Annotated in this window: 46 protein-coding genes and 2 tRNA genes; 21 read left to right on the top strand and 27 right to left on the bottom strand. The window is 67.0% G+C overall.

Annotation, left to right across the window (positions count from 1 at the left end; all coding sequences use genetic code 11):
• Positions 1-108: 108 nt before the first annotated feature.
• The gene (locus AB7U46_RS10760; protein WP_428336969.1) at positions 109-1,482 is read right to left on the bottom strand and encodes a LysM peptidoglycan-binding domain-containing protein; all 1,374 of its coding nucleotides are present in this window, start codon (positions 1,480-1,482) and stop codon (positions 109-111) included.
• A 157-nt stretch (positions 1,483-1,639) separates the two neighbouring features.
• Here AB7U46_RS10760 and AB7U46_RS10755 point away from each other — a divergent pair, with 157 nt between their 5' ends.
• Complete coding sequence (locus tag AB7U46_RS10755) at positions 1,640-2,197, top strand: TIGR00730 family Rossman fold protein (protein ID WP_428336968.1); 558 nt, start codon at positions 1,640-1,642, stop codon at positions 2,195-2,197.
• Between the two features lie 8 nt (positions 2,198-2,205).
• Here AB7U46_RS10755 and AB7U46_RS10750 read toward each other — a convergent pair whose 3' ends face one another.
• From AB7U46_RS10750 to AB7U46_RS10705, 10 genes are all read right to left on the bottom strand, one after another.
• Positions 2,206-3,138 carry a hypothetical protein gene (locus AB7U46_RS10750; protein ID WP_428336967.1) on the bottom strand — a complete coding sequence of 311 codons (933 nt, stop codon included), beginning with the start codon at positions 3,136-3,138 and terminating at the stop codon, positions 2,206-2,208.
• 120 nt (positions 3,139-3,258) lie between these two features.
• Complete coding sequence (gene rarD / locus AB7U46_RS10745) at positions 3,259-4,152, bottom strand: EamA family transporter RarD (RefSeq protein WP_428336966.1); 894 nt, start codon at positions 4,150-4,152, stop codon at positions 3,259-3,261.
• A gap of 115 nt (positions 4,153-4,267) precedes the next feature.
• Positions 4,268-4,702 (bottom strand): host attachment protein, encoded by a 435-nt coding sequence (locus AB7U46_RS10740; protein WP_428336965.1) that lies wholly within the window; start codon positions 4,700-4,702, stop codon positions 4,268-4,270.
• 141 nt (positions 4,703-4,843) lie between these two features.
• Entirely contained in the window at positions 4,844-5,443 is a 600-nt protein-coding gene (locus AB7U46_RS10735; protein WP_428336964.1) for a superoxide dismutase, read from the bottom strand.
• Between the two features lie 240 nt (positions 5,444-5,683).
• Complete coding sequence (locus AB7U46_RS10730; protein ID WP_428336963.1) at positions 5,684-6,136, bottom strand: hypothetical protein; 453 nt, start codon at positions 6,134-6,136, stop codon at positions 5,684-5,686.
• 82 nt (positions 6,137-6,218) lie between these two features.
• The gene (locus AB7U46_RS10725) at positions 6,219-6,773 is read right to left on the bottom strand and encodes a sarcosine oxidase subunit gamma (RefSeq protein ID WP_428336962.1); all 555 of its coding nucleotides are present in this window, start codon (positions 6,771-6,773) and stop codon (positions 6,219-6,221) included.
• Positions 6,766-9,720, bottom strand: coding sequence for a sarcosine oxidase subunit alpha family protein (locus tag AB7U46_RS10720; protein WP_428336961.1), 2,955 nt, complete (start codon positions 9,718-9,720; stop codon positions 6,766-6,768). The genes AB7U46_RS10725 and AB7U46_RS10720 overlap by 8 nt, the downstream gene beginning before the upstream one ends.
• Positions 9,720-10,043 carry a sarcosine oxidase subunit delta gene (locus AB7U46_RS10715; RefSeq protein WP_428336960.1) on the bottom strand — a complete coding sequence of 108 codons (324 nt, stop codon included), beginning with the start codon at positions 10,041-10,043 and terminating at the stop codon, positions 9,720-9,722. Before AB7U46_RS10715 ends, AB7U46_RS10720 begins: the two co-directional genes overlap by 1 nt.
• A 51-nt stretch (positions 10,044-10,094) precedes the next feature.
• A complete protein-coding gene (locus tag AB7U46_RS10710; RefSeq protein ID WP_428336959.1) occupies positions 10,095-10,250 on the bottom strand; it encodes a hypothetical protein in 156 nt (51 codons plus the stop codon).
• 103 nt (positions 10,251-10,353) lie between these two features.
• Positions 10,354-11,598 carry a sarcosine oxidase subunit beta family protein gene (locus AB7U46_RS10705; protein WP_428336958.1) on the bottom strand — a complete coding sequence of 415 codons (1,245 nt, stop codon included), beginning with the start codon at positions 11,596-11,598 and terminating at the stop codon, positions 10,354-10,356.
• Between the two features lie 208 nt (positions 11,599-11,806).
• Here AB7U46_RS10705 and ccmI point away from each other — a divergent pair, with 208 nt between their 5' ends.
• Genes ccmI through AB7U46_RS10690 form a run of 3 tightly spaced genes read left to right on the top strand, consistent with a single transcriptional unit; the run spans position 11,807 to position 14,111 of the window.
• Entirely contained in the window at positions 11,807-13,402 is a 1,596-nt protein-coding gene (gene ccmI, locus AB7U46_RS10700; RefSeq protein WP_428336957.1) for a c-type cytochrome biogenesis protein CcmI, read from the top strand.
• The gene (gene ruvX, locus AB7U46_RS10695; RefSeq protein WP_428336956.1) at positions 13,399-13,872 is read left to right on the top strand and encodes a Holliday junction resolvase RuvX; all 474 of its coding nucleotides are present in this window, start codon (positions 13,399-13,401) and stop codon (positions 13,870-13,872) included. Before ccmI ends, ruvX begins: the two co-directional genes overlap by 4 nt.
• Positions 13,872-14,111: a DUF1289 domain-containing protein gene (locus AB7U46_RS10690; RefSeq protein ID WP_428336955.1), complete on the top strand. Its 240-nt coding sequence runs from the start codon at positions 13,872-13,874 to the stop codon at positions 14,109-14,111. The genes ruvX and AB7U46_RS10690 overlap by 1 nt, the downstream gene beginning before the upstream one ends.
• A gap of 148 nt (positions 14,112-14,259) precedes the next feature.
• Here the strand turns inward: AB7U46_RS10690 and AB7U46_RS10685 are convergent, their stop codons facing one another.
• The gene (locus tag AB7U46_RS10685; protein ID WP_428336954.1) at positions 14,260-15,039 is read right to left on the bottom strand and encodes an SDR family oxidoreductase; all 780 of its coding nucleotides are present in this window, start codon (positions 15,037-15,039) and stop codon (positions 14,260-14,262) included.
• A gap of 168 nt (positions 15,040-15,207) precedes the next feature.
• Between AB7U46_RS10685 and AB7U46_RS10680 the strand changes: the two genes are divergently transcribed.
• Entirely contained in the window at positions 15,208-16,203 is a 996-nt protein-coding gene (locus AB7U46_RS10680; RefSeq protein ID WP_428336953.1) for a Hint domain-containing protein, read from the top strand.
• Positions 16,204-16,305: 102 nt separating this feature from the next.
• Here AB7U46_RS10680 and AB7U46_RS10675 read toward each other — a convergent pair whose 3' ends face one another.
• Complete coding sequence (locus AB7U46_RS10675; RefSeq protein WP_428336952.1) at positions 16,306-17,016, bottom strand: hypothetical protein; 711 nt, start codon at positions 17,014-17,016, stop codon at positions 16,306-16,308.
• A gap of 3 nt (positions 17,017-17,019) precedes the next feature.
• Positions 17,020-20,217: a hypothetical protein gene (locus AB7U46_RS10670; RefSeq protein WP_428336951.1), complete on the bottom strand. Its 3,198-nt coding sequence runs from the start codon at positions 20,215-20,217 to the stop codon at positions 17,020-17,022.
• Positions 20,218-20,557: 340 nt separating this feature from the next.
• Here AB7U46_RS10670 and AB7U46_RS10665 point away from each other — a divergent pair, with 340 nt between their 5' ends.
• Together AB7U46_RS10665 and AB7U46_RS10660 are read left to right on the top strand one after the other, a co-directional pair.
• A complete protein-coding gene (locus AB7U46_RS10665) occupies positions 20,558-22,153 on the top strand; it encodes a peptide chain release factor 3 (protein WP_428336950.1) in 1,596 nt (531 codons plus the stop codon).
• Positions 22,150-22,614, top strand: coding sequence for a DUF6869 domain-containing protein (locus AB7U46_RS10660; protein WP_428336949.1), 465 nt, complete (start codon positions 22,150-22,152; stop codon positions 22,612-22,614). The genes AB7U46_RS10665 and AB7U46_RS10660 overlap by 4 nt, the downstream gene beginning before the upstream one ends.
• A 3-nt stretch (positions 22,615-22,617) precedes the next feature.
• On the opposite strand, the gene AB7U46_RS10655 is transcribed toward AB7U46_RS10660, so the two are convergent.
• Positions 22,618-23,043, bottom strand: coding sequence for an OsmC family peroxiredoxin (locus AB7U46_RS10655; RefSeq protein WP_428336948.1), 426 nt, complete (start codon positions 23,041-23,043; stop codon positions 22,618-22,620).
• A gap of 186 nt (positions 23,044-23,229) precedes the next feature.
• Positions 23,230-24,426 (bottom strand): deoxyguanosinetriphosphate triphosphohydrolase, encoded by a 1,197-nt coding sequence (locus AB7U46_RS10650; protein WP_428336947.1) that lies wholly within the window; start codon positions 24,424-24,426, stop codon positions 23,230-23,232.
• Between the two features lie 77 nt (positions 24,427-24,503).
• On the opposite strand from AB7U46_RS10650, the gene AB7U46_RS10645 reads away from it, so the two are divergent.
• The 3 genes from AB7U46_RS10645 (at position 24,504) to AB7U46_RS10635 (ending at position 26,409) form a co-directional block, all read left to right on the top strand.
• The gene (locus AB7U46_RS10645; RefSeq protein ID WP_428336946.1) at positions 24,504-24,833 is read left to right on the top strand and encodes a HesB/IscA family protein; all 330 of its coding nucleotides are present in this window, start codon (positions 24,504-24,506) and stop codon (positions 24,831-24,833) included.
• 160 nt (positions 24,834-24,993) lie between these two features.
• Positions 24,994-25,773, top strand: a complete 780-nt coding sequence (xth, locus tag AB7U46_RS10640) for an exodeoxyribonuclease III (RefSeq protein ID WP_428336945.1) — start codon at positions 24,994-24,996, stop codon at positions 25,771-25,773.
• A 66-nt stretch (positions 25,774-25,839) separates the two neighbouring features.
• Positions 25,840-26,409, top strand: coding sequence for a peroxidase-related enzyme (locus AB7U46_RS10635; protein WP_428336944.1), 570 nt, complete (start codon positions 25,840-25,842; stop codon positions 26,407-26,409).
• 137 nt (positions 26,410-26,546) lie between these two features.
• On the opposite strand, the gene AB7U46_RS10630 is transcribed toward AB7U46_RS10635, so the two are convergent.
• Positions 26,547-27,725, bottom strand: a complete 1,179-nt coding sequence (locus AB7U46_RS10630; RefSeq protein ID WP_428336943.1) for an FAD-dependent monooxygenase — start codon at positions 27,723-27,725, stop codon at positions 26,547-26,549.
• A gap of 84 nt (positions 27,726-27,809) precedes the next feature.
• A complete protein-coding gene (gene dksA / locus AB7U46_RS10625) occupies positions 27,810-28,232 on the bottom strand; it encodes an RNA polymerase-binding protein DksA (protein WP_428336942.1) in 423 nt (140 codons plus the stop codon).
• A 220-nt stretch (positions 28,233-28,452) separates the two neighbouring features.
• On the opposite strand from dksA, the gene AB7U46_RS10620 reads away from it, so the two are divergent.
• The 6 genes from AB7U46_RS10620 (at position 28,453) to AB7U46_RS10595 (ending at position 34,463) form a co-directional block, all read left to right on the top strand.
• Positions 28,453-29,298, top strand: coding sequence for an AAA family ATPase (locus tag AB7U46_RS10620; RefSeq protein WP_428336941.1), 846 nt, complete (start codon positions 28,453-28,455; stop codon positions 29,296-29,298).
• 47 nt (positions 29,299-29,345) lie between these two features.
• A complete protein-coding gene (locus tag AB7U46_RS10615; protein WP_428336940.1) occupies positions 29,346-30,389 on the top strand; it encodes a hypothetical protein in 1,044 nt (347 codons plus the stop codon).
• A gap of 134 nt (positions 30,390-30,523) precedes the next feature.
• Positions 30,524-31,825, top strand: coding sequence for a low temperature requirement protein A (locus tag AB7U46_RS10610; RefSeq protein WP_428336939.1), 1,302 nt, complete (start codon positions 30,524-30,526; stop codon positions 31,823-31,825).
• A 71-nt stretch (positions 31,826-31,896) separates the two neighbouring features.
• Positions 31,897-33,912 (top strand): ASKHA domain-containing protein, encoded by a 2,016-nt coding sequence (locus tag AB7U46_RS10605; RefSeq protein WP_428336938.1) that lies wholly within the window; start codon positions 31,897-31,899, stop codon positions 33,910-33,912.
• Between the two features lie 42 nt (positions 33,913-33,954).
• Positions 33,955-34,028 (top strand) — tRNA-Gly (locus AB7U46_RS10600).
• 84 nt (positions 34,029-34,112) lie between these two features.
• A complete protein-coding gene (locus AB7U46_RS10595) occupies positions 34,113-34,463 on the top strand; it encodes a RidA family protein (protein WP_428336937.1) in 351 nt (116 codons plus the stop codon).
• 123 nt (positions 34,464-34,586) lie between these two features.
• Here the strand turns inward: AB7U46_RS10595 and AB7U46_RS10590 are convergent, their stop codons facing one another.
• On the bottom strand, positions 34,587-35,015 hold the full coding sequence (locus tag AB7U46_RS10590; RefSeq protein ID WP_428336936.1) for a SufE family protein: 429 nt from the start codon (positions 35,013-35,015) through the stop codon (positions 34,587-34,589).
• A gap of 112 nt (positions 35,016-35,127) precedes the next feature.
• Between AB7U46_RS10590 and AB7U46_RS10585 the strand changes: the two genes are divergently transcribed.
• Positions 35,128-35,619 carry a hypothetical protein gene (locus AB7U46_RS10585; protein ID WP_428336935.1) on the top strand — a complete coding sequence of 164 codons (492 nt, stop codon included), beginning with the start codon at positions 35,128-35,130 and terminating at the stop codon, positions 35,617-35,619.
• Positions 35,616-36,092 carry a DUF6278 family protein gene (locus tag AB7U46_RS10580; RefSeq protein ID WP_428336934.1) on the top strand — a complete coding sequence of 159 codons (477 nt, stop codon included), beginning with the start codon at positions 35,616-35,618 and terminating at the stop codon, positions 36,090-36,092. Before AB7U46_RS10585 ends, AB7U46_RS10580 begins: the two co-directional genes overlap by 4 nt.
• A 4-nt stretch (positions 36,093-36,096) precedes the next feature.
• Here the strand turns inward: AB7U46_RS10580 and rnd are convergent, their stop codons facing one another.
• The 4 genes from rnd to purM form a co-directional block, all read right to left on the bottom strand.
• Complete coding sequence (gene rnd / locus AB7U46_RS10575; RefSeq protein ID WP_428336971.1) at positions 36,097-37,254, bottom strand: ribonuclease D; 1,158 nt, start codon at positions 37,252-37,254, stop codon at positions 36,097-36,099.
• A 134-nt stretch (positions 37,255-37,388) separates the two neighbouring features.
• Positions 37,389-39,968 (bottom strand): hypothetical protein, encoded by a 2,580-nt coding sequence (locus tag AB7U46_RS10570; protein ID WP_428336933.1) that lies wholly within the window; start codon positions 39,966-39,968, stop codon positions 37,389-37,391.
• 289 nt (positions 39,969-40,257) lie between these two features.
• Positions 40,258-40,845, bottom strand: coding sequence for a phosphoribosylglycinamide formyltransferase (gene purN / locus AB7U46_RS10565; protein ID WP_428336932.1), 588 nt, complete (start codon positions 40,843-40,845; stop codon positions 40,258-40,260).
• Positions 40,842-41,888, bottom strand: a complete 1,047-nt coding sequence (purM, locus tag AB7U46_RS10560; protein WP_428336931.1) for a phosphoribosylformylglycinamidine cyclo-ligase — start codon at positions 41,886-41,888, stop codon at positions 40,842-40,844. The genes purN and purM overlap by 4 nt, the downstream gene beginning before the upstream one ends.
• A 207-nt stretch (positions 41,889-42,095) precedes the next feature.
• On the opposite strand from purM, the gene AB7U46_RS10555 reads away from it, so the two are divergent.
• A complete protein-coding gene (locus AB7U46_RS10555; RefSeq protein WP_428336930.1) occupies positions 42,096-42,344 on the top strand; it encodes a hypothetical protein in 249 nt (82 codons plus the stop codon).
• Between the two features lie 78 nt (positions 42,345-42,422).
• A tRNA-Ile gene (locus AB7U46_RS10550) sits at positions 42,423-42,498 on the top strand.
• A 4-nt stretch (positions 42,499-42,502) separates the two neighbouring features.
• On the opposite strand, the gene AB7U46_RS10545 is transcribed toward AB7U46_RS10550, so the two are convergent.
• Genes AB7U46_RS10545 through AB7U46_RS10535 form a run of 3 tightly spaced genes read right to left on the bottom strand, consistent with a single transcriptional unit; the run spans position 42,503 to position 44,021 of the window.
• Positions 42,503-43,624: a tyrosine-type recombinase/integrase gene (locus tag AB7U46_RS10545; protein WP_428336929.1), complete on the bottom strand. Its 1,122-nt coding sequence runs from the start codon at positions 43,622-43,624 to the stop codon at positions 42,503-42,505.
• A 2-nt stretch (positions 43,625-43,626) separates the two neighbouring features.
• Positions 43,627-43,812, bottom strand: a complete 186-nt coding sequence (locus tag AB7U46_RS10540; RefSeq protein WP_036634161.1) for a hypothetical protein — start codon at positions 43,810-43,812, stop codon at positions 43,627-43,629.
• Positions 43,809-44,021 carry an excisionase family DNA-binding protein gene (locus tag AB7U46_RS10535; RefSeq protein ID WP_428336970.1) on the bottom strand — a complete coding sequence of 71 codons (213 nt, stop codon included), beginning with the start codon at positions 44,019-44,021 and terminating at the stop codon, positions 43,809-43,811. The genes AB7U46_RS10540 and AB7U46_RS10535 overlap by 4 nt, the downstream gene beginning before the upstream one ends.
• Before the next feature lie 63 nt (positions 44,022-44,084).
• On the opposite strand from AB7U46_RS10535, the gene AB7U46_RS10530 reads away from it, so the two are divergent.
• Entirely contained in the window at positions 44,085-44,573 is a 489-nt protein-coding gene (locus AB7U46_RS10530; protein WP_428336928.1) for a helix-turn-helix domain-containing protein, read from the top strand.
• 107 nt (positions 44,574-44,680) lie between these two features.
• Here the strand turns inward: AB7U46_RS10530 and AB7U46_RS10525 are convergent.
• Positions 44,681-45,007 (bottom strand): hypothetical protein (locus AB7U46_RS10525; RefSeq protein ID WP_428336927.1); only part of this gene is annotated, 327 nt, incomplete at its 5' end.

Genomic DNA, 45,007 nt, shown 5'->3' with positions numbered 1-45,007 from the left:
CGACCGGTCGCTCCGGCCTTCCAAAGTGTCGAAATATCCCGGGGTCCGGGGCGGCGCCCCGGCCTGCGCAACCTAGGCCGGATCGCGCCGGTGTCCAGCGCTTTCGCCCTATTCGGGCAGGGTGAAGACCTGGCCGGGATAGATCAGGTCCGGGTTGCGGATCTGGTCGCGATTCGCCTCGAAGAGCCGGACGTAGAGATAGGGATCGCCATAGGTGTCGCGCGCGATCGCCCAAAGCGTGTTGCCCGTCTCGATCGTCACCATCCGCGGCCGTCCCGCCGCGGGGCCAGGCGCCGCGACCGCAGGCGCCGCCGGCCCGGGGACGAGTTCCGCCTCGGGCGTCGCCGCGGCTGCCGGAGCCGCCTCGGGCATCCCGCCCTTCTGTCCCGCGCCCGAAACCCGCGCCCCGCCCGTCACCGCGCCCGTCACCGGCGCAGCCCCGGCCGCCGCGGCGAGATCCGCCGGCGCCACCGCCTCGAAGGGCGTCTCCGCCCGGGCGAGCACCTTGCCCGCCGCATCGAGCGCGTCGATGCGCAGCGTGTGGGCGCCGGGCTTCGCCGCCGGCAGCTCCATCTGCCAGGCGCCCGAGCCCCCCGCCTGCACGAGACCGGCCTCGTCATTGTCGACATAGGCGCGCAGGAGCGCCCCCTCCGGCGCGCCGCGCCCCGAAAGCGCGATCCGCCCCGTCGCGCCAAAGCTGAGCGTGTCGATCACCAGCGCATCCGAAGCCCCGGCAAGCAGCCGCGCATTGGCGCCGTCGCTCTCGATCGGGGTCTCGGCCAGCGCCTGCGCCGCGGCGACCTTTTGCGACACCGCCTCGGGCGCGTCGCCCTCCGCCGTCGCCGCCTGCGCCACGGCCTGCGGGCTCGGCGCGACGGTGAGGCTTTGCGCCGTGGTGCGCGCGACGCCATCCGCCCCGGTCACCCGCAGCGTGAGCGCGCGCGGGCTGGCCGAGGGCGCGCCGAGCACCACCGAGGCAAAGGCCCCCTGTGGCCCCGCCGTCACCGTGTCGATCACCGCGCCGTCGAGCAGCACCTCGACCTTCGCCCCCGGCGCCGCCTTGCCGGCAAGCGTCAGCGCCCCGTCGGGGGTGACGCGCAGCGCATCGAAACGCGCGACATCGGGCGCCTCGGCCGCGGGCGCCTCCGCCTGCGCGGGTTCGGGCGCCGGGGCAGGTTCGGGCGCCGCCGCCTGCGGGGCCTCTGCCTCGGCGGCCGGCTGTGGCGCCGTGGCGAGCGCCTGCGCCTCCTCCTGCGCCGCGCCGGTCTCGGCCGCGGGCTCGGGCGTCGGCACCGGCGTGCCGAGCACCCACCAGATCACCCCGACCGCGACCACCGCCGCCGCCGCAAGCCCGCCCGCCAGCGCGCCGCGCAGCTGACCGCCGCCCGCCGCCGCGCCTCCAGTCGCGCCCACAGTCGTGCGCGCCGCCGCATCCCCGGTCGCCGCCTGTTCCGCCGCGCCCGTCTCGTGCCCCGTGTCCATCGCCGCACCGTCCTTCCGGTCCCGTCCAACCCCCGCCCGGGCGGTTCTCGCGCCGCCCGCTTGAGCATCGCCATCTGACCCGGTATCACGGCGCAAAGCAACTCCCGCCGCAGCTCCGCCGCCGCCCGGAGTGCCCCCGTCCGCGAAAGGATCTCCCATGCGACCCGCTGCCCCCTCCGTCTGCGTCTATTGCGGCTCGCGCGCGGGCGCCCGCCCCGCCTATACCCAGGCCGCCCGCGCCACCGGCGCGCTGCTGGCCGCGCGCGGCTGGCGCCTCGTCTACGGCGCGGGCGACGTCGGGCTGATGGGCGAGGTCGCGCGCGCCGCGCAGGCCGCCGGCGGCGCCACCTTCGGGGTGATTCCCGAGCACCTCTTCCCGCAGGAAGTCGGCAAGCGCGACCTGACCACCTTCGTCGTCACCGAGACGATGCACGAGCGCAAGAAGGTGATGTTCATGAACTGCGACGCGATCGTGGTGCTGCCGGGCGGCGCCGGATCGCTCGACGAGCTGTTCGAGGTGCTGACCTGGCGCCAGATCGGGCTGCACGCGAAGCCGATCTTCCTGCTCGACACCGAGGGCTACTGGCAGCCGCTGCTGACCCTCGTCGATCACATCATCGCCGAGGGCTTCGCCGCGCCCAGCCTGCGCGAGATGCTGATCGCGGTCGCCGATGTCGCCGCGCTGGAGGAAGAGCTCGAGACCGCCTTCGCCTGAGCCGGCCTCTAGCGATCGCCGCGGGAGAGGATCGCTTCCTCGAGTTTTCCCTTGCCGTCGCTTTCCGTGCAGTTCTTAACCTCGAGGCCGCCCGCTTCGTCCGAGCGCAGCGTTCCTGCGGATGAGACCCGCTCGCAGCCCGCCACGACATTGGCGAGCACCGCCGCGCGCTGATCTTGCGACAGGTGCCAGGGCCGGGTCTGCAAGGCGCCGAGCGCCGCGCGCGCGGCTCGGCCCATCTCGATGATACGGCGCTCCTCGACGCCCTCGACCGGCGGTTTCCCCCCGCCGAAATAGGCGGTGAGCTTCTGATGCAGGGCCTTGCAGGCGGCATCGGTGCTCCCGGCGCAGGCCTCGTCCACGGCGATCGCATAGATCACATTGCCGTCGCGATAGCCGGCGGCCGCGCGGCGCAGATGCGGCACCAGCGTCTTTGCCCGGAACAGCAGCTTGCTCACCGCGGTGAAATCGAGCGCCATCAGATCCTCGGCCGCGCCGCCGAGATCGAGATTGATCGTCGCGGTCTTCGCCAGATAGTAAAGCGACTTCTGCACATCGTAGCCGAGCGTCTCGAACCGGTAGCTGCCGATCTCCCCGCGCGCCTCGCTGATGCAGCCCTCGCGCGTGGCGCCCGCGGTGCAGCCCGGCGCCGCCTCGTACAGCGCCGCAAGTGCGGTGAGCGCGGTGTTCACTGCCGCCACCGCGCCGATCTCGTCCTCGGTGTCGACCGATGTGTCGAGCGCGAGCGGCGCGAGGATGCCCAGGGCGAGCAGGTAGCGGTCGGCCCGCTGCGCCGGCGTCTCGGCGACCATCGCCTTCGTCATATAGACGCCCGCCGCCCCGTCGGGCGCGCCGAATTCGTCCTTGAGCGTCGCACAGCCCGTCAGCGCGAGCGTTGCACAGGCCGCAACGAGCGGCCCACGAAAATACCGTGACTTCATGCTGCAATCCCTTCCCGAAAACACCCCCAGTCTGAGGGCGCCGGGCAGGGTTTCAACCTGTGAGAAGTCACAGATTGCACAGCGACGGCTTGGGCAGGAGACTCCGCCGCCCCGCGCGACTCAGCCCGCCTTCGCCGCCCCGCGCAGGCTCACCACCGAATAGACCGCGAGCGCCGCCCAGATCAGCGGGAAGGCCAGCGCATGGGCATGGGTGAAGGGCTCGCCGAAGACGAAGACCGCGACGGCGAATTGCAGCGTCGGGTTGAGATACTGGATCAGCCCCACGGTGGCGAGGCGCACCCGCCGCGCGGCGTAGGAAAAGAGCATGAGCGGCCCGCCGGTGAGCACCCCCGAAAAGGCGAGCAGCGCCGAGGAACGCAGATCGGTGCCGAAGGCGTTCGAGCCGGGCGCCATGCCGAAAAGCCCGAAATGTTTCGCCGCGATCAGGCCCAGCGCGAAGGGCGCAAGCAGCGCCACCTCGGCGGTGACCGAGACGATCGGCCCCGCCGCGACGCGCTTCTTGAGCAGCCCGTAAAGCCCGAAGGTGCCCGCGAGCAGCAGCGCGATCCAGGGCGCGCGGCCCAGCTCGACGGTCAGAAGCGCCACCGCACAGGCCGCGAGACCGATCGCCAGCGCCTGCCCGCGGCTCATCCGCTCGCCGAAAGCCAAGACGCCAAGCGTCACCGCGACGAGCGGAAAGATGTAATAGCCGAGCGAGGCCTCGACCGCGTGGCCATGCTGCACCGACCAGATGAAGCCGAACCAGTTGATCGAGATCACCAGCGCGGAAAGCGCGAGCATCGCGGTCTCGCGGCCGAAAAGCGCCTCGGCCAGCGCCGCGAACCGCCCCTGCGCGGCGAGCACCGCGCCGAAGAAGACGAGCGACCAGAGCGTGCGATGGGCGAGCACCTCAAGCGGGGGCACCTCGGAGAGCGCCTTGTAATAGATCCCCGAGAGGCCCCAGATCACGCAGGCGGCGACCATCGCCCAGAACCCTTTCGTCGCCTCGCTCATCGCGCATCTCCCGGCCCGAATCCGGGAAAGCGGATCCGGTGGCACGCTGCCCGATCGGGCCGGGAAAGGGAAGACGGCGCGGACCGGCCGCGCCGCCCCTCTCGGACGGTTCCGCTCAGACCGGATCGAGCGCCATGGCCAGAACCTTCGCCACCTCGGGCAGCGGCAGGCCGGTCAGGGTCTTGTCGATTTCCGCCACGACGCGGGAGGCCAGCGGTTCGGGCATCGCCTCGCGCAGCGCGGCGAGCATGCGCGGCGGCGCGGCGACGACCAGCCGGGCATCGCCGGAATGGGCGCCGAACCAGCTCGCGATCTCGCGCGCGAAACGCTGCTGCGCCACGCGCTCGGGATCGCCCTGCTCGAAGGCGGTGCCGTGACCGCCGGCGCCGGCCTGCTCACGCCCCGGACGGTCGGAAAACTGTGCGCTCGGCGCGGCCTTGCGCTCACCCAAGACGCGCAGCTGGGGCGCCTCGACCGAGCCGGTATTCTCCAGCAGGAGCGCGCGGGCCTCATCGGCCACGAGAAGTCTCATTCCTTTCGAAAACAGCATGATCTCCTCCTTTCCATGCCCCCCAAAGATGGCCCCGCCCCGCCCGCCTTTCCAGACCTTGACGGGCCGAAGCGCGCGATTCGCATGAAAAAACCCGCCGGATCGCTCCGGCGGGTTTCGCGTTTCGGTTGTGGCCGCGGCTCAGAGGCGCGAGGCGACGTTTTCCCAGTTCACCAGCTTCTCGAGGAAGTTCGAGAGATAGGCCGGGCGCTTGTTGCGGAAGTCGATGTAATAGCTGTGCTCCCAGACGTCGCAGCCGAGCAGAGCGGTCTGGCCGAAGCAGAGCGGGTTCACGCCGTTCTCGGTCTTGGTGACCTTGAGCGACCCGTCGGCGTCCTTCACCAGCCAGGCCCAGCCCGAACCGAACTGCGCGGCACCGGCGGCGGCGAAATCTTCCTTGAACTTGGCGACCGAGCCGAAGGCCTCGGTGAGCGCCTTTTCGAGCGCGCCCGGCATGCCCTTGCCTTCCGGCCCCATCATTTCCCAGAACTGGGTGTGGTTCCAGTGCTGCGAGGCGTTGTTGAAGATGCCGTTCTGCGCCACGGCGCCGGCCTGATAGGTGCCCTTGACGATCTCTTCGACCGATTTCGATTCCCACTCGGTGCCGGCGATCAGCTTGTTGCCGTTGTCGACATAGGCCTTGTGGTGCATGTCATGGTGGAATTCGAGCGTCTCCATCGACATGCCCAGCGCTTCGAGGGCGTTGTATTTGTAGGGAAGGTCGGGAAGATGGAAAGCCATTGGATTGGTCCTTGGTTGGGTTCGCGTTGGCCCTAATTGAAGGGCGCGGGGGGCCGAGGTCAAGGGCGCATCCGCACAACCCGGGTGCGGCACGGGCGGGAACCGCAGAGGGGGCGCCGCCCCCCGTTCGCAAGTGAACGCCCCCCGAGGTTTTTTCGGCAAGATGAAGACACCGCCCCCGATCCTCTCCGGGTCGGGCGGAAACCGCGGCGCGCGAGCGCGCCCCGGTTCAGCGGTGGATCATTTGTTGACGACGCCGCGCTCGCAGTTGCCCCGCGCGCTCTCGGTCCTGTAGCCCACCGGGGTGACGACGAGCAGCGCCGAGAGATCCGCCTTCTGCACGGTCAGGCGCATCTTCGTCGCATTGGCATATTGATTGAGGTCGTCGTTGTGGCCCGGGATCGTCCAGCCATAGGTCGTGCGGCGATCGTTGTCGGTCATCACCGTGACCGGCAGCGGCGCCAGGTCATGCGCGGCGATCAGCCCGTCATAGGCGGTGATCTTGCCCGCCTTGTCGGTCATCACAAGAAGCTTCGGCGGCGTCGTGCCATTGGCCTCCGGCACAGCGAGATCGCACAGCAGCACGAGGGTGCCCTTGGGGATCGTGAACCCCTTCGCCTCCTTGGCGGCGAGCGGCGCGGCGATCAGCGAAAAGCCCATCGCGGCAAGCGCGAGGCTGTTGAAATAGTTCATCGAATCGAAACCTCCAAAGAGAATGGGGCGACCTTAGCCGCCCCATCCCGAATTGCAATCGTTCACGGCGCCGTGAACCGTGTCAGAAGATCTCGCCGCCCTTGCGCGCCGCGGTCTCGAGCAGGTTCATCAGGTAAAGCCCGACCGAGCGGAAACAGACGAGGGTGATCTCCTCCGGCCCCGAGCGCCAGAGCGCGGCGGCGATCTGGGCGGTGCGGGTGCGGCGGATCTCGCCCTGCGGCAGGGTCGCGAAATCGACCGGGGCGAGCTTCATCACCACCTCGTCGGCGCGCGGCCCGGAGACGGTGAAGCGCGCCCGCGCGTCGGAGACGTTGACGACCAGCGCATGTTCGCCCGCAAGCGCGTCACCCAGCGTGGTGGCAAGGCCCGGCGCCTCGTCATAGCCGCAGATCAGCAAGAGCTCGTCCGGGCTCATCCAGGCGAGCGTGCGCCCGCCCGAGGTGACGACCCCGCGCTGCCCCGGCACGGCGAGGCCAAGCCCGCCCAGCGCCGATTTCAACGCGCCCGAGCCGAACTCGGCCCGGATCGTGAGCATGCCGGTCAGCCCGGCCTCGGCGACGGTGGCAAAGCCGCCCGCCGCCACGCGCCCGTTCAGCGCGGAAACCGCATCAGACATCGGCCTTCTCCCCGTCCTTGTCGTAGAAGCACGGATCGACGATCCGCGCCTTGAACACCTTGCCCGCATCCGCCGGGAAGTCGAGCACCTCGCCCATCCGCTCCGGCCCATGCAGCACGAGGCCCATCGCGATGCCCTTCTTCAGCGTCGGCGAGTAATAGGTCGAGGTGACCCGGCCCTGGGTGTTGCGCTGGCCATTGGCGTTCGAGCCCTCGGCCGGGGCGATCACGCCATCGGGCATCACCGAACCGTCGAGCGTCTCGAGGCCGACGAGCTTCCAGCGATCGGGGCGCGCCATCTCGACCCGCGCCTGCGCGCGCTTGCCGAGGAAGTCGGCCTTTTTCTTCGAGATCGCCCAGTCGAGGCCCAGATCCTGCGGGATCACGGTGCCGTCGGTCTCGTCGCCGATCATGATGAAGCCCTTCTCGGCGCGCATCACATGCAGCGCCTCGGTGCCATAGGGCATCGCGCCGAACTCGGCCCCCGCCTTGTTCACCGCTTCCCAGAAGGCCGCGCCCATGTTCGCGGGAACCGCGATTTCATAGGAGAGCTCGCCCGAGAAGGAGATCCGGAACACCCGCACCGGGAAACCGCCGAGCGTGCCTTCGGCCCAGGTCATGAAGGGCAGCGCCGCTTTCGAGACATCCATGCCGCCGAGCTTTTCGAGCACCATCCGCGCCTTCGGGCCGACGACCGCGACCTGCGCGTATTGCTCGGTCAGGTTGGCGGTATAGACCTTCCAGTCCCACCACTCGCATTGCAGCCAGTCTTCCATATGGGCGTGGATCCGGTCCGCACCGCCCGAGGTGGTGTGACAGAGCCAGCTGTCCTCGCTCAGCCGCACGACGACGCCGTCATCCGAGAGGAAGCCGTTCTCGTTGCACATCAGCCCATAGCGGCATTTGCCCACCGCGAGGTTCGACATCATGTTGGTGTACATCATGTCGAGGAACTTGCCGGCGTCGGGCCCCTTCACCAGGATCTTGCCCAGCGTCGAGGCGTCGAGCAGCCCGACATTCGTGCGGGTGTTGACGATCTCGCGGTTGACCGCGTCGCGATGGCTCTCGCCCGTGCGCGGATAGCAATAGGGCCGCCGCCAGAGGCCGACCGGCTCCCAGAACACACCGTTCGCCTCGTGCCAGTCGTGCATCGGCGTCTTGCGCAGCGGCTGGAAGGTCTCGCCGCGCCCCTCGGCCGCGATCGCGCCGAAGCTGATCGGCGTGTAGGGCGGGCGGAAAGTGGTGGTGCCGGTCTGCGGGATCGCCTGGCCCAGCGCATCGGAGAGGATCGCGAGGCCGTTGATGTTCGAGAGTTTCCCCTGATCCGAGGCCATGCCGAGCGTGGTATAGCGCTTGGTATGCTCGACCGAGGTATAGCCCTCGCGCGCGGCAAGCTGCACGTCGGAAACCTTCACGTCGTTCTGGTAGTCGAGGAAGGCCTTGAACTTCAGCGCCTCCTTCGCCCCCGCAGGCATCACCCAGACCGGCGCGAGCGGCGCCTCCGCCTCGGCGCCACCGGCGAGACCCGCCTCGGCGCAAAGATCGGTGAGCGTCAGCATGCCGTTCGCGGCACCGACGGCCCGGGCGAGCGGCTCGCCATCGGCCTTGATCGGCGGGCGGGCGGCATCGGGGATGAACATCGCGCGCGGATCGTCCCAGGTCAGCTTGCCGCCGACATGCGACCACAGATGCACGACCGGCGACCAGCCGCCCGACATCGCGACGCAATCGCAGGGGATCGTCTCGATCACGCCGCCCTCGCCCGCCTGCGCGCAGATCTGCACGCCGGTCACCGCCTTGTGGCCGAGCACCTTGGCGACGCCGCGCCCCTCGAGGATGCGCAGACCGCGCGCCTTGAGTTCCATCGGCAGCGGCCCGGTGACGTTTTCGCGCGCGTCGATCACCGCCGAAACGGTGAGCCCCGCCGCGATCACCGCCTGCGCGGTGCGATAGGCGTCGTCGTTGTTGGTGACGATCACCACCCGGTCACCGACGCTCACGCCCCAGTTCACGAGGTAATCGCGCACCGCCGCGGCGAGCATCACGCCGGGCACGTCGTTGCCGGCGAAGGCCAGCGGCCGTTCGATCGCGCCGGTGGCAGTGATCGTCAGCCCGGCGCGGATGCGCCACAGACGGTGCCGCGGGCGGCCGTCGCCCGGGGTGTGATCGGCCACGCGCTGATAGCAGATCGCATAGCCGTGGTTATAGAGGCCCGACACCATCGTGCGGGTGAAGAGACGGACATTCTCCATCTTTTCAAGCGCGTCGACGGTGGCCTTGATCCAGTCCGCGGGGGCCATGCCCTCGATCGTGCCGCCGTCGACCGGCGCGCGGCCGCCCCAGAACGGCGTCTGCTCCATCACGAAGACGCGCTTGCCCGCCTTCGCCTCGGCGAGCGCCGCGGCCAGACCCGCGACACCGCCGCCCGCGACGAGCACGTCGCAGAAGGCATAGGCCTGCTCGTAACGGTCACTGTCGGCCTCCTTCGGCGCGGCGCCAAGCCCCGCGGCCTGCCGGATCACCGGCTCGAAGAGGTGCTTCCAGGCCCATTTCGGCGCCATGAAGGTCTTGTAGTAGAAGCCCGCCGGGAAGAACTTGTAGAGCTTGTCGTTCACCGCGCCGATGTCGAAATCGAGGCTCGGCCAGTGGTTCTGGCTCGAGGTCTCGGCGCCTTCGAAAAGCTCGGTCGTGGTGGTGCGCTGGTCAGGTTCGAGCCGCGCGTTGCGGCCGAGGTTGACGAGCGCGTTCGGCTCCTCGACGCCGCTCGCGACGAGGCCGCGGGGGCGGTGATACTTGAACGACCGGCCAAGCAGCATCTGCCCGCTGCCGAGCAGTGCCGAGGCGAGCGTGTCGCCCTGAAAGCCGCGCATCGGCTTGCCGTTGAAGGTGAAGCTGAGGGGTTTGGCGCGGTCGATCAGCCGACCGCCTTTCGCGAGACGCGTGCTCATTATTTCCAGCCCTCCCAGCCCGGGCGCTTTGCCTTGATGGTGGCGATCAGATCCGCCGGGGGTTCGGTCGTCTGCGCCGGATAGGTGCCGAAGACCTCGAGCGTGTTGGTGTCGCGCGCGGCGAGGAACCACTTGCCGCAGCCCTGCGCATGGCGCCAGCGCTCGAAATGCACGCCCTTCGGGTTCTTGCGGTTGAACATGTAATCCTCGAATTCTTCGTCCGAGGAACCGGGACCGAAGCGCTTGAGATGCGCCTCGCCGCCGGCGGCGAGTTCGCTCTCCTCGGCGCTTGCGCCGCAGTAGGGGCAGGTGAATGTCAGCATGACGCACGTTCCTTTTGCAGGAGGCGCGAGGCTTCGCTGACCCCCTCGTATTCAGTTCTTCTTGTCCGGAAGATTGATCGTGATTTCAGGCTTGTCCTTTTGCGGGACTTCGCCGCCCGAGTAGATGTACCAGCCGAGCCCCGCGACGAGGACGACGAGGACTCCGAGGAGGAAGCTCTTGAGGCCGTTGCCGTTCGGTTCTGCCATGTGTCCGTTCCCTTTCGATGTTGGATCGAGGGGGAAACGGACCGGTCGGGGCTCTGGTTCCCGATCACAGGCGCGGCCAGGGGCAGAGGGAGGCGGCAAGACATCAGTGCGCCACCCCGGCGGCGACGCTTTCGTCGATGAAGCGGCCTTCCTTGAAGCGGTTCAGGCCGAAGCCCTCGGCCAAGGGCGAGTAGCCCTTCGCCACCAGCTCGGCCATCGCCCAGCCGGAGCCCGGGATCGCCTTGAACCCGCCGGTGCCCCAGCCGCAGTCGATGAAGATATTCTCGACCGGGGTCTTCGAGATGATCGGCGAGTGGTCGCCGGTGATGTCGACGATGCCGCCCCATTGCCGCAGCATCTTGAGGCGCGAGACGACCGGGAAGGTCTCGATCAGCGCGCGCGAGGTTTCCTCGAGCGTGTACCACGAGCCGCGCTGCGTGTAGTTGTTGCAGTGGTCGATGCCGCCGCCAAGCACCAGCTCGCCCTTGTCCGACTGCGAGATATAGCCGTGGACGAGGTTCGCCATCACGACGACGTCGATCACCGGCTTGATCGGTTCGGAAACCCAGGCCTGCAGCGCCACGGATTCGAGCGGCAGCCGGAAGCCCGCCATTTCGGCCAGCACGCCGGAATGGCCGGCCACGACCATCGCGAGCTTGTCGCAGTCGATCGCTCCCTTCGTGGTGTCGATCCCCTGCACCTTGCCGTTCACCGTGCGGATGCCGGTGACCTCGCATTGCTGGATGATGTCGATCCCCATCGCGTCGCAGCCGCGGGCGTAGCCCCAGGCGACGGCGTCGTGCCGCGCGGTGCCGCCGCGCTCCTGGTAAAGCGCGCCGAGCACCGGGTAGCGCGGCCCGTCGAGGTTGATGATCGGCACCAGTTCCTTGACGCGATCGCGCTCGATCCATTCGGTCTGCACGCCCTGCAGCGCGTTGGCGTAGACGGTGCGCTTGTAGCCGCGGATCTCGTGCTCGGACTGGGCGAGCATCAGCAGGCCGCGGGGCGAGAACATCACGTTGTAGTTCAGATCCTGCGAGAGGCCCTCGTAAAGCTGCAGCGCCTTTTCGAAGATCGCGGCCGAGGCATCCTGCAGGTAGTTCGAGCGGATGATCGTGGTGTTGCGCCCGGTGTTGCCACCGCCCAGCCAGCCCTTCTCGATCACCGCGACATTTTTGATGCCATGCACCTTGCCGAGGTAATAGGCGGTGGCGAGCCCGTGGCCGCCCGCGCCGACGACGATCACGTCGTATTTCTTCTTCGGCTCAGGCGCGCGCCAGGCCCGCTCCCATCCGGCATGATAGCGCAGCGCCTCGCGCGCCACGGCGAACATCGAATAGCGTCTCATCGGCCCTCTCGTCTGGCTTGAGCGACGGGCGCGAGTCACGCGGCCCTTCCCTCTCTTGATGGACCTGCCGCAGATGCGAAAGCCCCCTCCAAGCGGCATGCGCGGGAAAAAAACGACATGTGCGATGCGACAATGCGCGCGCTCACGCGCTTGTCTCTTTCGGGAGGGCGCCAAAATCCCTAAACGGGGTCCGAGGATAGGAGACGCCATGCTGTTCTGGATACTTGCCGCCGCCCTCGTGGCCGTGATCGCGCTTTTGTTTGCGCTGGCGCTGATGCGCCGGCACCCCGAGGAGGACGCCTCGAGCGCGAGCTATGACGTGCAGGTCTATCGCGACCAGCTCGCCGAGATCGAAAAGGATGCCGCGCGCGGCGTGCTCTCGCCCGAGGAGGCGGAGCGCACCAAGGTCGAGATCGCGCGCCGCATGCTCGAGGCCGACCGCGCGAGCCGCTCGGGCCAGGGGCTTGGCGCGCGCGCGGGCGATGCGCCGAAGGGGGCGACCTGGGGCGCGGTGGCGGGGGTGACGCTGCTCCTCGTCGGCGCGCTTGTCGTCTATGACCGGATGGGCGCGAACGGCTACCCCGACATGCCGCTCGCCGCGCGCTTCGCCGAGGCCGACAAGCTTTACGACAGCCGGCCGAGCCAGGACGAGGCGGAGAAGATGACCCTCGCGAACCGCCCCGCGCAGCCCGCGCCCGACCCGCAGTTCACCGAGCTGATGGAGCGGCTGCGCAAGGCGGTGGCCGAACGCCCGAACGATCCGCGCGGCCTTGCGCTGCTGGCCTCGAACGAGATGGGCTTGGGCAATTACCACGCCGGCTGGCAGGCGCAGGAGCGCTACATCGGCGCGCTGGGCGACAAGGCAGGGGCGCAGGATTACGCGCAGCTTGGCGAATATCAGGTGGTCGCCGCCGGCGGGCTGGTGACGAAGACCGCCGAGGCGAGCTTTGCCAAGGCGCTGGAGATGGACAAGACGAACGGGCTCGCGCTTTATTATGTCGGGCTGATGATGGCGCAGAACGCGCGCGGCGACCGCGCCTTCCGGATCTGGGACAGCCTGCTGCGCCAGTCGCAGCCGGACGACCCCTGGGTCAAGCCGATCATGGACAATATCGCCGAACTGGCCTGGATCGCGGGCGAGCAGAATTACACGCCGCCGAGCATGGGCCGGGGACCGAGTGCGGCCGACATGGCCAATGCCGCGAGCATGACGCCAGCCGAGCGCGCCGAGATGATCCGCGGCATGGTCGAGCAGCTGAACGACCGGCTCGCGACCGAGGGCGGCCCGGTCGAGGACTGGGCGAAGCTCGTCTCCTCGCTGCGGATGCTGGGCGAGACCGAGCGCGCGGGCAAGATCCTGACCGAGGCGCGCTCGAAATTCGCCGCCGATCCCGCGGCGCTGGAGAAGCTCGACGCGGCGGGCCAGGCGCCCGAGGGCGCGGCGATGGGCGACATGGGCGGCGGCGCCCCGAGCGCGGGCCCGATGGGCGGCGCGCCGATGGCCGGACCGATGGCGGGCGGCATGCCGGGGCCGTCGGCCGAGCAGATGAAGGACGCGGCCAGCATGACGCCCGAGGAGCGCAGCCAGATGATCGAGGGCATGGTGAACGGCCTCGTCACCCGGCTCGAGAGCGAGGGCGGCTCGGGCGCGGAATGGGCGCGGGCGGTCTCCTCGCTCGCCACGCTCGGCAAGATCGACGCCGCGCGCGCGGTTCTGGCGAAGGCGCAGACTGCGCTCGCCGACAAGCCCGACGACCTCGCCGCGGTGATGGCCGCCGCGCAGGCCGCGAAGATCGCGCCATGATCTGCACCGCGATCGAGGAGCTTGCCGCGGTGCTGCCGCGTCACGGCGCGCTGGCAGGCCTTGACCTCGGCACAAAGACGATCGGGGTTTCGGTCTCGGACACGATGCGTGCGGTGGCGACACCGCTGCGCACGATCCGGCGCGAGAAATTCACCCTAGACGCGGCGCAACTCCTTGAAATCGTGGCGGAACGCGCGATCGTCGGCCTCGTGCTCGGCCTGCCGCTCAACATGGACGGCTCGGAAGGGCCGCGCGCGCAATCGACCCGCGCCTTCGCGCGCAACCTCGAGAAGCTGACGCCGCTGCCGATCGCTTTCTGGGATGAGCGGCTCTCGACCGTCGCCGCCGAACGCGCGATGCTCGAAGCGGATCTCTCGCGCAAGCGCCGCGCCGAGATCGTCGACCATGTCGCCGCGGGCTTCATCCTGCAGGGCGCGCTTGATCGCCTCGCGCATCTGGGGCGGGCGTGATGGCGCAGGGTGGCGACGAGCTCTGGAAGCGCGATGAGATCGCCAGCCCCTGCGTCAAGCTTTGCGCGATCCATCCGCTGGAAAAGATCTGCGTCGGCTGCCATCGCACGCTCGAGGAGATCGCGACCTGGTCGCGGATGACGCCCGAGGCGCGGGCTGCGGTGATGGCGGAGCTGCCCTCCCGCGCGCCGCGACTGGCGAAGCGCCGCGGCGGTCACGGCGGCCGGATCGAGGGCTGAGACCGCGCGGGGGCGCTGCCCCCGTCCTTCGGACTCCCCCGGGATATTTGAGCACTATAGAAGCAGCCTTTCTACAGAGCTGAAATATCCCGGGGGTGAATTCCCCGCAGGGGAAAGGGGGCGGCGCCCCCTGCCCCGCCCGTCTTTCTTACAGGGTCTGGTTTGCCGCACCACCATCGACGAGGATGTTCTGCCCGACGATGAACCCCGCATATTGCGAGCAGAGGAAGGCGCAGGTCGCGCCGAAATCCGCGGGTGCGCCGTAGCGCCGCGCCGGGATCGTCGCCATCCGCCGCTCGGCCGCCGCCGCGAGCGAGATCCCCTCGGCCGCCGCGACCGGACCGTCGAGCGCGGTCATCCGGTCGGTGGCGTGGATCCCGGGCAGCAGGTTGTTGATCACCACCCCCGAGGAGGCGACCTGCCGCGCGGTGCCGGCGACGAAGCCGGTCAGCCCCGCACGCGCCGCGTTCGACAGGCCAAGCTGAGGGATCGGCGCCTTAACCGCGGCGGAGGTGATATTGACCACCCGCCCCCAGCCCCGCGCCATCATCCCGGGCAGGAGCGCCTGCATCATCGCGATCGGCGCGAGCATATTGGCGTCGAGCGCGGCGATGAAATCCTCCCGCCCCCAGTCGCTCCAGAGCCCGGGGGGCGGGCCGCCGGCGTTGTTGACGAGGATATCGACCTCGCCCGCCGCCTCGAGCACCGCCGCGCGCCCCGCCGCGGTGGTGATGTCCGCCGCGACCGGGATCACGGTGACGCCGGTGCGCGCCTCGATCTCGTTGGCCGTCACGGTCAGCGCCTCGGCGCCGCGCGCGTTCAGCACGATCTCGACGCCCGCCTCCGCCAGCGCCTCGGCGCAGCCGCGGCCAAGCCCCTTCGACCCCGCGCAGACCACCGCGCGCTTGCCCCTGATCCCAAGATCCATCCGAACCTCCTGCCTGTTTCGGCCATTCATGGCCCGCATGCGACAGGACAAGTCCTTCGGATGCAAGCCCCCTTCGTCGGCTTGACGCGCCCGGCGCGACCGGATTAACCCTGCGGCAGTATATTCGTGTTAAGGGTGGTCAATCCGCCCGTTGTTTCGGGAAGTTCCATGTCCTCGCCCCGTGCCCTGCCGCCGCAAGCGGTGCATGTCTATGACGCCGACCTGATCTGGGTGACCTCCGGCGCCAATCAGGGCGACGGGCTCGACCTCGCGCCGCTGTGCGAGCCGGGCGATGTCTACCGTCTCGACCGGGAGGCGCAGCCGATGCGCATGCTGATCGAGGCGGAAACCGGCACCGGCCAGCATGTCGCCCCGGGCTCGGAGGTGGGCACGCCGGGCGATGCGCTCTCGCTCGTCGCGCGCCATGTGATGATGACGGCGGAGGGCGATTGCGTCGACATCCTGCTGATCCGGCACGAGGAGGACCAGCATCTCTACGCGCTGCCGCTCTCGCCGATCGTGCCGCGCACCGATTACACGCTGATCGAGGCGCATGAGGATCCGGGCACCGCGCAGCTTTCCGATCTCGTCTGCATCGCATTCACCACCGGCACGCTAATCACCATGGCGGGCGGCGCCCAGCGCCCGATCGAGACGCTCGTCCCCGGCGACCGGGTGCTGACCCGCGACAGCGGCCCGCAGCCGGTGCGCCTGGTGTCGAAGGCGACGCTGCCGGCGCTTGGCACCTTTGCCCCGGTGGTGATCGCGGCGGGCACATTGGGCAATGAAAGCGACCTCGTCGTCGCGCCGCATCACCGGGTGTTCCTCTATCGCCGCGGCGCGAAGCGGATCGGCGACACCTCGGAAATCCTCGTGCAGGCGAAGCATCTCGTCGATGGCGAGCATGTCTGGCGGCGCGAGGGCGGCTATGTCGACTATTACGCGCTGGTCTTCGACCGTCACGAGATCATCTATGCCGAGGGGATCCCGGTCGAGAGCCTGCAGGTGAGCGAGGCCACGCTCAACCTGATGCCCGAGGAGCTCACCGCCGAGATCCGCGCCCGCCTGCCCGACCTGCACCACAAGCCGCATTTCGGCACCGAGGCGGGGCGGGAATTGCTCGAAAAGATCGGACGCGAGGCGATCTTTCGCAAGAAGGAGTGAGGGGGGCTGTTGCGGTGGACGGCGGCGACGGGCGGGAAGCGGCCGTTTGCTGCACCGTGCCCAGAAGTCTGCTGCGCAGGCTTCCGGAACGGACGACTTCGGCTAAGGGCACATCTTTTCGTGTTCCAGGCCCAGATAGTCTCGTAACGCACAGATCAAACGTATGAGTTCGATCACGTCATCAACGAGTGCCTCCTTTGCGACATACCCCTGCAAGTGTTCCTTGCCAGCCTTTGAAAACTCGTAATGCACGCGGCCCGCCATCTCTTGTTTTCGGACGAGAGCCCTTGGATGGGCATTGCAGAACTCTCGAATCAAGTCTTCCGACAAGAAATCCTCGATCTCCCAATCTAATCCTACGCAACTGCGGTTCTGTGCCTCAGCCCGGCGCTGCAACTCAGGGCCCAAGACGCCGTTCGAAGTCGGCATGATCGGATGCAGTAAGAACACGTCCCGGTAGTGCTTCACCCTAAAATCCATCTCGCAAAGCATGCGGGCGTGCTTGCGGCCCGCGTCGTCGTTATCAAACAGACCCACGAAGTTTCGTTCGGTCATCAGGCTTGCTGCGTCTTGGGAAGCCATCTGCCGCAGCGTCTGCAACTCTCGCACTACCCCTTGAACGCCGCCGTCATCCTTCAGCCCCGCCTCGAATACGGCAAATCCAGAGTCGAAGAGGTCATGATTGCTCTCGCGTTGCCAAATGTCTCTGGCGAGGCGCAGGTAGCGGACATCGCTAGTGCCTTCGACAAGGACATTCGCCGTGCCGACGTTCCAGCCCTTTCCATTGGCGTATCTCTCGACAAGTCCGATCAAGGCTCAACCTGCCGTCAGCGGCCGCAGTAGCGGACCGTTATGGCCGAAGGAGATGAGGCCGCTGATATTCACACCAGGCCGCAGTTGGTTGCCATCGAATTCGGCCACACGAAACTTGACCTTTCCGTTCTGAAATTCTTGGACTCTAGCATCGCCTCGCGCTCCGTCTGCTCCCGAAGCGACGCGTGCGCGGACCTGTCGCCTATTCCCCGTGCTCTCTTCGAGCAACCAGCGGAGACGATCCGGAACTTCGACGTAGTGTTCCCCTCGCGCCCAGAGCTGACGCAGTTTCCCGAACCGCTGCGATGCCTCGTGATGGCGGTTTCTCTGATGCATGAGAATCGCCAATTCCAGCTCTAACTGTGGCGACAGAATTGCCCGGTTGCCGTCGAGGGTTTCGAGCAACTCCAGTTGCAGAGCGAAGTCCTTCGGGTGATCCATACAGGCCAAGATGTAGCGTAGTCGGACCGCCTGTGCGTTGGACCGCAACAGTGGATGCCCTAGCCGCGCGGCCGCGTCGATCCGGTTCGCTCGGGGAAAGTCATCTAGCGACATGCCCTCACGCCCGGTTATCCCTTCGCCCAAGGCAGACAGTGCTTGCTGGATTGCCTCGCCTTCAGATGAGGGCTCGGCGTCACGCACCGCCCCGGCTGAACGAAGCAGCAACTCGAACGCCTTGTCGGCGAGGCGCGACAGAGCGTTTCGCCGCAACTCTGCGGTCTCTCGCTGCATGGCCCCGTAGACGATACCCAGAACCTCTAGTGCGATACTTGCCGCGCCTTCTGGATCCTCATCAGCCCCTATGAGCCGGTCGCGCGCATAGACTTCCAGAACGTAGGAATTGTCAGGGTTCAGCCTGTAGGCACTATAGGTCGCCCTGTTTGCCTTGGCGCGCAGGGCCGCCACCTGTTCGGCCGACATTCCGCGACGTGTCTCCACCTCGGCGAGGTCGTGATATGCATGAGCGAGCGAATTGTAGAGGTTCAGGTCGGGCTCGCCGCCTGGGTCGTACTCAAGAACCAGCGCGGCTTCGATATCCCCAGTGGCGCGCCGTAACAAATCGGCGCGCTCATCATCGGTGATCGGAAACATGGCGTCGTCCTTCGCGATGCGCCGCCGCGATATCGAGACATGGTGAAGAAATGTCCGGCTGGTCGTGCGAAATTCTTTCGGCATCGCGTCCAGAACCTCCAGCACTTCGCGCCAATAGAGAGCGAACTCGCTGCGGCCTTGTCCGGGGTCGATCTTGAAGATGCTAGTGGCGAAGGTTTCGGCCAGTTCCACTAGGTCCGGGTGCGCAAGCATCGGGTTGGCGGCGATCTTAGCTAAAACCATCAGCCGCAGGTGATCGGGATTCTGCGCCTCAGTCAGCCCGGCCGAAGCGCGGGCGGGGGCATCGTAAAACAGCCCGGTTAAAAGGAACCGTCCCAGTTGATCGTGGATCATCGCCCAGAGGCTTACCGTGCCGAGGCGCTGGCGCACCACGCCCAAGGCTCCGACGGTCGATTGCAGATCAGAGAGTTTGTCACGGGTCGGAAAGTCTTCGGACCGCGGCAGCAGTATTTCAGGCAGAAGCTGGCGCACCGTGCTCATGGCGGCGATGTCGATTATCGCGCGCCGCACAACCGGATCAGCCACCTTCTGCCGAAACTGTTCGTAAAGCCAACTCTGTACTGTTTCCGTAAGGTCGATTTGCCGCTGCAGCCAAAATGCCAGCGCGATCCAGAATACGGAATGGCCCGCCGCGGGTCCGACGAGTGAGTGTTTGACGAACGCCTGCCATTCGTGAGCATCGCGCGCTGTGCCAAGTGGTTTAAGAAACCGGTTCAGGTGTCTGCCCAAGCCCATCGCCGCTTCCTGCGAGATCTCGTGGGACAGATCGCAAAGATGTTCCAGACGCTTCTCGGAATAGATGGCGACTGGTAGCTGTGCATCGGTGACGAAGACGATGCAGATCCGGCGCCCAGCCCCCGTGATCTGCCTGGCAAATGTCGCGATATCCCCTTCGCGTCCCTCCCACTGCGACCGATCGAACACTATCAGCCAAGGTGCCTCGTACTGGCGCAGGCCCTTTCCGATTTCAGCCGAAGCGATACCGTTCAAACAGGAGGTAATGAAATTCGCTACGGCGTGTCCGCTGGGCGCAAAGGGGGCTTGAGTAGCTATCAGCGTCGGATAACCGTCCATGGCCGCACCGAAGGCAAGATCACGGATGAACGTGGTCGCCCCTGCTCCGGATTCCGCCCGGATGTAGAACATCCGACTGGCCTCCGGTCCGTTACGGTCGAGTTGCCGCAGCGCCTTTGTTATGGTGTTCTTGGCGCCATCGTCCCGAGTCCACGGCATTTGCGCAGCGTAGGGTCGCCAAGAAGCCGACGGATCCTGGAAGAACCCGTTGATTTCCTCCGAGGTCAGTCCCTCTGGCGTCACGTATTCCAGATGAGCCTCGGAGAGCAGTTCGTAATTGCCCAGTAGCGGATGCTCGGGATCATCGCGTCCCGACAGGTCGACGCGGTGTCGGCCTCCTTGGGCATCCCGAATGCGGATGATGAGCCGGTCGTCAGCGCGCTCCGTATAGCGTCTATGCAGGGCTTCCGACAGCAACGCCGCTGGGGCTGGCAACAGCGTTACCCGCCGCGCCCCCGCGTCTGCCTGCCATTCAGCTATCTTCTGACGAGCTTTGGGATCATCGCTGACGATCGTCAAGCCGCACTGGAATCCGTCTTGCCAAAGTTGTCCCAATTCAACTGGCAGCGTCAGATCGGGTCCGCCGAGCACCACGAGGCTCCGGACACCGCGTTGCTGCAACTCCATGATCATTTCTATCCGGCGCGCCCGAGCGGCAAATCCTGTCTTCTCGGCTTCGGTGCGACCGTTGAGCAAGAAGATCGGAAGGCTCCGGGGCGGCAGCACGGTGTTTGAGGGAGAGACATCAATGACATGCATCAGCCCTCTCCGGCGAACGAGCGGAGTCTCGATCGCACTGTCCAAAGCATCAATAGCCTTGAGCAGGCCCTCCGATGCGGTCTCACTAAGGACGAATTCCCAGGGCAGGCTCAACACCCTAGCGGTCGCTTCTGGGCCTGCCGCTTCGGCAAAGGCGGGCAAAAGCCAGAGACTGGAATCGCGTGAATCAAGTTCCGCCAAGATCGGAAGGGCGTCGGGAGCAAGAACTTGCAGCCCTTCAGCGACACTGATCATATGTTCCATCTCCGGAAAAAATCATCGACTGCGGCATCAATATTCGAGAAGGAAAGCCGAGAATACTCAAAACACAACCCTAAAGATTGAGATTGGCCAAGCGCTTCTCGTCCTGAAACGAGCATTTTCTGAACAAGCAGCGCATTCGCCAAAAGTGCCCTCTGCAGCCATTAGTCGAAGAGCGCTGATACGATGGTTCGCCGCGACTAGCACGAATGTCGGCTCAGGGCTGGGCACCACGGTGCCCGGCGACACGCTCGACCGGCAGCTATGGGCCGCTCCCGTAGACCGCCCCCCTATCCCGCTTGCCCCATCGCCCCCCTTCGGCTAAAGCGCGGCCATGAGCAACGCACCCGTTCTTCCGCCCGAAATCGCCCGCCGCCGGACCTTCGCGATCATCGCGCACCCGGACGCCGGCAAGACCACGCTGACCGAAAAGTTCCTGCTCTTCGGCGGCGCCATCCAGATGGCCGGTCAGGTGCGCGCGAAGGGCGAGGCGCGGCGCACGCGCTCCGACTTCATGAAGCTCGAACAGGACCGCGGCATCTCGGTCTCCGCCTCGGCGATGAGCTTCGATTTCCGCCACTACCGCTTCAACCTCGTCGACACCCCCGGCCACTCGGATTTCTCCGAGGACACCTATCGCACGCTCACCGCCGTCGACACCGCGGTGATGGTGATCGACGGTGCGAAGGGCGTCGAAAGCCAGACCCGCAAGCTCTTCGAGGTCTGCCGTCTGCGCGATCTGCCGATCGTGACCTTCTGCAACAAGATGGACCGCGAGGCGCGCGACACGTTCGAGATCATCGACGAGATCCAGGAGAACCTGGCGATCGACGTCGCGCCGGCGAGCTGGCCGATCGGCTCGGGGCGCGAGTTTCTGGGCTGCTATGACCTGATCAACGACCGGCTGGAGCTGATGGACCGCGCCGACCGCAACCGGGTGGCGGAATCGATCGAGATCAAGGGGCTGGAGGATCCGCGTCTGGCCGATCACGTCCCCGCCGATCTGCTGGCGAAGTTGCGCGAAGAGATCGAGATGGCGCGCGAGCTTCTGCCGGCCTTCGACCGGGCGCGGTTCCTCGAGGGCTCGATGACGCCGATCTGGTTCGGCTCGGCGATCAATTCCTTCGGCGTCAAGGAGCTGATGGACGGCATCGCGAGTTTCGGCCCCGAGCCGCAGCCGCAGCCCGCGCTGGAGCGCCAGATCAGCGCCGACGAGAAGGCCGTCACCGGCTTCGTCTTCAAGGTGCAGGCGAACATGGATCCGAAGCACCGCGACCGCGTCGCCTTCGTCCGCCTCGCCTCGGGCCATTTCGAACGCGGCATGAAACTGCTCCACGTCCGCTCGAAAAAGCCGATGGCGGTGTCGAGCCCGGTGCTTTTCCTCGCCTCGGACCGCGAACTGGCGGAAGAGGCCTGGGCCGGCGACATCATCGGCATCCCGAACCACGGGCAATTGCGCATCGGCGACGCGCTGACCGAGGGCGAGACGCTGCATTTCACCGGCATCCCCTCCTTCGCGCCGGAACTGCTGCAATCGGTGCGCGCGACCGACCCGATGAAGGCCAAGCACCTCGAAAAGGCGCTGATGCAATTCGCCGAAGAGGGCGCGGCGAAAGTGTTCAAGCCCTCGATCGGCTCGGGCTTCATCGTCGGCGTCGTCGGCGCGCTGCAGTTCGACGTGCTGGCGAGCCGGATCGAGATCGAATACGGCATCCCCGTCCGCTTCGAGCCCAGCCAGTTTACCTCGGCGCGCTGGGTGCAGGGGCCGAAGGAGGTGGTGGAAAAGCTCGTGAACGCGAACAAGCAGCATATCGCGCTCGACCACGACGGCGACGTCGTCTTCCTCACCCGGCTGCAATGGGACATCGACCGCGTGCTGCGCGACTACGAGGGCGTGAAGCTGTCGGCGACCAAGGAAATGATGCAGTGACGCCGCTGCCGCCCGATCTGATCACCCGCCTCGCCACTGCCGCGCAGGCGCCCGAGGGGGTGCACAGCGTCGAGGCGCTGGCCGATCTCTGGCTCGCCGATCACCGCGAGGACGGCGGCGATCCCGATGCGATGACCTGGTCGGATCTCTGCGTTTTTGAGCTCGACGCCCACCCCGAGGAGCTTTTCGCCTTCTGCCTGCGCGCGATCCGCAAGGCGGAAAATCCCTGGCAGGTCGGGCTGGTCGCCGCCGGCCCGCTCGAGGAGCTGATCGCCGCCCGGGGCGCCGCGATCATCGACCGGCTCGAGGAGGCCGCGCGCCGCTCGGCCCGGGTCCGCTTCGCGCTCACCGGGATCTGGCAGGGCGAGACCGCGCCCGAGATCTGGGCGCGGATCGAGGCGGCGCGGATCGGCGCGATGGAAACCGGCTTCGACGCCGGCGGCCCGCTGCCGCCCGCCTGAACGTCAGTCGACGATCTCGAGCTCCATTCCCACCTCGCAGGACAGCACCTTCGAGACCGGGCAGCCCGCCTTCGCCGCCTCGGCGGCCGCACGGATCGCCTCGGGCGTGCCCCTGCCCGAAACCCGCACCTTGAGCATCGAGGCGGTGATCGCGAAGCCCGCCTCCTGCTTTTCCATCCGCACCGTGGCGACGGTGTCGATCACCACGTCGCTCACCCCGGCGGCGGCCAGCCCGCCCGAGAGCGCCATCGAGAAACAGGCGGCATGGGCCGCGGCGATCAGCTCCTCGGGGTTGGTGCCGGGGCGCCCCTCGAAGCGGGCGCCGAACCCGTAGGGCTGCGCCGCCAGCGCCCCCGACTGCGTCGAAATGCTGCCGCTGCCCTCGCGGATCGGGCCTTCCCAATGTGCGGAACCGGTTTTCTGGATCATCTGCGCTCTCCCATGATGCGCCGAAGCGGCGCCCAGAAGAGCAACATAACGCGCGCCGAAAGGTTCCGCGCGCCGGTTTTCGCCCCCTCGCGCCCTTTGCGCTTTCGCCTTGCCCAAAATACCTCGGGGGTGAATTCGGCGCAGCCGAAGAGGGGGCAGCGCCCCCTGCCCGCCCGCGATCTCCGCTCAGAAATCCGGGTCGATCAGCCGGTGATATTCCTGGATCGCGAAACGGTCGGTCATCCCCGCAACGTAATCCAGAACGACGCGCGCGAGTTCGGTGCGCCCGTCGTTGCCCTTCGCCTGCGCCGCGGCGACATCGCCCTGCCAGTCCTCGGGCAAAAGCTCGGGCCGGTCGAGGAAAAGCGGGAAGAGCTCGTTGATCATCCCCGTCACCCGCTTGCGTTCGACGACCACGCTCGGCGCGCGATACATGCGCTGGAACAGGAACATCTTCACGACCTTGAGGCTCTGGTAGAGCGGTTTTGAGAAGCGGATGATCGGCCCGTCCATGTGGCGGATGTCGTCGACGCTTTGCGGTTGCAGGCTCAGGAGCCGGTTCTGCGCCACCGCGATCACGTCCTCGACCATCACGCCGAAGACGCGGCGCAACGCCTCGTGCCGGCGCCGGGTGGCATCGAGCCCGGGATAGGCGCGGTCGACCGTGGCGAAACACTCGCCGATCATCGGGAGTTCGCAGAGGTCATCCTCGGTGAAAAGCCCGGCGCGCAGCCCGTCGTGCAGGTCGTGGTGGTTATAGGCGCAATCGTCGGCCACCGCCGCCACCTGCGCCTCGGCGCTCGCGTTGGTTTCCAGCTCGAGGTTCCATTGCGCGTCGAATTCGGCGAGCGCATAGGGCAGGCTCGCGCGGTCGGGCACCTGATGCGAGCCCCCCTTGTCCGAGATCACCGGCCCGTTGTGCTTGGCGATGCCCTCGAGCGTCTCCCAGGTCAGGTTCAGCCCGTCAAAGCCGGCGTAATGGCGTTCGAGCTTCGTCACGATCCGCAGCGCCTGCGCGTTGTGGTCGAACCCGCCGTAATCCTTCATCAGCACGGCGAGCGCATCCTCGCCGGTGTGGCCAAAGGGCGGATGGCCGAGGTCATGGGCCAGCGCCACCGCCTCGGCCAGATCGGTGTTGAGGCCGAGCGCCCCCGCGATCGTGCGCGCGACCTGCGCCACCTCGATCGTGTGGGTCATGCGGGTGCGGTAATAATCGCCCTCATGCTCGACGAAGACCTGGGTCTTGTGTTTCAGCCGGCGGAAGGCGGAGGAATGGATGATCCGGTCGCGGTCGCGCTGGAAGGGCGTGCGAAAGGTGGAATAGCTTTCGGGATAAAGCCGCCCGCGGCTCGCCTCGGGGTGGCAGGCATAGGGTTGCAACACGTCTGTCTCGATCCTCGCTTGTCGCGCCTTTGCCCCCACCCTATATCGGGAAAGTAACGGAAGGACAGGCCATTCCCATGCTTTTGCCGCCGAAAGTCACCGATCGCGCCTTTGCGCGCCTCGCCGAGATCAACGCCGCCGGCGCCGCCCCCCGCGCGCTGCGCATCGCGGTGGAGGGCGGCGGCTGCTCCGGGTTTCAATATGACATGAAACTCGAGGAGACGGCGGCCGCGGATGACCTGATCCTCGAGGGTGCGGGCCAGCGCGTGCTGATCGACCCGGTCTCACTGCCCTTCCTCGAGAACGCGGTGATCGACTTCACCGACGAGCTGATCGGCGCGCGCTTCGTGGTCAACAACCCGAACGCGACAAGCTCCTGCGGCTGCGGCATCTCCTTCTCGATGTGAGGGGCGCACCCGCTCCCCCTTCCCGTTTTCTCAGCCCCTAAGAGCGCGGCCCCGCCCCGCGACCGGCCGCCACGACCAGTGCCGGAGGCACGGCACCGAACAGAAGCGCCCTTCCCCTCGCCGCCCCCCTCTCCTACAACTCCCACAAAGGGAGGCGCGCATGAAAATCGCCACGTTCAACATCAACGGGATCAAGGCGCGGGCCGAGGCGCTGATCGACTGGCTGCGCGAGGCGGCGCCCGATGTCGTGCTCCTGCAGGAGATCAAGTCGACCGACGAGACCTTCCCGCACGAGATCTTCGAGGGGCTGGGCTATTTCATCGAGACCCACGGGCAGAAAAGCTTCAACGGCGTCGCGATCCTGTCGAAACTGCCGCTCGAGGATGTCGAGCGCGGCTTGCCCGGCGACGACAGCGACGAGCAGGCGCGCTGGATCGAGGCGACGGTGGTGGGCAAGCGTGCGCTCCGGATCTGCGGGCTTTACCTGCCGAACGGCAACCCGGCACCCGGGCCGAAATACGACTACAAGCTGGCCTGGATGGAGCGGATGCGGGCGCGCTGCCGCGAACTCCTCGCGACCGAGGAGCCGCTGATCTTCGGCGGCGATTACAACGTGATCCCGCAGGACGAGGATGCGGCAAAACCCGAAGCCTGGCGCGAGGACGCGCTTGCGCTCCCCGAAAGCCGCGCGGCCTTCCGCAGGCTTCTGAACCTCGGGCTTTACGATGCCTTCCGCGCGCGCGAGCCGGGGCCGGGACAATACACGTTCTGGGATTATCAGGCGGGCGCCTGGGCGCGCAACAACGGCATCCGCATCGACCACATGCTGCTCTCCCCCCAGGCGATGGACCTGCTCACCGGGGTCGGCATCGACAAGGAGATCCGCGGCCGCGACAAGCCCTCGGACCACGTGCCGCTCTGGGTCGAGATCGACGCCTGAAGCCTGACGCAACGTAACTTCCCGCAACGCCCTCCCGCGCGGCAGACTGGCCGCAGGGAGGACAACATGACCGAAAAACCGATCAGCCGGTTTGCGGTGCCGTCACTGGCATCGCTGCCGCAAGACATCCGCGCGCGGATCGAGGGGGTCGCCGAAAAGGCGGGCTTCGTGCCGAACATCTTTCTCGCGCTCGCCCACCGGCCCGACGAGTTCCGCGCCTTCTTCGCCTATCACGACGCGCTGATGGAACGCGAGAGCGGGCTGAGCCTCGGCGAGCGCGAGATGATCGTGGTGGCGACGAGCGCCGCGAACGAGTGCCAGTATTGCGTCGTCGCCCATGGCGCGATCGTGCGGATCCGGATGAAGAACCGCATCCTCGCCGATCAGCTTGTGAGCAATTACCGCAAGGCCGACATCACGCCACGCCAGCGCGCGATGCTCGACTTCGCGCTGAAGGTGAGCCTGCGCGCGCAGGAGGTGGAGGAGAGCGACTTCGACCGCCTCCACGCCCATGGGCTCAGCGACGACGACATCTGGGACATCGGCGCGATCACCGCTTTCTTCGGGATGTCGAACCGGCTGGTGAACATGGCCTCGATCCGCGCGAACGAGGAATTCTTCGCGCTGGGGCGGTAACGGCGGAGGGGGCGCTGCCCCCGTCTCCTGCGGAGACTCCCCCGGGATATTTTGGCTCTATAGAAGCCATTTCTACAGAGCGGAAATATCCCGGGGGTGAGCGGCGCAGCCGCGAGGGGGCGGCGCCCCCTGCCCGCTCAGGCCTGCGCGCCGCCGTGGGTCACGTCATAGCCATAGACCCAGTCGAACCGGCCCAGAAGCTGCGCCGGCGCGAGGCGCGAGATCGCGCGCAGGCCAAGATGCCCCACCGCGCGGGTCACGCCCGAGAGGTGATAGTTGCGCGCATTGCGATTCGCCGCTTCGACGATCGCGGCGCAGCGCGGCGCGCGGGCGGCCTGATAGGCGGCGAAGGCCTCGTCATCCGCGTCATGGGTGGCCAGCGCCTCGGCCAGCATCCAGGCGTCCTCCATCGCCATCACCGCCCCCTGCGCGAGGAAGGGCAGCGTCGGATGCGCGGCATCGCCGAGGATCGCGGCGCCCGGCCCGTGCCAGGCGGCGGCGACCGGGTGGCGGAAGAGCCCCCAGAGCGCGGGCTCCTCGACCTGCGCAAGCCAGCCCTGAACCGTGGGGCAGAACTCCTCGAAGGCCGCGCGCAGCGTCAGCGGATCGTCGCGCAGGGTCCAGCTTTCCTCGACCCAGCGGCGGCGCTCCTCGACGGCGACGATGTTGCGCAGGCCGCGGCCGAGCGGATAGCTCACGAGATGCCGCCCCGCCCCCATGAAGACCTGCGCCACCTTTGGCGCGGCGTCGTCGCAGGGGATCAGCGCGCGCCAGGCGACCTGATGGGTGAAGAAGGGCGCGACCGCGCCGTTGAGCGCCTGGCGCACTTTTGAGTGCAGCCCGTCGGCGCCGATGAGCAGGTCGGCCTCGATCTCGGCGCCCTGCGCGGTGGTCAGCCGCGGCTTGTGATCGCCGATCTCCACCGTCTCGATCTGTTGCAGCAGGCGGATCTGCACGCCAGCCTCGCGCGCGCCCTCGGCCAGAAGCTCGATCAGCCGTGCGCGATGCAGGAAGCGATATTCCGCATCGGGCCGCAGCCGCGCGAGATCGAGCCGCGCGACGCGCCCGCCGGTCTCGCCGTCGAGAAGCTCGACCGCCTCGGAGCGCGGCCCCGCCGCCTCGAAGGCCGCGCCAAGGCCCAGCGCGCGCAGCACCCGCGCCCCGTTGGGCGAGATCTGCAACCCCGCGCCGACCTCGCGGATCGCCTCCGCCTGTTCGAGCACGGTGACCTCGGCCCCGCGCAGCGCCAGTGCCCGGGCCACGGTCAGCCCGGCGACACCGGCGCCGAGCACGGTGACCTTTCGTCCGATCAACACGGTTCTTCCTCCCGAAACGAGAACGCCGGCACCTTGCGGGCGCCGGCGACAGATAACAAGCCCGCTCGCCCGAAGGCGATGCGATCAGTCGTCGCGATGCACCCGCTCGCGGCGCTCGTGGCGTTCCTGCGCCTCGAGCGTCATCGTCGCGATCGGCCGCGCGTCGAGGCGCTTGAGCGAGATCTGCTCGCCGGTCATCTCGCAATAGCCGTAGTCGCCGCTGTCGATGCGCCGCAGCGCCGCGTCGATCTTGGTGACCAGCTTGCGCTGGCGGTCGCGGGTGCGCAGTTCGAGCGCGCGGTCGGTTTCCTCGCTGGCGCGGTCGGCGATGTCGGGCACGTTGCGCGCCGACTCGGCGAGACCTTCGAGCGTTTCGGCCGATTGTTCGAGCAGTTCGGCCTTCCAGGCGAGAAGCTTGCGGCGGAAATACTCGAGCTGACGCTCGTTCATGAAGGGCTCGTCCTCGGCGGGGCGATAGTCCTCGGGAAGGAAAGTTTCAGCTTTCATCTCGTCACTCACTTTTCGCGCCTCCGATCGCATCAGGGCTGACGACCCTGTGGCGCCGCTTGCGCGCTCCAATAACGCAACCTTGAGGCCATGTCACGCCCCCCTTTTCACGCAGCGTCAGGGTTGTGCAAGTCTTGATACCCTCGGCTTGCGGCGATTTCGGGGCGCGTTTAGGCTCTGCCCGAAAAAACGTCATCCAAACCGCCTCCCGGAGTTTCCCTTGCGCTTTCAATCGACCGACAGCTACGTCGCCCCCGAAGACCTGATCGTCGCGGTGAATGCCGCCGTGGCGCTCGAACGCCCGCTGCTGGTGAAGGGGGAACCCGGCACCGGCAAGACGGAACTGGCGAAACAGGTGGCGCAAAGCCTCGGCCTGCCAATCTATGAGTGGAACATCAAGTCGACCACCAAGGCGCAGCAGGGGCTTTACGAATACGATGCGGTGAGCCGGCTGCGCGACAGCCAGCTCGGCGACGCGCGGGTGAACGACGTGAAGAACTACATCCGCAAGGGCAAGCTCTGGCAGGCCTTCGAGGCGGATCAGAAGGTCGTGCTGCTGATCGACGAGATCGACAAGGCCGACATCGAGTTCCCGAACGACCTTTTGCAGGAACTCGACAAGATGGAGTTCCACGTCTACGAGACCGGCGAGACGATCCGCGCCGCCCATCGCCCGATCGTCATCATCACCTCGAACAACGAGAAAGAACTGCCCGACGCCTTCCTGCGCCGCTGCTTCTTCCATTACATCAAATTCCCCGATGCCGAGACGCTCAAGCAGATCGTCGCGGTGCATTTCCCCGCCATCAGGGAGGCGCTGCTGACCACCGCGCTGACCCAGTTCTACGAGATCCGCGAGACCCCCGGCCTGAAGAAGAAACCCTCGACCTCGGAGGTGCTCGACTGGCTGAAGCTGCTTCTGGCCGAGGATCTCGGCCCCGAGGATCTGAAACGCGAGGGCGCGAGCCTGCTTCCCAAACTGCACGGGGCGCTTTTGAAGAACGAACAGGACGTGCATCTCTTCGAGCGCCTCGCCTTCATGGCGCGCCGGCAGCCGCAGCGATAAGCGCCGGGCGCGCGGCCCCTCGGGGGTCCGATCTGGAAAGGACGAAGATGAAACCGGTTGCGGATCGCATGATCGTGCATGTCGGCATGCACAAGACGGGAACCTCGACGTTGCAGGGCTCGCTTGCGGCGCATCTGGCCGACCCGGCCTTTCGCTACCTCGCCTTCGAGCAGGCGAACAATTCCACCACGATCCGCCACGTGTTCTGGAACGACGGGCTGCAGGACGCGGATGCGCAGCTGCGGATCAAGGCCGAACGCCAGCGCCGCCGCGGCTTCGTCGCGATGACCCGGGCGCTCAACGCGCTCGGCCCGGAGGTGCCGATCCTCTCGGCCGAGGTGATCTGGTCGCTGCCGCGCGCCTCCTCCGATCAATTCTTCGACCTGCTGCGGATCTACCGGCGCAACATCCAGATCGTCGCCTATCTGCGCAACCTGCCCGATTACGTCGACAGCGCCTTCCAGGAGCGGCTGAAGACGCGGCGCGTCGATCTCGGCACCCCGACCGTCGACGTGCCCTACAAACGCGCCTTCGCGCCGCTCGAACGCCGCTTCGGGCGGCGCAACCTGCTGCTGAAACTGTTCAGCCCGCCGGCGCTGCACAAGGGCTGCGTGGTGCAGGATTTCTGCAAGACGCTCGGCATCGCCTTCGATCCGGCCGGGGTGACGCGCAGCAACGAAAGGCTCAGCCTGCCGGCGGTGCGCCTGCTCTACACCTACCGGCGCGTTCACGGCACCCCGCGGCGCGGCGATCGCCAGCTCTGCACCCGGCTCGCGAGCCTGCCGGGCGCGAGGTTCCAGCTCAGCCCGCCGATCACCGCCGCGATGGCGATCTGCGACGACGACGATTTCGCCTTCGCGCAGGAGCGGCTCGGCGTCGATCTGCGCGCGCGCGAGTCGGCCCCGGTGGAGCGGCAGATCGCCTCGGAGGCCGACCTGCTTGCGCAGCCCGAGGAAATCGACTGGCTCGCCGCGGCGACCGGTTGCGCGCAGGCGACCCTGCACAGCGGACCCGAGGCGGTGGCCGCCGCGATGGATCTGCTGCGCCAGCGGGCGCTCGCGGAGGCCCCCGGCGCGCGCTCCGAAGACTGATCTCCTGCGCTTTCATCTTGCGCAAAATACCTCGGGGGGCTCCGCAGGAGCGGGGGCGGCGCCCCCTCCCCGGCTTGCCAAAGCCGCACCACCCGTCCAGACTTCCGGCTCCTGTCCGTAAGAGTGAGCCGACCGTGCCCCAGCCCTGCCTTCCCGCCCGCGATCCGAATGAGGCGCATCGCGCCTCCACCCCTTTCGAGCTGCTCTTCGATCTGATCTCGGTGATCGCGATCGCCGCGGTGACGCATGGGCTCGCCCATGCGATCGCGGCCGGCCACGGGCTCGCCGTGCTGCCGAATTTCCTCTTCCTCTTCGTCGCGGTCTGGTGGGCCTGGATGAATTTCACCTGGTTCGCCTCCGCCTTCGACAATGACGGCTTCGCCTATCGGCTGCTGGTGATGGTGGTGATGACGGGCGAGCTGATCTTTGCGGGCGGCGCGGGGTATATCTTCGAGACGCTCGATTTCAGCTATGGCGTCTGGGGCTGGGCGCTGATGCGGCTCGGCATGGCGGCGCTCTGGCTCAGCGCGGCGCAGAACCCCGACTATCGCACCACCTGCCTGCGCTACGCCGCGGGGATCGTGATCGCGCAGATCCTCTGGATCGCGCTGTGGTATTTCGTGGCGCCGGGGTCGGGCACCTTCCTCGCGCTCGGCTGCCTGATCTGGCTCGTCGAATTCGCGGTGCCGATGGTGGCCGAGGCAAAGCGCCCCACCCCCTTCCACCGCCACCACATCATCGAGCGCTACGGCCTGCTCACGATCATCGCGATGGGCGAGATCATGCTCGCGATCAGCCACGGCTTCGGCCGGATGTTCGAGGATCACGCCGCCCTCGCCCCGGCGCTCACCGCGCTGGCGGCGCTGGTGCTGACCTTCGCGGTGTTCTGGATCTATTTCTCCGCCGAGGAGCATCTGAAATCGCGCGATTTCCCCACCGTCTTTCTCTGGGGCTATGGCCATGTGGTGATCTTCGCCGCGATCGCCGCGCTCGGCGCCGGGATCACCGCCGAGATCGACCTCGCCGGGCGCGCGCATGCCCCCGCCGCGATCGAGGCCCCGGCCCACGGCGCCCCCGCGGCCGAAGGACACGCCGCCCCGGAGGGGCACGAAGCTCCCGCGCCTGAGGGGCACGCCGCACCCGCGCCCGAAACGCACGCCGCCCCGGTCGAAAGCCACGGCGCCGAGCACGCGCCCGCCTCGGCGGCCTGGTTCCTCGGCGGGCCGCTCGCGGTGCTTTTCCTCGGCCTCTGGGCGGTGCGCGACCGGCTCTATCCGCTGGGCCTGCGCGGCCCCGCGCTGCCGGTGATGGCGCTCGTGGCGCTTGCCGCCGCCGCGCTCGGCCTGCCCAGCTGGGCCTTTGCCGCGATCGCGGCGCTCGCGCTGATCTGGCGCGTGCCGCTGCCCGGCCGCGCGCCCGCGCCGATGTCGCACTAATACCCTGCGCAGTCGCGCCCGGGCTTTGCCGCCGCCCTGCCTTGCCCTAGAACGGAGGGGGAGGACGCGACATGACCGAAGACGCGCTGGTGATCTTTACCCCCTCGGGCAAACGCGGGCGGGTGGCCAAGGGCACGACCGTGCTCGCCGCCGCGCGCGCGCTTGGCGTCGATCTCGACTCGGTCTGCGGCGGGCGCGGGATCTGCTCGAAATGCCAGATCGCGCCGGGCTTCGGCGATTTTCCGAAACACGGCATCCATGTTTCCGAAGATGCGCTTTCGCCCGTGAACGCGGTCGAGGAGCGGTATGACCGCGTCCGCGGGCTGAAGCCCGGCCGCCGCCTCGGCTGTCAGGCCTGCATCCAGGGCGATGTCCTGCTCGACGTGCCGCCCGAAAGCCAGGTGCACCGGCAGGTGATCCGCAAGAGCGCCTCGGAGCGGGTGATGGAGATGGACCCGGCGACGCGCCCCTTCCTCATCACCGTGGCCGAGCCCGACATGCACGAGCCTTCGGGCGACTTTCAGCGCCTCGCCGAGGCGCTCGAAAAACAATGGAACGTCAGCGGCTTGCAGGCCGATCTTGAAGTTCTGCGTGAACTGCAACCTGCCTTGCGCAAGGGCGCCTGGCAGGTCACCGCGGCGGTCTGCGACGCGGGCGACGGCACCGCGCCGCGCCTTGTCGCGACCTTCCCGGGCTATCGCGAGGCACCGCTTTTCGGGCTTGCCATCGACCTCGGCTCGACCACGATCGCGGGGCATCTGGTGCGGCTCGACGACGGTTCGGTGCTGGCGTCATCGGGTCTGATGAACCCGCAGATCCGCTTTGGCGAAGACCTGATGAGCCGCGTCAGCTACGCGATGATGAACCCGGGCGGCGACCGCGAGATGACCACCGCGGTGCGCGCGGCGCTTGGCGATCTGGCGCAGGCGCTGGTGACCGAGGCCGGCGTCGAGGCCCAGGCGGTGGTCGAGGCGGTCATCGTCTGCAACCCGGTGATGCACCACCTGCTCCTCGGCATCGACCCGGTGGAACTCGGTCAGGCGCCCTTCGCGCTCGCCACCAGTGCCGCGCTGAACTTCCCCGCGCGCGAGATCGGTCTTGCCGCGATCGCGCCGGGTGCGCGCGCCTATACGCTCCCGCTGATCGCCGGTCACGTCGGTGCGGATTGCGCCGCCGTGGCCCTCGCCGAGGCGCCCGAGGCGCGCGCGGATCTTTCGCTCATCGTCGATGTCGGCACCAATGCCGAGATACTTCTCGGGAATAATCAACGGGTTCTGGCCTGTTCTTCACCTACCGGCCCGGCCTTCGAGGGGGCGCAGATCTCCTCGGGCCAGCGCGCCGCCCCCGGCGCGATCGAGCGCATCGAGATCGACCCGGTGACGAAAGAGCCGCGTTTCCGCATTATCGGCAATGAGCACTGGTCGGACGATCCGGCCTTCGGGACGCCCGAGATCACCGGCATCTGCGGCTCGGGCATCATCGAGGCGGTGGCGGAGATGCGGATGGCGGGGATCCTCGACGCCTCCGGGCTGATCGGATCGGCCGAACAGGTGGGCACCGAGCGCTGCGTCGCGACCGGCCGCACCCATGAATACCTGCTGCACGACGGCGCGCCGAATGGCCCGCGCATCACCGTGACGCAGGGCGACATCCGCGCGATCCAGCTGGCGAAATCGGCGCTTTACGCCGGGGCGCGGCTGCTCATGGACGAGATGGGCGTCGATCACGTCGACCGCGTCGTGCTGGCGGGCGCTTTCGGCGCGCATATCTCGCCGAAACACGCGATGGTGCTCGGCATGATCCCCGACGTGCCGCTTTCCGCCGTCACCTCGGCCGGCAATGCGGCGGGGACCGGGGCGCGGATGGCGCTTTGCTCGCGCGCGGCGCGGCGCCAGATCGAGGCGCAGGTGCATCGCATCACCAAGGTCGAGACCGCGATCGAGCCGCGCTTTCAGGAGCATTTCGTCGCCGCGAACGCGATCCCCCATGCGACCGACCCGTTTGCGCAGCTGCGCGCCATCGCGCCCCTGCCCGAGGTCAGCTTCAACCTGGGCGGCGAGGGCAGCGGGCGCCGGCGGCGACGTTGAGCGCTTGACGCGCCGCAGCGCTTCGCTTATCTGAGGCCTCACGCGGGTGTAGCTCAATGGTAGAGCCGCAGCTTCCCAAGCTGATGACGAGGGTTCGATTCCCTTCACCCGCTCCAATCCCCTCCCCGGCACCGCTTCCGATCCGCCCTTTCGCTTGACCGCTTCGCAGGCTATCGAACGGCGTCTCACAGGAGGGAAAGATGAGCGACATCACCAGAATCGAATGCGGCGCGCGGATGAGCCAGGCGGTGAGCTATGGCGATCTGATCTGGCTCGCCGGTCAGGTCGGCACCGCGGGCGCAAGCGTGACCGAGCAGACCCGCGCCGCACTCGCCGAGGTCGACCGACTGCTCGCCGCCGCCGGCTCGGACAAGACCCGCATCCTCAACGCGCAGATCTGGCTTGCCGACATGGCCGATTTCGCCGAGATGAACGCGGTCTGGGATGCCTGGGTGCCGGCCGGCCATACCCCGGCGCGCGCCACCGGCGAGGCGAAGCTCGCCACCCCCGACTATCTCGTCGAAGTGATCGTCATCGCCGCGAAGGCGTAAGCCGCGCGAGGGGGCGCTGCCCCCTCACCCCCGGAGTATTTTCGCCAAGAAGAAGGCTGCATTTCTTCTTGGGCAAAATACTCCGGGGGAGTCCGCAGGACGGGGGCAGCGCCCCCTCCGCACTCAGCCTGCCGCGGCTTCGGCGGCGAGCTTGCGGATCCGTTCCACCATCGCGGCGAGCCCGTTCGAGCGCTGCTGGCTCAGGTGTTCGTTCAGACCGAGCCGGCCGAGTTCGGCCTTGGCGTCGACCGCCAGCACCTCGGTGACGCTCAGCCCGGAATAAAGCGCATGCAGGATCGCGATCAGCCCGCGCACGATCATCGCATCCGATTCCCCGTCGAAGGAAAACCGCGCCTGCGGCCCCGTGCCCTCGATCCGCGGCAGGAGCCAGACCTGGCTCGCGCAGCCCTCGACCTTGGTCGCGGGCACTTTCACCGCTTCGGGCAGCGCCGGCATTTCCTTGCCCAGTTCGATCACATGGCGGTAGCGATCCTCCCAGTCGTCGAGAAAATCGAAAGTTTCGGCGATCTCTTCGAATGCGGCGCTGGCCATCCTGTGCCTCCTGTTTTGCCCTGCCTAGCCCCGGGGGGCCCGAAGGTCCAGTGGCGGCTTTTCAAAAGCGCCGCGATCGGCTACCCAAGGGCAAATGGCCCGAGGATCTCCCATGCGCATCGCCCCTTCCGCCCGTATCGCCCTGTCGCTCGCGCTGGCGCTTTCGCTTGCCGGCTGCGGGAAGGAAAGCCGGGTCTATCCCTGGAACTGGTTCAAGGGCTCGCAGGAGGCCCAGACCCTCGACCCGAAGGGCGGCTATCCGAAGATCGCCGACGATCCGCGCGCCGCGATCGCCCAGGTGACGAAGCTCGAGGTGAAACCGACGCTGGGCGGGGCGATCGTCTCCGTCGCCGGCCTGCCGCCGACGCAGGGCTGGTGGAGCGCCGAGCTCGTGGCGGAGAACGACGGCAAGCCGGTCGAGGGCGTGATCACCTATCACTTCCTCGTCGCCCGCCCGACGCCGGGCAGCGCCGATGCCGCCCGCGTGTCCACGACCGACTCGCGCGAGGTCACCGTCGCCGCCTTCATCCCGAATCCGCGGCTGGCCGAGACGCACAAGATCGTGGTGATCGGCGAGACGAACACCCGTTCCGTCAGCCGGTGAGCCTTTCGCCCGAGACCGCCGCCGAGGCGGCCGCGAGCTTTGTCGCGACGGTGGCGCGCACGCAGGGCGTGACGCTCGATTATTCCGTGGAAAGCCTCGCCTTCGTCGACAGGCTGCTCGGCCAGTTCCACGACGGGGGCGACCGCGCGCAGGCGATGCCGAAGACCGTCGCCAGCGCCTCGTGCTATCTGGGCGAGGTGATCCGCCGCCATGCCGGCGGGGTCTGGATCCGCCCCGAGGAGTCGGATGCGCCGGAGGTGATGCGCTTTCCGCTGATGATGCGGATCGGCTCCGCCTCGATCGTGCCCTTCTTCAAGGTCGCGAAGCGGATCGACAACGGGCCGGAGGACGACCTCGTCTTCTATTACGCGGTGGTGACGAAAACCGCATCGCCTGCGGCGCAGCCCCCCGCCCCGGAGCCAGCGCAACGGCGCCCGGGGCTTTTCGCACGGCTCTTCGGGCGCCGGGGCTGACGGTTCAGACCACGACCACCCGCACCGAGCCGCCCGCGGCGGTCAGCCCGATCTCGCCCTTCGCGAGCCGCAGCGCATCCTTGCCGAAGACCTCGTTGCGCCAGCCGGTCAGCGCGGCGACGTCGCGCTTGCCCGCGGCGATCCGGTCGAGGTCGGAAGAGGTCGCGATCAGCTTCGAGGCGACGCCGGTCTCCTCCGATTTCGCCTTGAGCAGCACGCGCAGCAGATCGGCGAGCGCGGTGTTCACCTGCAGCTGCGCATCCTCGTCGGGGACATGCGGGAACTCCTCGGGCGGCAGCGCCATGCCGGCGGCGACCGCGGCGATGATCCCCTCGGCGATGTCGCCGCGCCGCGCCTCGCGCAAAAGCAGCCGCGACTTGCCCAGCTCGTCGAAATTCGTGGGCTTGGTCGAGGCAAGCTCGAGCAGCGCGTCATCCTTGAAGATGCGGCTCCGCGGGATGTTCTTGTTCTGGGCATAGCCCTCGCGGAAGCGCGCCAGTTCGCGCACCACGGCGAGGAAGCGGCCCGAGGTGGTGCGGGTCTTCACCCGCTGCCAGGCGTCCTCCGGGCGGGTGACATAGGTCTCGGGGTTCAGAAGCACGGCTTCCTCCTCCTCGACCCAGGTCTCGCGGCCCGATTTGCGCAGCTCCTTCGAGAGGAATTCGTAGATCACCCGCAGGTGGGTGACGTCGGCGACGGCGTAGGTCTTCTGCGCATCGGTGAGCGGGCGGCGCGACCAGTCGGTGAAGCGCGAGGTCTTGTCGAGCCCCTGCCGCGCGATCTTGCGCACCAGCGTCTCATAGCCGACCTGCTCGCCGAAGCCGCAGACCATCGCCGCGATCTGGGTGTCGAAGAGCGGCGTCGGGATCAGCCCGGCATCGGTGAAGAAGATCTCGAGATCCTGCCGCGCGGCGTGGAACACCTTGACCACCGCAGTGTCGCGGAAGAGATCGTAAAGCGGTTCGAGCGAGAGCCCCTCGGCCAGCGGATCGACGAGCACGGCATCGCCATCCTTCGCCGGCGGGATCGCGAGCTGCACGAGGCAGAGCTTCGACCAATAGGTCCGTTCGCGGAGGAATTCGGTGTCGACCGTGACATAGGGCCCGGTCTTGGCCCGGGCGCAGAATTCGGCCAGGGCTTCGGTGGTGGTGATCGTCTGCATCGCGCGTTCCCGTCGCGGGGTCATCCCGCCAATCCTTCCCCTTTAGGCGCTCGGCCCCGTGAAGGAAAGGCGAAAGGCCGCCCGCAGGCCACGCTCCGGGCCGGAGCGTGGCGCTTGGGTGACGCAAAGGCGGCTCAGGCGTCCTCCAACTCCTCCTCCTCGGGCTCGGCCTTGGCGGCCTCCTCCTCGGGGACGGCGACGGTCGGGATCTCGGTGCCGTCGTCGAGCGCGAGCATGCCGTAAAGCGGCTGGGCGCCGAGCAGATCGTCGGAACTCACCCCGGTGAAGGTGACGCTGTCCGTCTCGCCCAGGCGCAGCACCGCATCGCCCGCCTCGGTCTCGTCCAGCTCCCAGCCCTGATCCTGATACTCCGAAAGGTCATGGCCGTTGATCGAGAGGCTGTCCTCGCCGACGCTGAAATCGGAGATCACCACCGAGGTCGTGCCCGCATCGGCATCGCCGTGAAGATCGTAGCTGTCGGCGCCATCGCCGCCGGTGACCGCGTAATCGGCGTTGCGGCCCAGATCGAGATGCATCGTGTCGTCGCCCTCGCCGCCGTCGATCACCGCGTCGTGGCGCGCGAAGATCTCGTCGTCGCCCTGCCCGAGGCGGATCTCGTGGGTGCCCTTGAAGGCGTGGATCGTGTCGTCGCCCGCCAAGGCGTCGATCACCTCGCTGCCGGTGGGGGTGCTGTAGACGTCGTCGCCCGGGGTGAGCCGGATCGTCGGCATCGCGCCCATCCCCGCGAAGGTGACGTGATCGGTGCCGTCGTCCCCCTCCCAGCTGAGCACCTGATCCTCGCCCTGCGCGGTGAGGGAGAAGCCCTCGGGCAGGTCGTTGAGGTCGATCACCACCGTCTCCCCGCCGATCACCAGCTCGAGCCGGTCCTCGGCAGTGTCGAAATCGCTGATCCGCAGGTCGGAGGCCTTGCCGTTCGAGCCGAAACCATAGGCGGTGAAAGTATCCGCGCCGTCGCCGCCGCTCAGATCGAAGACCCCGGTCTTCGTCATCGCGACTTGCAGGCTGTCGTCGCCCGCACCGCCCTCGGCCACGCCGCCCCAGCGCCCGAGATGCAGCTCGTCATCGCCCGTGCCGCCGATGACCGTGTCGTCGGCCCCCAGGCCGATCACCGTGTCGTTGCCGCCAAGCCCGTCGAGCAGAACGCCGTCCTCCTCGCTGCGCAGCAGGTCGTCGCCCTCGGTGCCGAGAAGCGCATCGTCCCCGCCCGGCAGCGTGTCCTCGGGGTCTTCCGGGTCCACGGGGTCTTCGGGATCGACCGGATCCTCGGGGTCGACCGGATCCTCGGGGTCGACCGGGTCTTCCGGGTCAACCGGGTCTTCGGGATCGACCGGGTCTTCGGGATCGACCGGGTCTTCAGGGTCGACCGGGTCTTCAGGGTCGACCGTCTCGCCGCTCAGCGCCGCATAGACGTCGTCGCGGGACAGCCCGTCGAACTGCAGCACGACCTCGTAGTTCATCTCAGACGCGTCATAGGTGAGGATCGCCCCGCCCTCGGCATCGACCAGCGCATCGGGATTGTCGAGGATCCAGGCCTGCATCTCGGCCTGGGCCTGGGCGATCGCCTCCGCCTGCCCCTCGGGGTTGCCCTGATAGGCAAGCAGATTGCCGTCGCCGATCAGATGATCCTCGGCAAGGTCGAAATCGGTGACATGCATCATCCCGGGGCCAGCGGTGCCATAGGTGAGCGAGAGCGTGTCCGAGCCCGCCCCCAGCGTGATCGCGAAATCGCTGTCCGCATCGCCAAGCATCGCGCCCGTGCTCAGCAGCAGATCGTCGCCATCCCCCATGTCGACCGAGGCCACGATGCGCGAGTTGCCCCCGTCATTGTTGAAGGAAAGCGAATCCGCCCCCGCCCCCATGTCGAGATCGAAGTCATTGCTGTCGTCGAGCTCGTCGTTCCCAAAGTAGCTGAAACGAACAGCGGCGGAATCGTCGCCATCGCCGGCGCTCAGCGTCAGATCCGCGCCGTCGGTCAAGATCGAGTCATTGCCCGCGCCGCCGTCGACCTGATTTCCAAAGCCAGAGGCGTCGAGCGTGTCATTGCCGTCGCCGCCCGCGACCGTGTTCGTATCGCCCTGAACCCCGACATAGTCATCGTCCGCGCCGCCATCGACCTGGTGGTCGTTGCCATAGATAGTGAAGGTGTCATTGCCGTCGCCGCCCATGACCGTGTCCGCATCGCCGTTGACGAAGACATTGTCATCACCCGCACCGCCGTCGATCAGATTGCCATCGTGATAGACTTGAAATTCGTCATTGCCCGCTCCGCCCAGAAGCGTCGCCGCGCCCTCCGTGCCGTAGAGCCAGTCGTCCCCCTCGCCCCCGTCGGCCGAGATGTCCTGTTCATAAACCCAGAGGGTATCGTTGCCCGCACCGCCGGTGATCGTGGAACCCGCGGCTGAGTCGTAGAAGGTGTCGTCCCCATCGCCACCATCGGCACCGCCGCCGGCACTCCAATAATCAAGCCACAGCGCATCGTTGCCGAGGCCGCCCAGAAGCTCCACCTCCACGCCATAGGCGCTCAGCGAGTCATCCCCTGCCCCGCCATCGACGGTATTGCCGTCAAGCCCGTCGATCGTGTCATTGCCGTCGAGACCAAGCAGCAGGACTGCCCCCGTGGTGTCGCTGCCGAAAGCGTCATCCCCATCGGTGCCGTAGATCACGACCGGGTCGGTTTCGCTTGAAACTGCCATCAAAGTCTCCGGTGCAAATGCGCGGCGTAATCGTCGCGGCGCCTTGGTGTTGAAAGCCCCTCGTCCCGGAGAAAGAACGGGGATCGCCTGCGGGATCGTGCCCCGAACCAATTGGGGCCACGGCACATGCTGCGCCGCCGACACTGCAAACCACCCGCCACTCCCACAGTGACAAGAAATAACTGTTAACCAATCTGCGGGGCCTGGGCCCCGGCTGTAAAGATGGCAAGATTATGGCGAAGCTGCAGATGCAGCGTGACCTAACGTCAAGGCCGCCCTGTCGTTTCCGTCACAGAAACAGCGTCTCGCGATTGTCGGCGACGAAGCGGCGAAGCACCGCCGGATAGAGCCGATGTTCGAAAGTGAGCACCCGCGCGGCGAGCGTATCGGCCGAATCGCCGGCTTCGACGGGCACCCGCGCCTGACCGAGAATCGGGCCGGCGTCGAGCTCGGGCGTGACCTCATGCACGGTGCAGCCGGCCTCGGCATCGCCCGCGTCGAGCGCACGCTGATGGGTGTGGAGCCCGGGGTATTTCGGCAAAAGCGAGGGATGGATGTTCAGCATCCGCCCCGCGAAAGGACGCACGAACGCGGGCGTCAGCACCCGCATGAAACCGGCAAGGCAGATGACGTCGGGCGCCGCCGCGGCAAGCGGTTTCAGCAGCTCCGCCTCGAAAGCGGCGCGATCCTTGCCGAAGGGACGATGGTCGACCACCGCGGTCGGCACGCCCAGCCGCTCGGCCTTCGCGATCCCGCCCGCACTCGGGTCGTTCGAGAGCACGAGGACCGGGGCCGCATAGCCCCCGGCCTGCATGTCCTCGACGAGGCGGACCATGTTCGACCCGCCGCCCGAGATCAGGATCGCGACACGTTTCACAGCAGCGCGCCGGTGTAGCTCACGCCCTGGCCCGGGGTGACCGCGCCGATCACGGTGACCGTCTCGCCCTCGGCCTCGAGCAGCGCTTTCAGCGCCTCGGCCCGGTCGGCGGCGACGACGGCGATCATGCCGATGCCGCAGTTGAAGGTCTTGAGCAGTTCCGGCTCGGCCATGCCAGCCGTCTCGGCGAGCCAGCGGAACACGCCGGGCAGCGGCCAGGAGGCCAGGTCGATCGTCGCGCCGAGCCCCTCGGGCAGCACGCGCGGCAGGTTCTCGGTCAGGCCGCCGCCGGTGATATGGGCGAGCGCATGCACGCCGCCCGCACGCACCGCGGCGAGCGCCTGCTTGACGTAAAGCCGGGTCGGCGCGAGCAGCGCGGCGCCAAGCGTGCCCTCGGCGAAGGGGCAGTCCGCCTCCCAGCCGAGGCCCGACAGCTCGACCACCTTGCGCACGAAGCTGTAGCCGTTCGAATGCACCCCGTTCGAGCCGAGGCCGAGCAGCACGTCGCCCGCGACCACGCCCGCCGGCAGATCCGCACCACGCTCCATCGCGCCGACGGCAAAACCGGCGAGGTCGAAATCGCCCTTGTGATACATGCCGGGCATCTCGGCGGTCTCGCCGCCGATCAGCGCGCAACCCGACTGCGCGCAGCCCTCGGCGATGCCCTCGATGATCCGCGTCGCCGGGTCGAGCTCGAGCTTGCCGGTGGCGAAATAGTCGAGGAAGAACAGCGGCTCGGCGCCCTGGCAGACGAGATCGTTCACGCACATCGCAACGAGGTCGATGCCGATCGTGTCGACATTGCCGGTGTCGATCGCGATGCGCAGCTTCGTGCCGACGCCATCGGTCGCAGCGACGAGGATCGGGTCAGTGTAGCCCGCGGCCTTCAGGTCGAAAAGCGCGCCGAAGCCGCCGAGGCCGGAAACGGTGCCCGAGCGGCCGGTGCGCTTCGCCGCCGGCTTGATCCGCTCGACGAGCGCATTGCCCGCGTCGATATCGACGCCGGCATCGGCATAGGTCAGGCCGGGTTTCGTGTCGGTCATGGCGGGCTCCGGGTTCGCGACTGGGTTCGCCCCTGCCTTTATCGCGTTCGCGGCGCAGGGGCAATCGTCCCGCCCGGCCCTGCGGCACAATCTCCGCCCGCGCGCCGCCTTGCCTGGCAAGGCCCTTCCGACTAGGCTCGAGGGGATTTCAAGAGCGCGCAAGGGCGGCAAGCCCCCTCGCCGCGCGGGCCGCATTTCGAGGATGGAATGAAACAGATTGCCCTTGCGACCGCGCTCATGATGGCCTGCACCGGCTCCATGGCCCTTGCCGGCGGCTACGGCGCGCCGGATGGCGAGCCCTCCCCGGTGACGGGGGTGGAGACGACGACGCCCGACAGCCCCGCCGACACGCAAGACGACCTCACCGGACCAGCCGCGAACCGGCCGGCGCGAGGCTCTGCCGCCACGCCCTGCGGCTCGGTCTTCGACCGCGGCACCCCGGCGTGCCGGAGCTGATCCCGGCCCAAATCCGCAGATCGCGGCGCAGGCATTCCTTGACCCCCGCAGGCGCCGTGATAGACGGGAAACCACGGTGGGCCTGTAGCTCAATGGTTAGAGCAGGGCGCTCATAACGCCTTGGTTGGGGGTTCAAGTCCCTCCGGGCCTACCAAATATCATTTTTTATCTCCTATATTCATACTGTTACCAGACTTCTTGGCGAACCTTTCGGGTTGGTTCGCCAGGCCTTCTTCCCGCTTCCCCCCGCTGGGAAGGCTTTCAATCGCAGAGTCGGCTTTGGCCTTACGATTGTATTTCTCGATGTATTTCTGCGCTTCTTTCAGGTCGTGGTGTCCGCTGACCGCCATCACCTTGAACACGTCGCCCTCAATCTCGGCGATGCGGCGACAGATCGCCTTGCGCAACCCATGCGACGAACAATTCGGCAACCCGGCTTTGTTGCACCAATTCCGCATGGACGACCCCAAACCAGCGGCGGTTCGCGCGCTGCCGGTTGCGGTCTCAAGGAAGGTGAAAGCGCCAGGCCGCACATGGGAAAGTGTCGCGGCCAGATAGGAATGGATCGGTATATTGACCTCGAAGCCATCCGGGTTCTTCTTCGTCTTGCGGCGGCGGTAGACGATCCTGCCATCGCGGACATGCCCCTTGCCCATTCTGACGGCATCACACTTCGCTGCGCCGGTATACAGCATCAGCGTCATGCAGAGATGTGCCGGCGTGCCGATTTCATGGACCTCGTAGAAACGGGTGATCTCACCCTCGTCCCATGAATGGAGGCCGTCCGGGTTCGTCGGATACCGCTTCACGCCTTTAACCGGGTTATCCGTGCGCCATTCGAGTTCGATAGCCAGATCCATCATCTGCGAAAGACGCTTCAAGGTCTTGTTTGCCTGTTGCGGCGTCTCGGCCATTTCCGCCTTTATTTCCATCACGTGGCGGCGGCGCAGGTGCGACACACGCTTTTTCCCGTGTCTCATACGCAGCGGTTCGATTACCGATCGGTAGTCTGCAGCTGTGCTATCCCCGACCGTCGGAAGATGCAGTTTGTAAAATTTTACGGCCAAGTCATTGAAGGTACCGGGCATGGTTCTAGAAGCGCCCGCGCCCTCGGATTTTTTCCCGTTTTCAGCCTCGGCGTAACGTCGTTGAAACTCTTCACTACCCCATTCCGAGCCAAGTTCGACAGTCAACCCTTTCCGACGGAATCGCCACCGGCGCTTTCCGTGGCGGTCAAGGTAAGATTTGGCATAAGGAAAGCGATCGACCTTTTTCGTCATATTTAGTCCCAGTCGTTATCGTTATCATCAGCTTCAGCTGTACCGATCTGGACTACGATCTTGCCGTCTCGGTCAACTTCAACTCGCCCGACGACCAGACCAGCTTTCGTGACGCCTTTGGTGGCCCTTGTTATATCAACCTGCTTGAACGCGGCAGAACGCGGACCGGACATGCGGGCGGGCTTCATTTTGCTTCTCCTCGTTGCGCACGATCCGGCTCGACCGTTCTTGTTGATATATACTCCTCGACCGCACCTGCCGGGATGAGATAGAGCCCGCCGACCTTCACATGCCGCAGCTCTCTCCCACGGATCAGCTTTCGGACCCGGGCCAGCGGCCAGCCGAGACGAGCAGCAACCTCCCGCGGGCTTTCGAGTGCGTGCGTAGGTTTTGTCATCGCGTGGTGACTCCAGTTCCAATTGTGGTACAATTCAGGATAGAAGCATCGAATCATGGAGGAGTGTTCACAAATGATGACAATCTTTCTCAAAACTTGTCAACCCAAGGATTCTTTGCTTTGCCCCTAGCTTCTTCGATCGGAGAGCGTCTTGACCAAGTCCGACGAACGGCGAACGCCTCACAAGCGGATTTTGCTGCCAAGCTAGGCATAAGCAGGACGACGCTTCACAACTATACCAAGGGAGAACGGGACATCCCTGTTCCGGTTCTGGCCAAGCTCTTGGAGGTCTATCGAGCCGATCCTCTCTGGATTCTGGACGGCGAAACAGGCATCCAAAGCAGAGAGTCCGACATCTTGCGCGAGCTTGGCGACATCCTGGAGCAAGTTGAGGAACGCCTTGAGAAGCGCAGAATGCGGCTCGGCACGAAGAAGCGGTGGATGATAGTTTGCCGCTTATATACCGAACGGCTCACCACTCTGCGGCAGACCGGAGAAAAGCCCTCGCTGGAAGCCCTTGGCCTGGATGACTTGCTGGATGTAGCCGCATGACCGTTGAAAATTTCACGCCCCCCGGACGGATTTCGGCTGATCAGATAGAAGCCCTTCTTGATGAATACACGCCTGACGAGTGGTTACCTACTGCGCTCCGGGTGCCGTTACAGGTAGGTATACTGGCATGCGCAATTGCTCTGGTTGCTCTGGTAATTCAGGCCTTTTTTCCGGCACACCGCTTGGTCGCCCCGCCGCTTTGGTTGATCTTTTATGTCCTCGTGCCATTCTCTGCTTGGCATATGCGCAGGCTGTCGAAGGCCCGGCAGCGCGAACACCAACGATGGAAAGAGGAATCCGATCGAAGAAATACATTTACCTTGCTGCGAGCCCAGACCTGCCACTGAACTTTCATCCAGCTGCGACTTGAGCCCGGTTGGTGTTTGCGCCGATCGGCGCAGGTTGAGCAATCGCCCGACGCGCAGAGCTATCAT

This window comes from Paenirhodobacter sp. (assembly GCF_050177655.1).
GTDB lineage: Bacteria > Pseudomonadota > Alphaproteobacteria > Rhodobacterales > Rhodobacteraceae > Rhodobacter.
The sequence above is the reverse complement of the archived record's forward strand: the minus strand, read 5'-3'. Positions and strand labels throughout refer to the sequence as shown.

Excerpts from the sequence above, each read along its gene's own strand:
- AB7U46_RS10760 (WP_428336969.1), bottom strand. The coding sequence starts at position 1,482 with ATGGACACGGGGCACGAGACGGGCGCGGCGGAACAGGCGGCGACCGGG.
- AB7U46_RS10755 (WP_428336968.1), top strand. The coding sequence starts at position 1,640 with ATGCGACCCGCTGCCCCCTCCGTCTGCGTCTATTGCGGCTCGCGCGCG.
- AB7U46_RS10750 (WP_428336967.1), bottom strand. The coding sequence starts at position 3,138 with ATGAAGTCACGGTATTTTCGTGGGCCGCTCGTTGCGGCCTGTGCAACG.
- rarD (WP_428336966.1), bottom strand. The coding sequence starts at position 4,152 with ATGAGCGAGGCGACGAAAGGGTTCTGGGCGATGGTCGCCGCCTGCGTG.
- AB7U46_RS10740 (WP_428336965.1), bottom strand. The coding sequence starts at position 4,702 with ATGCTGTTTTCGAAAGGAATGAGACTTCTCGTGGCCGATGAGGCCCGC.
- AB7U46_RS10735 (WP_428336964.1), bottom strand. The coding sequence starts at position 5,443 with ATGGCTTTCCATCTTCCCGACCTTCCCTACAAATACAACGCCCTCGAA.
- AB7U46_RS10730 (WP_428336963.1), bottom strand. The coding sequence starts at position 6,136 with ATGAACTATTTCAACAGCCTCGCGCTTGCCGCGATGGGCTTTTCGCTG.
- AB7U46_RS10725 (WP_428336962.1), bottom strand. The coding sequence starts at position 6,773 with ATGTCTGATGCGGTTTCCGCGCTGAACGGGCGCGTGGCGGCGGGCGGC.
- AB7U46_RS10720 (WP_428336961.1), bottom strand. The coding sequence starts at position 9,720 with ATGAGCACGCGTCTCGCGAAAGGCGGTCGGCTGATCGACCGCGCCAAA.
- AB7U46_RS10715 (WP_428336960.1), bottom strand. The coding sequence starts at position 10,043 with ATGCTGACATTCACCTGCCCCTACTGCGGCGCAAGCGCCGAGGAGAGC.
- AB7U46_RS10710 (WP_428336959.1), bottom strand. The coding sequence starts at position 10,250 with ATGGCAGAACCGAACGGCAACGGCCTCAAGAGCTTCCTCCTCGGAGTC.
- AB7U46_RS10705 (WP_428336958.1), bottom strand. The coding sequence starts at position 11,598 with ATGAGACGCTATTCGATGTTCGCCGTGGCGCGCGAGGCGCTGCGCTAT.
- ccmI (WP_428336957.1), top strand. The coding sequence starts at position 11,807 with ATGCTGTTCTGGATACTTGCCGCCGCCCTCGTGGCCGTGATCGCGCTT.
- ruvX (WP_428336956.1), top strand. The coding sequence starts at position 13,399 with ATGATCTGCACCGCGATCGAGGAGCTTGCCGCGGTGCTGCCGCGTCAC.
- AB7U46_RS10690 (WP_428336955.1), top strand. The coding sequence starts at position 13,872 with ATGGCGCAGGGTGGCGACGAGCTCTGGAAGCGCGATGAGATCGCCAGC.
- AB7U46_RS10685 (WP_428336954.1), bottom strand. The coding sequence starts at position 15,039 with ATGGATCTTGGGATCAGGGGCAAGCGCGCGGTGGTCTGCGCGGGGTCG.
- AB7U46_RS10680 (WP_428336953.1), top strand. The coding sequence starts at position 15,208 with ATGTCCTCGCCCCGTGCCCTGCCGCCGCAAGCGGTGCATGTCTATGAC.
- AB7U46_RS10670 (WP_428336951.1), bottom strand. The coding sequence starts at position 20,217 with ATGATCAGTGTCGCTGAAGGGCTGCAAGTTCTTGCTCCCGACGCCCTT.
- AB7U46_RS10665 (WP_428336950.1), top strand. The coding sequence starts at position 20,558 with ATGAGCAACGCACCCGTTCTTCCGCCCGAAATCGCCCGCCGCCGGACC.
- AB7U46_RS10655 (WP_428336948.1), bottom strand. The coding sequence starts at position 23,043 with ATGATCCAGAAAACCGGTTCCGCACATTGGGAAGGCCCGATCCGCGAG.
- AB7U46_RS10645 (WP_428336946.1), top strand. The coding sequence starts at position 24,504 with ATGCTTTTGCCGCCGAAAGTCACCGATCGCGCCTTTGCGCGCCTCGCC.
- xth (WP_428336945.1), top strand. The coding sequence starts at position 24,994 with ATGAAAATCGCCACGTTCAACATCAACGGGATCAAGGCGCGGGCCGAG.
- AB7U46_RS10635 (WP_428336944.1), top strand. The coding sequence starts at position 25,840 with ATGACCGAAAAACCGATCAGCCGGTTTGCGGTGCCGTCACTGGCATCG.
- dksA (WP_428336942.1), bottom strand. The coding sequence starts at position 28,232 with ATGAAAGCTGAAACTTTCCTTCCCGAGGACTATCGCCCCGCCGAGGAC.
- AB7U46_RS10615 (WP_428336940.1), top strand. The coding sequence starts at position 29,346 with ATGAAACCGGTTGCGGATCGCATGATCGTGCATGTCGGCATGCACAAG.
- AB7U46_RS10605 (WP_428336938.1), top strand. The coding sequence starts at position 31,897 with ATGACCGAAGACGCGCTGGTGATCTTTACCCCCTCGGGCAAACGCGGG.
- AB7U46_RS10595 (WP_428336937.1), top strand. The coding sequence starts at position 34,113 with ATGAGCGACATCACCAGAATCGAATGCGGCGCGCGGATGAGCCAGGCG.
- AB7U46_RS10590 (WP_428336936.1), bottom strand. The coding sequence starts at position 35,015 with ATGGCCAGCGCCGCATTCGAAGAGATCGCCGAAACTTTCGATTTTCTC.
- AB7U46_RS10585 (WP_428336935.1), top strand. The coding sequence starts at position 35,128 with ATGCGCATCGCCCCTTCCGCCCGTATCGCCCTGTCGCTCGCGCTGGCG.
- rnd (WP_428336971.1), bottom strand. The coding sequence starts at position 37,254 with ATGCAGACGATCACCACCACCGAAGCCCTGGCCGAATTCTGCGCCCGG.
- AB7U46_RS10570 (WP_428336933.1), bottom strand. The coding sequence starts at position 39,968 with ATGGCAGTTTCAAGCGAAACCGACCCGGTCGTGATCTACGGCACCGAT.
- purM (WP_428336931.1), bottom strand. The coding sequence starts at position 41,888 with ATGACCGACACGAAACCCGGCCTGACCTATGCCGATGCCGGCGTCGAT.
- AB7U46_RS10555 (WP_428336930.1), top strand. The coding sequence starts at position 42,096 with ATGAAACAGATTGCCCTTGCGACCGCGCTCATGATGGCCTGCACCGGC.
- AB7U46_RS10545 (WP_428336929.1), bottom strand. The coding sequence starts at position 43,624 with ATGACGAAAAAGGTCGATCGCTTTCCTTATGCCAAATCTTACCTTGAC.
- AB7U46_RS10540 (WP_036634161.1), bottom strand. The coding sequence starts at position 43,812 with ATGAAGCCCGCCCGCATGTCCGGTCCGCGTTCTGCCGCGTTCAAGCAG.
- AB7U46_RS10535 (WP_428336970.1), bottom strand. The coding sequence starts at position 44,021 with ATGACAAAACCTACGCACGCACTCGAAAGCCCGCGGGAGGTTGCTGCT.